38 protein-coding genes and 2 pseudogenes (2 of these 40 running past the window's edge) are annotated in these 57671 nt (G+C 70.2%); 17 read left to right on the top strand and 23 right to left on the bottom strand.

Annotated features, from left to right (window positions below):
* Nucleotides 1-611, top strand: the end of a protein-coding gene (locus tag WMF24_RS01045) for a hypothetical protein (protein WP_061605869.1). The gene continues 928 nt to the left of window position 1, outside the view; only the last 611 of its 1539 coding nucleotides appear in the window; its start codon lies off the left edge, out of view; its stop codon occupies nucleotides 609-611.
* Between the two features lie 198 nt (nucleotides 612-809).
* On the opposite strand, the gene WMF24_RS01040 is transcribed toward WMF24_RS01045, so the two are convergent.
* The 6 genes and pseudogenes from WMF24_RS01040 to WMF24_RS01015 all read right to left on the bottom strand — a co-directional run bounded on the left by WMF24_RS01040 (nucleotide 810) and on the right by WMF24_RS01015 (nucleotide 6171).
* Nucleotides 810-1910: a hypothetical protein gene (locus WMF24_RS01040; RefSeq protein ID WP_437734463.1), complete on the bottom strand. Its 1101-nt coding sequence runs from the start codon at nucleotides 1908-1910 to the stop codon at nucleotides 810-812.
* A 378-nt stretch (nucleotides 1911-2288) separates the two neighbouring features.
* Nucleotides 2289-2615 carry a DUF6968 family protein gene (locus tag WMF24_RS01035; protein WP_420894953.1) on the bottom strand — a complete coding sequence of 109 codons (327 nt, stop codon included), beginning with the start codon at nucleotides 2613-2615 and terminating at the stop codon, nucleotides 2289-2291.
* A gap of 1683 nt (nucleotides 2616-4298) precedes the next feature.
* Nucleotides 4299-4631: a hypothetical protein gene (locus tag WMF24_RS01030; protein WP_437738964.1), complete on the bottom strand. Its 333-nt coding sequence runs from the start codon at nucleotides 4629-4631 to the stop codon at nucleotides 4299-4301.
* On the bottom strand, nucleotides 4603-4920 hold the full coding sequence (locus WMF24_RS01025) for a hypothetical protein (protein ID WP_437738963.1): 318 nt from the start codon (nucleotides 4918-4920) through the stop codon (nucleotides 4603-4605). The genes WMF24_RS01030 and WMF24_RS01025 overlap by 29 nt, the downstream gene beginning before the upstream one ends.
* Nucleotides 4921-4979: 59 nt before the next feature.
* A pseudogene (locus WMF24_RS01020) lies at nucleotides 4980-5132 on the bottom strand (GntR family transcriptional regulator); the annotation flags it as partial.
* Between the two features lie 682 nt (nucleotides 5133-5814).
* Nucleotides 5815-6171 (bottom strand): hypothetical protein, encoded by a 357-nt coding sequence (locus WMF24_RS01015; protein ID WP_437734462.1) that lies wholly within the window; start codon nucleotides 6169-6171, stop codon nucleotides 5815-5817.
* A gap of 3024 nt (nucleotides 6172-9195) precedes the next feature.
* On the opposite strand from WMF24_RS01015, the gene WMF24_RS01010 reads away from it, so the two are divergent.
* Together WMF24_RS01010 and WMF24_RS01005 are read left to right on the top strand one after the other, a co-directional pair.
* Nucleotides 9196-9957: a helix-turn-helix domain-containing protein gene (locus WMF24_RS01010; protein ID WP_437734461.1), complete on the top strand. Its 762-nt coding sequence runs from the start codon at nucleotides 9196-9198 to the stop codon at nucleotides 9955-9957.
* A 91-nt stretch (nucleotides 9958-10048) separates the two neighbouring features.
* Nucleotides 10049-11263 (top strand): FAD-dependent monooxygenase, encoded by a 1215-nt coding sequence (locus WMF24_RS01005; RefSeq protein WP_437734460.1) that lies wholly within the window; start codon nucleotides 10049-10051, stop codon nucleotides 11261-11263.
* Nucleotides 11264-11532: 269 nt separating this feature from the next.
* Here WMF24_RS01005 and WMF24_RS01000 read toward each other — a convergent pair whose 3' ends face one another.
* Together WMF24_RS01000 and WMF24_RS00995 are read right to left on the bottom strand one after the other, a co-directional pair.
* Nucleotides 11533-13167, bottom strand: a complete 1635-nt coding sequence (locus WMF24_RS01000; protein ID WP_437734459.1) for a response regulator — start codon at nucleotides 13165-13167, stop codon at nucleotides 11533-11535.
* Nucleotides 13164-13820 (bottom strand): sensor histidine kinase, encoded by a 657-nt coding sequence (locus tag WMF24_RS00995; protein WP_437734458.1) that lies wholly within the window; start codon nucleotides 13818-13820, stop codon nucleotides 13164-13166. The genes WMF24_RS01000 and WMF24_RS00995 overlap by 4 nt, the downstream gene beginning before the upstream one ends.
* A gap of 348 nt (nucleotides 13821-14168) precedes the next feature.
* On the opposite strand from WMF24_RS00995, the gene WMF24_RS00990 reads away from it, so the two are divergent.
* From WMF24_RS00990 to WMF24_RS00975, 4 genes are all read left to right on the top strand, one after another.
* Nucleotides 14169-15389, top strand: a complete 1221-nt coding sequence (locus WMF24_RS00990) for a TPM domain-containing protein (RefSeq protein ID WP_437734457.1) — start codon at nucleotides 14169-14171, stop codon at nucleotides 15387-15389.
* Nucleotides 15390-15400: 11 nt separating this feature from the next.
* Nucleotides 15401-16006, top strand: a complete 606-nt coding sequence (locus WMF24_RS00985) for a hypothetical protein (protein WP_437734456.1) — start codon at nucleotides 15401-15403, stop codon at nucleotides 16004-16006.
* Between the two features lie 532 nt (nucleotides 16007-16538).
* Nucleotides 16539-18269: a DUF1592 domain-containing protein gene (locus tag WMF24_RS00980; RefSeq protein ID WP_437734455.1), complete on the top strand. Its 1731-nt coding sequence runs from the start codon at nucleotides 16539-16541 to the stop codon at nucleotides 18267-18269.
* A 4-nt stretch (nucleotides 18270-18273) separates the two neighbouring features.
* Nucleotides 18274-19779, top strand: a complete 1506-nt coding sequence (locus WMF24_RS00975) for a DUF1552 domain-containing protein (RefSeq protein ID WP_437734454.1) — start codon at nucleotides 18274-18276, stop codon at nucleotides 19777-19779.
* A gap of 6 nt (nucleotides 19780-19785) precedes the next feature.
* Here the strand turns inward: WMF24_RS00975 and WMF24_RS00970 are convergent, their stop codons facing one another.
* Nucleotides 19786-20724: a YkgJ family cysteine cluster protein gene (locus WMF24_RS00970; RefSeq protein ID WP_437734453.1), complete on the bottom strand. Its 939-nt coding sequence runs from the start codon at nucleotides 20722-20724 to the stop codon at nucleotides 19786-19788.
* 182 nt (nucleotides 20725-20906) lie between these two features.
* On the opposite strand from WMF24_RS00970, the pseudogene WMF24_RS00965 reads away from it, so the two are divergent.
* Nucleotides 20907-21095 (top strand): annotated as a pseudogene (locus WMF24_RS00965) (amidohydrolase family protein); the annotation flags it as partial.
* Nucleotides 21096-21148: 53 nt separating this feature from the next.
* On the opposite strand, the gene WMF24_RS00960 reads toward WMF24_RS00965, so the two are convergent.
* From WMF24_RS00960 to WMF24_RS00950, 3 genes are all read right to left on the bottom strand, one after another.
* Entirely contained in the window at nucleotides 21149-21403 is a 255-nt protein-coding gene (locus WMF24_RS00960; RefSeq protein WP_437734452.1) for a YdeI/OmpD-associated family protein, read from the bottom strand.
* A 70-nt stretch (nucleotides 21404-21473) separates the two neighbouring features.
* Nucleotides 21474-22076: a GrpB family protein gene (locus tag WMF24_RS00955; RefSeq protein ID WP_437734451.1), complete on the bottom strand. Its 603-nt coding sequence runs from the start codon at nucleotides 22074-22076 to the stop codon at nucleotides 21474-21476.
* A gap of 14 nt (nucleotides 22077-22090) precedes the next feature.
* A complete protein-coding gene (locus WMF24_RS00950) occupies nucleotides 22091-22498 on the bottom strand; it encodes a hypothetical protein (RefSeq protein WP_437734450.1) in 408 nt (135 codons plus the stop codon).
* 293 nt (nucleotides 22499-22791) lie between these two features.
* On the opposite strand from WMF24_RS00950, the gene WMF24_RS00945 reads away from it, so the two are divergent.
* Together WMF24_RS00945 and WMF24_RS00940 are read left to right on the top strand one after the other, a co-directional pair.
* Nucleotides 22792-23241, top strand: coding sequence for a hypothetical protein (locus tag WMF24_RS00945; RefSeq protein ID WP_437734449.1), 450 nt, complete (start codon nucleotides 22792-22794; stop codon nucleotides 23239-23241).
* Between the two features lie 117 nt (nucleotides 23242-23358).
* Entirely contained in the window at nucleotides 23359-23916 is a 558-nt protein-coding gene (locus WMF24_RS00940; protein ID WP_437734448.1) for a tyrosine-protein phosphatase, read from the top strand.
* Nucleotides 23917-24058: 142 nt separating this feature from the next.
* On the opposite strand, the gene WMF24_RS00935 is transcribed toward WMF24_RS00940, so the two are convergent.
* Both WMF24_RS00935 and WMF24_RS00930 read right to left on the bottom strand, forming a co-directional pair.
* Nucleotides 24059-25531, bottom strand: coding sequence for a protein adenylyltransferase SelO (locus WMF24_RS00935; protein WP_437734447.1), 1473 nt, complete (start codon nucleotides 25529-25531; stop codon nucleotides 24059-24061).
* Between the two features lie 143 nt (nucleotides 25532-25674).
* Nucleotides 25675-26103, bottom strand: a complete 429-nt coding sequence (locus WMF24_RS00930) for a hypothetical protein (RefSeq protein ID WP_437734446.1) — start codon at nucleotides 26101-26103, stop codon at nucleotides 25675-25677.
* A 236-nt stretch (nucleotides 26104-26339) separates the two neighbouring features.
* Between WMF24_RS00930 and WMF24_RS00925 the strand changes: the two genes are divergently transcribed.
* The 3 genes from WMF24_RS00925 to WMF24_RS00915 all read left to right on the top strand — a co-directional run bounded on the left by WMF24_RS00925 (nucleotide 26340) and on the right by WMF24_RS00915 (nucleotide 29310).
* Entirely contained in the window at nucleotides 26340-26840 is a 501-nt protein-coding gene (locus WMF24_RS00925; RefSeq protein ID WP_437734445.1) for a hypothetical protein, read from the top strand.
* A gap of 216 nt (nucleotides 26841-27056) precedes the next feature.
* On the top strand, nucleotides 27057-28814 hold the full coding sequence (locus tag WMF24_RS00920) for an FG-GAP repeat domain-containing protein (RefSeq protein ID WP_437734444.1): 1758 nt from the start codon (nucleotides 27057-27059) through the stop codon (nucleotides 28812-28814).
* A gap of 91 nt (nucleotides 28815-28905) precedes the next feature.
* Nucleotides 28906-29310, top strand: a complete 405-nt coding sequence (locus WMF24_RS00915) for a VanZ family protein (protein ID WP_437734443.1) — start codon at nucleotides 28906-28908, stop codon at nucleotides 29308-29310.
* 70 nt (nucleotides 29311-29380) lie between these two features.
* On the opposite strand, the gene WMF24_RS00910 is transcribed toward WMF24_RS00915, so the two are convergent.
* Nucleotides 29381-31297, bottom strand: coding sequence for a hybrid sensor histidine kinase/response regulator (locus WMF24_RS00910; protein ID WP_437734442.1), 1917 nt, complete (start codon nucleotides 31295-31297; stop codon nucleotides 29381-29383).
* A 450-nt stretch (nucleotides 31298-31747) separates the two neighbouring features.
* On the opposite strand from WMF24_RS00910, the gene WMF24_RS00905 reads away from it, so the two are divergent.
* A complete protein-coding gene (locus tag WMF24_RS00905; protein ID WP_437734441.1) occupies nucleotides 31748-33172 on the top strand; it encodes a M20 family metallopeptidase in 1425 nt (474 codons plus the stop codon).
* A gap of 27 nt (nucleotides 33173-33199) precedes the next feature.
* Here WMF24_RS00905 and WMF24_RS00900 read toward each other — a convergent pair whose 3' ends face one another.
* The 7 genes from WMF24_RS00900 to WMF24_RS00870 form a co-directional block, all read right to left on the bottom strand.
* Nucleotides 33200-35935, bottom strand: coding sequence for an ATP-binding protein (locus WMF24_RS00900; protein ID WP_437734440.1), 2736 nt, complete (start codon nucleotides 35933-35935; stop codon nucleotides 33200-33202).
* 416 nt (nucleotides 35936-36351) lie between these two features.
* Entirely contained in the window at nucleotides 36352-38307 is a 1956-nt protein-coding gene (locus WMF24_RS00895) for a hypothetical protein (protein WP_437734439.1), read from the bottom strand.
* A 175-nt stretch (nucleotides 38308-38482) separates the two neighbouring features.
* Nucleotides 38483-40336, bottom strand: coding sequence for a vanadium-dependent haloperoxidase (locus WMF24_RS00890; RefSeq protein ID WP_437734438.1), 1854 nt, complete (start codon nucleotides 40334-40336; stop codon nucleotides 38483-38485).
* A 435-nt stretch (nucleotides 40337-40771) separates the two neighbouring features.
* The gene (locus tag WMF24_RS00885; RefSeq protein WP_437734437.1) at nucleotides 40772-41281 is read right to left on the bottom strand and encodes a hypothetical protein; all 510 of its coding nucleotides are present in this window, start codon (nucleotides 41279-41281) and stop codon (nucleotides 40772-40774) included.
* The gene (locus WMF24_RS00880) at nucleotides 41278-43644 is read right to left on the bottom strand and encodes an RHS repeat domain-containing protein (protein ID WP_437734436.1); all 2367 of its coding nucleotides are present in this window, start codon (nucleotides 43642-43644) and stop codon (nucleotides 41278-41280) included. The genes WMF24_RS00885 and WMF24_RS00880 overlap by 4 nt, the downstream gene beginning before the upstream one ends.
* A 547-nt stretch (nucleotides 43645-44191) precedes the next feature.
* Nucleotides 44192-44794, bottom strand: a complete 603-nt coding sequence (locus tag WMF24_RS00875) for a DUF416 family protein (protein ID WP_437734435.1) — start codon at nucleotides 44792-44794, stop codon at nucleotides 44192-44194.
* Nucleotides 44795-44811: 17 nt separating this feature from the next.
* Nucleotides 44812-51531, bottom strand: a complete 6720-nt coding sequence (locus tag WMF24_RS00870; RefSeq protein WP_437734434.1) for an RHS repeat-associated core domain-containing protein — start codon at nucleotides 51529-51531, stop codon at nucleotides 44812-44814.
* A 725-nt stretch (nucleotides 51532-52256) separates the two neighbouring features.
* On the opposite strand from WMF24_RS00870, the gene WMF24_RS00865 reads away from it, so the two are divergent.
* From WMF24_RS00865 to WMF24_RS00855, 3 genes are all read left to right on the top strand, one after another.
* Complete coding sequence (locus WMF24_RS00865; protein WP_437734433.1) at nucleotides 52257-52490, top strand: hypothetical protein; 234 nt, start codon at nucleotides 52257-52259, stop codon at nucleotides 52488-52490.
* 10 nt (nucleotides 52491-52500) lie between these two features.
* The gene (gene metG / locus WMF24_RS00860; protein WP_437734432.1) at nucleotides 52501-54630 is read left to right on the top strand and encodes a methionine--tRNA ligase; all 2130 of its coding nucleotides are present in this window, start codon (nucleotides 52501-52503) and stop codon (nucleotides 54628-54630) included.
* Between the two features lie 365 nt (nucleotides 54631-54995).
* The gene (locus WMF24_RS00855) at nucleotides 54996-56450 is read left to right on the top strand and encodes a hypothetical protein (protein ID WP_437734431.1); all 1455 of its coding nucleotides are present in this window, start codon (nucleotides 54996-54998) and stop codon (nucleotides 56448-56450) included.
* A gap of 374 nt (nucleotides 56451-56824) precedes the next feature.
* Here WMF24_RS00855 and WMF24_RS00850 read toward each other — a convergent pair whose 3' ends face one another.
* Nucleotides 56825-57671, bottom strand: partial view of a cytochrome P450 gene (locus tag WMF24_RS00850; protein WP_437734430.1) — the 3' portion only. Its footprint extends 344 nt past the window's final position; the window shows 847 of its 1191 coding nt (coding positions 345-1191); its start codon lies beyond the right edge, outside the window — the gene reads right to left on this strand; its stop codon occupies nucleotides 56825-56827.

The raw sequence follows: 57671 nt of genomic DNA, 5'->3' as shown, positions 1-57671 counted from the left end.
CCCCCGGCGAGGGCATCGGGCGCCTCACCGAGAGAGGATGGGAGGGCGACACGGGGGCCGAGGGGAGTTGGGGCACGCCGGGTCAAGGCGGGGGCGGGGGCGGCGGTCGTCGCGGCGGACTCGCCGTGTGCGGCGTGGCCTCCAACGGAGGCGCGGGAGGAGGCTCGGGCGGGGCCGGCGGTTGTGGTGGCCGAGGGGGCCGCGGGGGAGCGAATGGACATCCGGCGATCGGCGTCGTCGCGCTTCACGCCCGCTTGACCGTGCGCGACAGCGCGATCATCACGGGTCCCGGCGGCACGGGCGGCGACGGCGGGCCGCCCCAGGAGGGCGGCAGAGGCGGCAGAGGCGCACCGGGCGCCGCCCTGCTAGACGTCTTTCAGGCCTGCATGGGGGGCCGCGGCGGCCAGGGAGGGCCTGGCGGCTACGGCGGACCGGGGCGCGGCGGCGACTCGATCGGCGTCGCCTACCTCGACGACGATCAGCTCACGCTCGAGGGCGTCACCTTCGAGATCGGACAGCCGGGCCAGGGCGGCACGAGCTGGAACTACGATGGCAGCACGACGGTGGGGGAGAGCGGCGAGGCCCACGAGACGCTTAGGTTTCCCGAATAGCCGAAGTCACGTCCTGGGAGAGCGGCACGGACTCCACGACGGCTGCCACGATTGCAGGAGGGCGGGCAGCGAAACGAACCGCCGTGACGCCAAGAAACCGTGGGAGTAGGAGGGGACATGCCGGGATCGCCCCCTCGGCTCTCCTCTTGGCGATCTCGGCGGCTTTTCTGCTGTTCGGAGCGACTTCCAGCAGTGGTGCTACGACGACGCCACGGGCTCCGAGTTCACGGGCCAACTCGCCAGGAAGCTCGAGGCCCAGGCGACCATGGCGGCCGGCGGCTCGCCTTCACCGTCCCACGAAGCGACCAGCGCTTCGAGCTCACGGGTGGCAGCTTCAAACTCGCGCTTCGCAGCGATGCCCCATGGAGTCATCGGCGGGTCGAGGAGCACGCGAATCTTCGCGAGCGCGTCGATCAACTCGTCCTTGCGAAGGACTCCATCCGTCTCCACCACGCGGTAGCAGGAACCGCTCTGCATCTCTGGCATCAGGGGCCACACGATGCAGTAGAGCGCCGCGAGCACCGTGAGCACCGCGATGAGCGACTGCGTCAGGTTGCTCGCTTCGATCTGGACGCCGGGTGCCGGCTCATCGGACGGCGATGGCTCCACCCACCTGTGCTGGTCCGTGAACAGGCAGTCGTAGAGTCTAGCCTCCCCGGGGAGGCGCAGGCCCGGCATCACATCGGGCACGAGCACGGTGCCGATCTCCGGCGGCATGCGTTCGCACCCGAAGGTCGCTTCGATATCGCCGGAAATCCACTCCGCGCATGGCTGTTCATCGGGCAACAGATCGAAGGTGGCGTATTCCCTCCTGACGATGGCGAACTTTCGTCCATCGTCAGGACGAGCGACGAACCGCGGATCGAACGGGCTGCGCGGAACGATAAAATGGAACCCGAGAAACTTGACCGAGAACGAGTCCCTCGTTCGCTTCACGATATCGATCGCGCGTTCGCTATGGACGATGTAGTACGGGACCAGAAAGCTCACATGGAACCACAGCTTTCGCCCCGTAGACTCCGGCATGTCGATCGAAAAAGAGTAACAGGCGTCGCAGCCTCCGGCGGGGAGATGCAGCGAGTGGTTCATGAACCTACCAGGGAATCCGTCTCGGATGCGACGCCGCAGGTCGCGCCATCGGTCGCTCTTCGATGCCTGGATCCGCGCGCGCACCAGCCTGTCGTGCTCTTCGGTCTCCATGCATCGCTGGACGTCGATATCGCCGTCATCCATCATCCCAACCCCACGGGGATAGTATCGATAGACGATATCGAGCAGCTCATCAATGCTGTGCTTCATAGACTCTCCATCCTTGGACCGATGTGTCTGCATCATCCATCCAGCAGCGGGCTCTACAACAGGCGGACAGCGGCGCGGATCTCCACGACGTCTAGGAGGAAGCTCCGGGCCTCCGGTCGAACGGTCAACTCGCCAGGAACCTGGAAGCCCAAGCGACCATGGAGGCTGGCGGCTCGCCTTCACCATCCGGTGCCAGCCTGAAGCCACCCGAAGTTAATTCCGGCGTTCAGCTCGGATGCGTCTGCCTGCACCGGAACGACACTGAGGACGAGCGAGCACTCATGCGCGAGTGCGATCACCACGTGGCGGCACGCCCGTACAGGGGCGTTCTGGAAGTACGGGCGCCTCGTCCGCTTTCGCGTGACTGTCAGCGCCCCCTCAAGGGATTGCAGAAGAAGTCCCGAACCCGAGGTCGCCCTCCCCGAGCCATGTCAAACTGGCCCCGGCTGGGGCGAGCATGGTTAGGATTTGCGGCACAGTCCAGCACCCCGCGAGGAACGCTTGTAACTCGTCGACGCCGCAAAAATACCGAGAATACGGAATATCGAATCCGTCAATCTCAACCAGTGCACGAAAGTCCCCACCCGGAGCTGGATCTCGCTCTGGAAGCCAGACACGAACGACGACATCGTGAACGTCGCTCGATCCGGCCAGTGTCATTTGGAGCGTGCGCGTCAACGCTCTGGTGGTCGCATGAGCGCTCATTGATCAGTCCTTGCATCTCTTGATGCATTCAGCATAAGCATTATTGCACGCTTCCCAGCATCTCCGACGAGCCGGCTTATCCGCCTCAGGGAGTTTGCGACATTCCGCCTCGCAAGCTTCCGCCCTTTCCTCGCAAATCTTCAGACAAGGGCTGTTTTCGCATCTTTCTCGACAGCTACGATACTTCACATAGGCGCTATCACCGCATGCCCTTCGCTGCGCTTCGCTCTCAGGTTTGCCACATGCGACAGAATCAGCCTCGTAGTCCACCTGGCACTTCTCGTGGCATGGGCTCTGGGTCACGATGTTGCAGACGGGAGAAGACGGATCCATGTCCTGCGGCTCCAGTGGCGGTACGGGCCCGAAGCCTCCGGACCCCGTCGAGCCGAAGCCGTAGCCGCCGACACCTGTCGCGGTTATGATGATACCGCCGACACCTCCCTCGCCCTCACTTCGGAGGTAGCAGTCTCCGACATCGAAGTTGCATCCCATCAAACAGAAACATAGAACAGTCACCAACTTGTTCATTTTGACTCCCCACCAAACCTCCAAATAGGCCCAGCGGTAACCATCACGACCCAGCCATCAGGAAGAACAAGGCTACTCCCGCCAGCCCAGTCTACATTGACGCTTACGGACGCGCCCAGACGCCCAGCAACGAACCAGTCGGATTGTGCGCGGCCACCTGGAGCAAGTCCCATAACACGGTCACAGATCATGATCCCGCACACGGGCATCGAATAGAACGAAAGGGACGGCCCAAGACTGACATTGCCTGTCTTCGTGACGTAACCAAGAGTGAGTGCCGTTCGATCGTAGACGCCTACACGTGTGCCTGGGACGATGCTGAGCATGTTGTGCACTTCGATGCGGAAATCCTTCTCTCTGCGCCAGAGCCATCCGACGAAAGGACTCACCGCAAGTCTTGGCTCGGTCCCGATCTGGATCCCACCCACACTCACGCCTCCGGTGACCTCGATGGCTTGTGCCGGCGCCGGGACAACGACGAGCCCACAAGCGCAGAGCACGAAGACCTTGCCGTGTGTGCAGATAGACATGGCGGAAGCCCGGGTCAGATCGCCTCGCACACTGTGGGGATGCGGACGATTTTCCGGACCGGTGGCGTGGACGTCAAAGAGAAAATCGGCCAGTCGGACTCAACTGGAGGCATCGACCGTCCCGGGCGCGCGCGGGTGCGCATTCGGCCAACCACTGGGGTGTTCGTCAACCACTTGGCAGGCGAACGGCCCTCGCCCAGAAATCCGCTGCGCCTCGCACGATGGCGCTTGACGATGGCAGCGGCACCGTGCTCCCGGCATGCGCTTCGGCCTCTACGACCGGAGCGGCGGAGAGGGGCCGCGCCGATCGGCTCCGGCCCCATGTGCTCGACGGCGGCCGCGCCGAGTTCCTCCTCGTCGAGCTGCTCTATGGTGAACGACCACAGCCCCGAGCGCGTGCGCCAGGCGCAGCGATCCGAAGCCTCGCCCTTGACGACCCGCGACCCCCAGCACCGGCACGGGTGCGCGCCCATGGCCCCATACAGCTCCCCCGGCCTCCCCGCGCTTGCCGCCGCAGGTGCCGGGCACAGTAACCAACCATTCGGAACCACTCAGGATTATTTCTGCGTCTCCGAATCGTTTCTCCCTTGCAGGGCGCATCGCCGAAGACGCGGCGACGCAGGGCTCAGGGCGAACGGCTCTCGCGGCCTGCATTCCGCTCGACGAGGGCTCCCAGCAGCTCGAGACCCTCGTCGAGCTCCTCGTCCGCCACGTTGCCATAACCGATCACCAGCGCGTCGCCATCGCTCGACGGCTCGGCCCGGAACTCGTCCTCGGTCGAGATCCGCAGCCCCTCGGCGCTGCAGGCGTCGGCGAAGCGCGGGCCGAAGCGCCGCCCGCCGAAGCGCACGTGCAGGTGGAAGCCGGTCTCGCCGCCGCCGGTGCGGACCCGATCGCCGTACCGGGTCCCCAGGATGGCGAGGATCGCATCAAGCCGCGCGCGGTAGCGCCGCTTCATCGCGAACGAAGACGTGGCGCTCGAGGTGGCCCTCCTCGATGAAGCGGGCCAGCGTCCGCTGGTGCGGGATGGAGCCCCGGAGGTTGGTGCGCCGCACCAGGTCCTCGATCGGGCCGACGAGGTGGGGCGGGGCGATGAGGTAGCCGACGCGCACGAAGGGCGCGAGGCACTTCGAGAACGTCCCCAGGTAGACGACGCGCTCGGCGTCGAGCGAGGCGAGCGGCGGGACGGGATGGCTGCCCCCGAGACGCTGGCGTGCGGCGCCCGCACGGGCAGCGCGGCGGCGCACGTCCCGTGGCCGGCGCGGGTCTCGAAATAGCCCGCGCTGGTGAGCTGCTCGTAGGCGTCCGTCACCAGCCGCCGGGAGATACCCAGCTCCGCCGCGAGCTGGCGCGAGGGTGGGAGCCTGGCGCCGGGCGCGAGCTCGCCGGCGACGACCGCTCTGCGCAGCCCGTCCGCCAGCTGGAGCGCCAGGGAGCGCCGCGAGGCGCGATCGAGCACGATGCCGAACACGGCATGTCGGTGATCATCTCGTCCCGCGTCGGGTCGGTAAAGATCGCGGCCACGTGATCGCCGGCGTTCACCGCCGGCGCCTGCGCCGCCGCGGGGGGAAGTTGGCGAGCTCGTCTCGAGCTCTCGCCGGGCGGCGCCGCACGAGCTCGGCCAGATTGGCGGAGGCGCTCCACCCTCGACCAGGTGGACATCGAGGGCCCCGAGCTCGCCGACGTCCACCTCGACCCCGCGGCTCCCCGCGTGCTCAACCAGGCCGCGGCACCGGCGCGCGTTCGGGGACCTCGCCGGCGGTGTGGCCGAACTCGAACCGGTAGACGGCGACGGCCCCGAGCTCGCCGACGCTGAGCACCGGTGTCCGTCACCAGCGCCCGCCGTCTCCCTCGCCCTTCGCGGCCGCTCCAGGTAGACACCGGCGAGGCCGCCGCGTTCGCGAGCTCAGACGTCAAGGCGAAAGGAGGAGCGGAGTGAAGTACCATCAACAATAGCCAACCTGTTCATTTCGACTTCACCTCGAATCTCCAAGTTGGTCCAGTGGTCAACGTCACGACCATACTTCCAGGGAGAACGCGACTACTGCCGCCCGCCCAGTCCACATGGACGCTGGTGGACACGCCCAAGGGCCCGGCGAAGTACCAGTCGGACTGGGCGCGGCCGCCTGGAGCAACCCCCACTACGCGGTACAGATCACGGCACCACACACCGGCATCGAGTAGATCGCCAGGGACGGCCCGAGACTGGTGGTGGTTGTCTTGGTGGCATACCCAAGAGTGACCGCCGTTCGATCGTAGACCCCGATACCTGCCCCTGGAACAATGCTGAGCATGTTGCGGACTTCGAGCCGGAGGTCCCCCTCGCTGCGCCAGAGCCATCCGGCGAAGGGGCTCACGGCAAACCTGGGTTCGGTCCCGATCTGGATCCCGCCCACGCTCACGCCGCCGTTGAACTCGAGTGCTTGGGCCGGTGCCGGAACCACGACGAGCGCACCGACGTAGAGCAAGCCGATCTTGCCGAGTAAGCGTATGGACATGGTGGGAGCCCTGGCCGAGCCGCGACAGACGATATGAGAGCGCGCACGATCTTTCTGGGCATGACGTGGGCGTCAAAGAGAAATTCGGCGAGCATATCCCCATGCTCTGGGGTCGACGCGTCCCGGACGGCCGCACCGCCGCGGCGAAGGGCTATGTAGCGCTCGCGCCCGCGCTCCTCGTCGCCAGCCGTCGTCGGCGTCCCCTTCGACCGCCGCGCCCTGCCGCGGAGGGGCTGCACCGAGCTCGCGCTCGATCTGCTCGTCGCTGGCGACGCGCCCGAACTCGACCAGGTGGACGGAGATCGCGCCGCGCTCGCCGATGTCCGTCCGCCTCGACCTCCGCACCCCGCCGTGGGGGCTGCGCCGCGCTCACGCTCGAGACCTCCCGCCCCGGGCGTCACAATGCGCCGAGCAGGCTCAAGGCGGCGCCGACGTGCGCCTCGACCTCCGATGGTCCGCGCCGAGCTCGGCCGCGACGATGTGCAACCCGCTGCGCTCAGCTCGAGCCCGGCTTCGGACCGGGGCGAGATTGACAAGCCGTAGCCGCAGGGACGCAATCCATGCCCTGAATCACAGTTGACGCCGCCCCTCCGCACACGCATCTGGAAAAGCTTGGAGCACGAACATGCGCCACAGGCTGAAATGGGAGGCGATCCCTGTTCTTATTCCTCTCGGTCTCACGGTGTGGGCGTGCAACTACGACGTGGGCGAGTGCTATCTTAGGGGGACGGAAGGCACAGGGGCCGGAGAACCATACCCACCGGGGTCAGCAGCTACGGGGGACTGGTTCGGGAACGGTGGCGACGTGGGGAGCGGCGCCACCGGGGAGATGGCAGGGTGCACGCCCGACAAGACATGCACAGACATGTTCGTGGCTTGCCAAGAGATCGGCGGCAAGTGCATCACGGGATATCCAGGCTGCGACAAATGGGGCCACACACCGTGTGAAAGTTGCCGCGACGCCTGCCAAAAGGAAACACAATACCCGCCAGCATGCAAATGCAGATCGTGCGGATTCAGATGATGAATGTTCCGATACAGGGCACAATACATGTTGCCGTTGGCAGGGTTGCCGGAGCGGCTCTAGCCAAGATTGCATCCCCGGTCGTGGCCGACGATGACAATCTCCTGCTGGGTCCATCAAGAGTCGTTCCGAAACGTCATCGCGCTGCGCGCGTTAGATACTGGGGGGGAGAGCCGTCTACCGATCTCAATGAAGAGCTTGCGCGTTCTGATGGGCCGCCGATCTGCGTGGCGCTTCCGCCGACACCAGGCGGCCTGATGAGCCTCTGTCGAATCTGTGCTTCCGTAGTCGAGCGCGGGCGTACGGTGTTCGTCGTTGATCTCAGCCCAGAGACCGCCGGAACATTTCCGCAAGGGCCCGGCCCAGGCATGGCTATATCCATCTATGTCGCGGATGCTCTGCTACGCAAGCCGCCCGTGGTCCAATGGTCGAAGCTCGAGACAACTTTCGCGGCTACGCTCTGGAAATTGTGGTGCCGCCGCTCGCCCGTTGCCTTTTCTAGGTTCTGTGCATCTGGGAGCATGTTCCACCCGCAGTTGGCCAACCTTGGGCGTTATCATGCCGGACTCTTTCCCCGACGGGCAGGCAATGGGCTATTACCGTCGCTCTTTGACGAGCTCCTCCTGCGACAGCTATCGCAAGAATGGCTCTCGCCAGTTAAAGTGTATGCCAACGCACTCAACGCCGGACCTGAGCTCGCTGCATGGTTTCCACACACGGGAGATCTGTACATTGCCAAACGGCTCAATGAGTGGCATCGCCATACGCGAGGCCGCATCATCGAACGTCGGAACGCGCATCACCCGAGACCTTCCGAGATGACGAGATGGTCCTTTCGATGGCGTGCGGGGAGCGAGGAGATCCTCGAGGCGCTGCCGAGCGTGCAAGCGGCCCCGCCTGTATCTATCGGAGGTGCTACCGCGTATGATCCTGACCACGTATGGGTATGCCAATTTGATGCACAAGGCACACCTTACCTGAGCCGATTTGGCGCCGCATCGTCGGGCGACAGGTTGGAATAGGGCGTATCGGATAGCGCCTGTGACGATGCGAAGTCCTTCGCCAGTGCGTCCGTTGCTGCTGGAACGCTTCTCCCCCTGGCTGTTCGTCAACCAACTGGTCGACGAACGGCCAGTCACCAGCGCCCGATGTACCCCTACCCTCGCGGCCGCTCCGTGCCCCAGCCAGGTGGCCACCGACGACCCCGAGCCCGAGCGCTCGGACGTCCACCTCGCCCCCGCGGCCGCTCCGCGCTCAGCTAGGCCGCGGCACCGGCCCGCGCTCGCGGACCTCACCGGCGACGTGGCCGATCTCGGCCGGGTGGACGGCGACGGACCCGAGCACGCGGCACTGAGCACCAGTGTCCAGTCATCAGCGCCCGATGTGGCCCTCGACCTTCGCGGCCGCTCCGCGCCCGGCGATGGATTCGACGACCCCCGAGCTCGCCGGCGTCCTCCTCGGCGTCGCGGCCGCCCCCGAGTTCGTGCTTGAGAACCTCGACGCCGCGGCCGCGCTATCTGCTAGGACGGCACGTAGGCCTCGCAGTCACTTATTCAGTGCCACCGCCATCCGGAGCTCTTCCTCCGTCTCGTTCGCCGTCCCTGCCCTCCCCTTCCTTTGCGCGTTCTCTCCGGAGTGATCATCCTATAGAACCTTACGCGATCTGCATCCCTCCTGGAAAAGTGACGCTGTATCAGCAACTTATTCATGCATCGAGGGGGCCGCTTTCGCTCCACAGCCTGCGGGGCCAAACGTACTGACGTGCGCCGAGCAGCGCTCGCATCGGCTTGCTGACGCTCAGGCCATGCCGAGCACGCGCAGGCGTCGCATCCAGGAGTATGCTATGCATGCAGGCCATGCGTCGCACGCCTCAGCACCCCCCTCCCCGCGTTCTCACGCTGGACGGGTTCGGCGCCGGGGGCTTGCCCTTGTGTGTCGTTCGCGTCCCACGACAAAGGCGGCCCACGCTGCCGCCCGGGCCGCTCGTCTCGACCTTCTTCATGGTCTTCGTGCTGACGGCGGGAAGGGGGCGAGGCCGTCATCTGGAGCAGGTCAATCTCCATGCCGGAGATATCCACCTCATCCCCGCGGGCGTGGAGCATCAGCCCCTTGATGTCGGCGACCTCGAGGGATGGATCGTGGGCTTTGATCCGACGCTGCTGAGCGCTCCGGAGCGGCTGCCGGGACGGCCACGAATCCGAGGCGATGCGAAGGACGCGCCGGTGCGCAGCCTCTTTCTCCGGGGACTGCTCCGGCTGCGACCCGGAGAGCCCCGGCGGCAGCGAATCGAGCGCCTGGTGGCCGAGATGGATACCGAGCTGCGAGAGGCCCAGTGGGGCGCGGACAACGCCGCGCTCGCATTGTTCACCCTCCTGATCACGGAGCTCATCCGCGAGCTTTCGGAGCGCGCGCCTCTGGCGTCGCCCATGCTCAGCGGGCTCGTGCAAGATGCGCTCAGGTTCATCGAGGCGCACTGTCTGGAGCCCCTCTCGCTTCAGGATGTCGCGTCGGCGGTCGGGCGCACGCCTTCGCACCTGGCCAACGCCATCCGCCGGGAGACAGGGCTGACGGTGGGGGACTGGCTGCGCGAGCATCGCGTAGCCGAGGCCCGGCGGCGGCTCCTGGAGACGGACGCGAGCATCGAGAGCATCGCAGACCAGGTTGGCTACGCCGACGTCACCCATTTCATTCGCACCTTCCGGCGCGCCCAAGGGATGACCCCCCGGGCCTTTCGCGATCAGCGCCGCCGCCCCGGGGCTTGAAGGCCCCGCCATCCGACCCCAATCCAGGCCGATCTCCGCCCCAAGCCACGCTCTGCCGGCGTGCGCCGTCGATGGCTAGAGTCAAAGCATCATGACGACTTCAGCATCCCTCGGGCGCCGCGTTCTGATCGTCGGACTTGGCATCGCCGGCATCGCCACGGCGCTGCGGCTGCACAGGGCCGGCTGGGAGCCCGTGATCATCGAGCGGGCCCCCGAGCGCCGCAAAGGCGGCTACTTCATTGCCCTCTTCGGCACGGGCCAGGCGTCCGCCAGGCGGCTCGGCGTGCTCGAGGCCATGGGCAACCGCAAGCACCCGCAAACCAAGACGTACGAGGTCGACCGGGCCAATCGTCGTCGCAAGGGCATGACCTTCGCCGACGTGCCCGGCGAGCCGCGCATGCTGCTGCGCGGCGACGTCGAGAATGCGTTGTTCAACGCGCTGCCGGAGCAGGTGGAGATCCGCTTCTCGACAGTCCCCACGGGGATGGATCCAGGAGATCGCGGCGTCGATGTCACGACGACCCACACGAAGACCGGCGAGACCGTGACCGAGCACTTCGACCTCGTGGTGGGGGCTGACGGAATGCGCTCGACCGTCCGGAAGCTCGTCTTCGGCCCGCACGAAGATTTCCTCTACCCGCTAAATTACATGATCGGGGCGGCCATCCTGAGCGAACCCGTCCGCGGCTATCACCTGCATGATGGGCTGGTCCTTGCCGAGGTCGGGCGGTCGGCGTGGGTATTCCCCTTCGCGGGCCACAACCCAGGCCTGCTCTTCTCCTACCGCGTGGACGACATCGATGCGCAGTTCCGGAGGACCCCCATCGAGTCGCTGCGCAGGGCTTACGGACCAGAACCGGCAGGGCCCGTGCTGAGCCAGCTCCTCGACGGTTTCGCGGCCGCAGACGAGTACCTGTTCGACTCGGTCAATCAGGTTCGCATGAATCGCTGGCACAAAGAGCGGGTCGTGCTGGTCGGCGACGCTGCGTGGTGCTTGACGCTGTATTCAGGGATGGGCGCTTCGACCGGCATGGCCGGGAGTGAGCTTCTGGGCAACATGCTGGAGAAGTACCCTGACGACGTGGGACGCGCGCTCGTCGCGTGGGAGGAGAAGCTGCGCCCGTTCATCACGAGCCTGCAGGCCGACGGGCTGAGAATGAGGGCGCTCTTCACACCGTCCGGGGGAGCTCAGCGGATCCTGCGCGCGGCGTTCGTCCGCCTCGCCAGCTCGCCCGTCACGCGCCCGATCCTCCGACGACTGACCATCAATGACCAGCTGAAGATGCGCGACATCGTCGCGCAGTAGGTCCCTCTGTCTCGCGTGTGGTCGTCGCCACCTCCAGCGACAACGCCGATCGCAGTGCCCCCGCCGACACCGCGGGATCTCGAGGGCCTGGATCCGCCGTGCGACCAGCATGCCGAGCGGGCCCTCCCTCTCGCGTCGGCGCAGTGCCTGCTGGTCCTCCTGGCTGAGCTGGAGCCCCGTGAACCTCGGCCTCGGCTGCTTTCGTTCTTCGCTCACGCCCCCAGACGCACGAGCCGGGCGAAACGGATCGTCAAAACCGAGGCGCGGCGCTAGGGGCAGGGCACCCCGCCGGCCGAGGCGACATTCGAGAGGCTCTGAGCGCAGGCGTTCACCAGATCTTGGGTGTCGAGCGTGACGAAGGCGTTGCCCACGTTGTTCGGGCCCACGACTCCGCACAGGGCCGGGTTGCCCGGGGTGCCAGGACTCTCCTCGACCGCGGAGCTGACGGCGATACCTCGCGAGCTACCGGTGTCTTTCAAGTAGAGGGAGACGGCGGTTAGCTGGCCCGAATAGTTGATGCACTGGGTACCGCTGACGACGAAGTCCAGCCATCCGGGCAGCGCCTCACACGGGCATACCGGCCCCGACGGCTGGCAAGTGCCGTCCTCGCAGGTGGAGCCCGCCGCGCACGAGCCGCAGGTGAGCGTGCCTCCGCAGCCGTCGGGGATGGTGCCGCAGGTGGCGCCCTGCGCCGCGCAGGTGGTGGGGACGCAGGCGGCCGTCTCGCAGTTCGCCCCCTCGTAGCCGGGCGCGCAGGAGCACGTGTAAGCGTTGGAGACGCTCAGGCACGTGCCGCCGTTCTGGCAGGGGTTGCTGCTTCCGGTGCAGGTGCCAGCGACGCAGGCATCCGTGACGGAGCAGCCGTCGCCGTCGCTGCAGGCCGTGCCATCGGCCACGGCGGGGTTGGAGCAGGTCCCGTCGGCCGGGTTGCAGGTGCCGGCGGCGTGACACTGGTCGGAGGCGGCGCACGTCACGCCGGCGCAGAGGTCGACGCACGTGCCGTTCTGGCTGATGAGCCCGTCGCAGCACTCCAGGGTAGCGTCGGTCGGCGCGCCCACGGGCAGGCAGCCGCCGCCCTGACAGGTCGGGTCGTAGGTCGGCGAGCTCGGGTCCGTGCTCGTGATGTAGTCGCCGGGGTGGCCGGCGTGGCCGTTGATGCACCCCTGCACGCTCGTCTTGATGATGGTGTACGGGTGGGTGGCAGAGCCCGTGAAGTGGCAGATCTGGACCTTGCCGTTGACGTCGAAGGTGTCGCACTGCGCGCCGGTCAGGGCGGAGTCGGCCGAGTCGCCGTGCTCGTCGTCCGTTTCGGCGCCGGTGCAGGCGCCGCCGAGCACCGCGAAGCCGCTCGCGCCGAGCAGCGAGACCAACAAACCGAGGCGACGAGGGGAGCTGAAATGCGTCATGAGTCCTGTCCTTTTCGCCGGCGCAGGAGCGTTCGGGTCACGCCGGGCGACGGCAAGGTGAGCCGCAGACCCCGCTGCCGCCACCTGGACCTTGAGCCAGCTTTCGGACGGGGTCTCGTCGTGGTAGGATGGAGTTTTTGCGAGTTTTTGCCGTCCCGCGCCCCGCCGCGGGGCGCCGGGACTGCGATGTCCAGCCCTCATGTCGAGCCCCCCTGGGTGAGCCCCAGGAACGTCCCCGTGCCCGGTGATGAAGATCAGCGGCAGGCGGCACCCGGACGCTCGCAGCGCCGCTTGCAGGGCGAGCCCGTCGAGCTCCGGCATCGCAAGGTCCACGATCACGCAGCCGGCCCGCGCCTCCGACGCCACCGACGAGAGAAACGCGCCCGCCCCGCCGAACGTCTCCACCTCGTAGCCCGACGCGTCGAGCAGCCGGGCCAGGCTCCGCAGCACCGCGCCGTCGTCGTCGATCACCACGACCTTGGCCGTCACGCCCGTCATCGCTCCTCCTCCTCCTCGCCCGGCAGCTCGTGGCGCACCACCACGCCGCCTCGAGGCGCGCGCGAAGCCCACAGCCGGCCGCCATGCGCCGCCGCGATCGACCGGCTGATGGAGAGCCCCAGGCCAAGCCCCGCCGGCTTCGTCGTGAAGAACGGCTCGAAGAACCGCTCCGGGTCGTCGCCTGCGCCCCCCTCGCCCGAGTCCTCCACCGCCAGCGCCACGCGGCCGCCGGCGCGCGCCGCCCGCACGATCACGCGCCAGCGCCCGTGCGGCGCCTCCGAGACGGCGTCGAGCGCGTTCGACATCAGGTTCAGCGCCACCTGCTGGAGCTGAACCGCATCGCCCCGCACGGCCGGCAGGTCGGTCGCGAGCTCCAGCACGATCGTCGCTCCGCGCAAGAGCGCGTCGTTGGCCGCGAGCCACGCCACCACGCGGGCCGCCTCGTTGAGGTCGCACCGCTCGATCTGCACCTCGCCTTTCTTCATCAGCGCGCGCGTCCGCCGCACCACCTGGCCGGCCCGCCGGGCGTCGGTGACGATTTCAGATGGCACCCGCTGATCCACTTCGTCCAGGTGTCGCGTACTTACGCGCCCCTCCCATGAAAGAACCGGATCGTCGAGGGGCTCCTGTCCATCAATGAGCGTGCTCGGCAACAGCGCCCCACGCGCAGCGATCCGAAGCCGCGCCCTTGACGACCCGCGACCACCACCACCGGCACGGGCGCGCGCCCATGGCCCCGTACAGCTCCCCCGGCCTCCCCGCGCTTGCCGCGCGTGCTGCCGGGCACAGAATACAACATGCCGGAATCATTCAGGATTGTTTTTGCGTCTACAAATCGTTTCCCCCTTGCAGGTGGGCGGCGTCACGACGCAACGCCGTGGCGTCCGATCCGGGCTTCGGCGTTGCTCCTCCCCTCGACCCGGGCTCTCCATGGCCGGATGAGCTCAATTCGACTGGGAGGGTGGCCTGGGGTGGGGCCAGTGGTGGGGAGTGGCCGCGGCGTGCGGCTCCTCTTCGCCGCCGCGCTCTGTATGCTCGCGATGCTGTTCACGGCATCCTACGCGCTCGCGGCGCCGGCCGTGACGATCCAGGCCCCGGTGACCGACAACGCGGGCGTGCTCACGCCGGAGGAGCGAGACGACCTCGCGCGCAAGCTCCTCGCGCACCGCGAGAGGACCGGCGTGCAGATCGCCGTCCTGCTCGTGAGGACCACGGGCGGCGTGCCCATCGAGGATTACTCGCTGGAGATCGCCGAGGCCGGGGGCGGCGGAACGAAGCAGCAGGACAACGGGGTCCTGTACACGCTGGCCATCGACGACAGGCGGATGCGCATCGAGGTGGGGTATGGCCTGGAGGACATCCTGACCGACGGCGTGTGCCGGACAATCCTCGACGCCTCGCGCGACGACCTCCGGCGCTCGCAGTACGGCAGCGCCGCGGGCTTCGTGGTGGGCAGGCTGGTCGCCCTCACGGCGGACCAGAAGATGGGCCCGGGGGGGACGCTGGCGCTGCTCGGGTCGCCGTCGGAGCACATCCTGGGGCGTTACGTCGCTCATCACATGCTGGGTGCGCTGTTCGGCCTCTTGCTCGGCTTCGTGGTCCGGCGCACGCCGCGCTCTCCTGCGACGCTGAGCGATCTCGAGGGGCACATGGCGGCCCGGCGAGGGAAATGGCGCATCGCCGTCACGGCCGTCCTCGCCTTCGTCGTCGTCCCCGGGCTCGCGGCGTACGCGCCGGCCTGGTCCTACGCGGCGCGCTCCGAGGCCGCCGCCTCGGCCTACCTCGCGAACCAGGCCGGCTGGTTCCTCGCCGTGACGCTCATCGCCACGCCGATCGGGCTGCTCGGCGGGCTGAGCCTCTTCAAAAAGCGAGAGCCGGAGCATGCCGCACTATGGTTTCTGAGGGGCCTCGGCGTCGCCATGGCCATCGCCCTCCCCCTCGCCGGTGGCGTGTTCGGGCTGGTGGTCTCGCACGGTTTGCTCTCCCACGCGCTCATCACGGGCCTCATGGGGGGCGGGATGGCGCTGGGAGGATTCATCGGAAGCAGCAGCTCGGCCGGGTCGTCGAGCTCGTCCTGGAGCTCGTCGTCGACGTCGAGCTCATCCTCGTACTCCTCGTCCTCGTACTCGTCGTCCTCATCCTCGTCCTCATCATCATCGAGCAGCGGTTACAGCGGCGGCGGCGGCTCCTTCGGGGGCGGCGGCGCGAGCTCTGGCTGGTAGGAGGAACGTCGATGAACGCGCGTGCGACAGAGCTCGAAGCCGAGCAGGCGAGGCAGGTCGATCACGAGGACGTCGACGAGGTGATCGCGCTCGCCGCGCGCCTCGCCGAGGCCGACAAGGATCGGCTCCGGATCGAGGACCTCGAGCGCGTCGGCGCCGAGCTCGAGATACCGCCTCACCACGTGCGCCGGGCCGTGGAGGAGCTCGCGGCGCGGCGGCAGCGCGAGGCGGCGCGGAGGGCCGCGGCGCGGCGGCGGCTCCGCTGGGCGGGCGCCGCCCTCTCGGCGATCGCCCTGGTGCTCGGCGGCCTGCTCCTCTGGGCGCGCGCCTCGCTGGAGCAGGCGCGCGCCGAGGTGGAGCGCAGGAGGGCGCAGGTCGAGAACGTCGTCGAGCGCCGGGAGCTCACCCGCGCGCGCCACGAGGGCGCGGCGCCCTCGCCCGAGCGCGACGCGGAGCTCGCCGGCGCGGACAACCGGGTGAGCATCGAGCGGCGCCGCTACGACCAGGACGCCAGCGCGTACAACGCGCTCGCCTCGGGGCTCTCCGAGCAGCTCGCCGCGCGCCTCTTCGGCCTGCCGGCGCGCGTGCCGCTCTCGAGCGAGATCGACGCCTGGTGAGACAGCGACACGACGGTCGAGGCGACGTGCCTGGCGCCGCCGCGGGGCCGGGCTGACCGGGTGCATCGAGGCGGCCGAGAAGGCGAGGCGCGGGACGGCCACGGCGACGTTCCAGCCCGATCCAGCGCGCCGGGGGCGCTACGCGGCGCAGTTGAAGATTTGCAGAGACGTATCCCAGCTCTGCGGGCTGCAGCGCTGCCTGTCCGCCCGCGTTCGCCAGGGAGTACGCGCGGGCCTCGCCGCAGGCGTGGAGCTCCCTGGCGGCAGCGCTGCTGGACGTCGAAATGTCCCGGCGATTCATCGAGGCTGAACATCGAAATGTCCCCCGATGTCTTGATGAAAAACTGAATTCGCGAACGCAAAAAAAGAGAGCCCCCCGGAGATGGCATTGCCGCTCAGGATGCCGCCATGAGATGATACTTGACGCGGGGAGCAGGGTTTGGATCAGCCTTCCCGTGCTGATCGCAAAAAAACGCCCTCGCTGGTTCTGTCTAGGTTCTTTGAGCTGGACACAACACCCGAGGTGCGTGCCATGTACACCTGGAGGAGCGGCATCATCGTCGCCGCAACGTTCGCGGCTGGCTGTGTGGGTACCGTCGGCGACGACCACGACCCGGCCGACTCGGGGCCGGGTGGGGAGAGTCCCCCTGGAGGCGCGGGCGGCAAGCCGGGCTCTCCTGGCGGGAGCGGCTCTCCTGGCGGCAGCACGGAGTGCAAGCCAGGGCTCGCGCCGACCTCTCAGATCCGGCGCCTGACGAACGCGCAGTACGACAGGACGATCCGCGACCTCCTGGGCGTCACGACGCTGGCCGCGTCGGGCAACGTGGCGCCCTCGACGCTGCTGGCGACCGACCAGGCAGGCAGCCTCACGGATCTGGGCTGGAGCGCCTACAGGTCCGTGGCCGAGATGATCGCCGCGCAGGTGATGGCTGACCCCGCGCTCAAGGGGAACTTCCTGAAGTGCACACCCAGCGGAGACGGCACGGCGTGCTTGCACGACACCATCACCGAGTTCGGGCGGCGCGCCTTCCGCCGGCCGCTGACGCAGGCGGAGGTGGCGAGGTTCGACGCGATCGTGGCCAGGGGCCCCCAGATCACCGCGAACGGGACCCCGGAGGAGGTCGCGGAGGCGCTGCTGTACATGTTCCTGATCTCCCCCTCGTTCATCCAGCGCGCGGAGATCGCGGAGACGCCGGACGGCGCCGGGAGCTTCGCCCTCTCGAGTCACGAGGTCGCGTCTCGCCTCTCGTACATGCTCTGGGGGACGATCCCGGACGAGGCGCTGAACCAGGCCGCCGATCAGGGGCAGCTCTCCACCCCGGAGCAGATCCTGGCGCAGGCCCGGCGGATGCTCGAAGATCCCAGGGCCCGGCAGATGGTGGCCGGCTTCCATCGATACTACCTGGAGCTGGGGCCGAACACGCGCTGGGACTCGGCGCAGCGGGACACGACGATGTTCCCCGAGTTCGATCGCTCGCTCATCCCGATCATGGCGGAAGAGACCGAGCGGTTCTTCGACGATGTGGCCTTCACGCGCGGCGGAGGGTTCCAGGAGCTCTTCCTCAGCCCGACCGCCTTCGTGAACGCCGCGACGGCGCCGCTCTACGGCCTCGACCCCGCCGATTTCGGGTCCGCGCTCCAGGAGGTCACGCTCGACCCCGTCGAGCGGCCGGGGTTCCTGACGCGCGTGGGCTTCCTCAACGCGTACTCGTCGTACAACCGCACCTCGCCCATCCTCCGCGGCGTGTTCATCACCAAGGACGTGCTCGGCATCGATCCGGGCACCCCGCCTCCCGGCGCGCTCGAGACGCCCCTCCCGGAAGGGGCCGATCTCGACACGAACCGCAAGCGCGTGGACGCGCAGACGGCGGGCGCCGCCTGCGCCGCGTGCCACCACAACTTCATCAACCCGCCGGGCTTCGTGATGGAGGCGTACGACGCCGTGGGGAGGTGGCAGACGCACGAGGCGTCCACCGGCGCGCCGATCGACACGGTCGCGGACGTGCGCATCGACGGGGAGCCCGTGAGGGTCGCGAGCCCGGCCGACCTGATGGCGAAGCTCGCGGCCTCCCCGAACGCGCAGCGCCAGTACGCGCAGAAGTGGGTCTCGTACGCCTACGAGCGCGATGGTCACCCGCTGGACGCGTGCACGGTGAACGACCTGACCGCCAGGATCACCGCCGGAGGGTACACGATCCTCGATCTCGTCATCGACCTCACGCAGTCTCCGTCGTTCAGGACCCGGGCCGTCGAACAGGAGTAGACCGATGAAGCGCAGAGTCTTTCTGAAAGGTGTCGCAGGCGCCGCGCTCGCGGCCCCGTTCCTGAGCTCCCTCCACGAGAAGGAGGTCAAGGCGCAACCCGCCCCGTCCTCGCAGCCCAGACGCCTGGTGATCTTCTACACCCACAACGGATGTCTCACCAACCGCTGGTTCCCGACCATCGAGAACGGTCCCCTCACGGCCGAGCACCTCGCGGGCACCACGCTGGCAGGGCTGGCGCCGTTCGCGTCGAAGCTGCTGTTCCCGCGCGGGCTCAAGATGTTCAATTCTTACGCGGAGATCCAGACCATCGACCCGCACGATCAGGCGATGGGCTCGAAGCTCACCTGCGCCCTGATCAACGACGACACGACGCGGTACGCGACGTCCCACTCGCTCGATCACGAGATCGCCAGGCAGATCAACCCGGGCGGGGCGAGCCCGCTGGTGCTCTCGGTCGGGCCGTCGAGCACCAGCATCAAGGAGGTGCTGTCCTTCTCGGCGCCGAACACCGCCTTCCCGGCCGTGGCCAACCCCAAGACGGTATACAACCAGCTCACCGGGCTGTTCGGGGGCGGAGAGATAACCGAGGGCGATCACCGCGTCCGGCGCGGGGAGAGCGCCATCGATCTCGTCCGGGAGGATCTCAAGAGCTACCAGTCGCTCAACATGAGCAAGGCCGACCAGCGCCGGGTCAGCGACTGGCTCGATCTGCTCCGCAGCACGGAGCAGAAGCTCACGCCCGCGGCGTGCAACGACGCGACCGCGGCCGCGAACGGCGTCACGGCCAGCTCGGTCAACGCCGCCAGCTCGGGCGGCGGCTTCGGCGGCGGCCTGGCGACCTCGTTCACGGCCGGCGGGGACATGATGATGAACCTCATCGCGCTGAGCATGATCTGCGACATGAACCGGTCGATCATCCTCGCCTATCCCGGTTACGTGACCTTCGGCTGGGACGGCATGCAGCACGACGCCGACCACCACGGCCTGTCGCACCGGAACGGGTCGTTCCAGGTGGGCGGGACCTGCAAGAACGGCGTGCTCGACATGATCGCGGAGATCGACGCCTGGTACGCGAGCAAGTACGTGCGGCTGGTCACGCTGCTCGACAGCATCGCAGAGGGCGACGGCACGCTGCTCGACAGCACCGCCACGATGTGGCTCCCGGAGCTGGCCGACGGCAACGCCCACAACACGAACAACCTGCCGATCGTGATCGCGGGCAGCGCGGGGGGTTACCTGAAGCAGGGGCAGGTCGTGAACCTCGAGGGCAGGACGCTCGGCACCGGCAACAGCGAGGCCGACTGCACGGGCGACGACACCAGCGTCGGCTTCGGTACGGGCTCGAACACCGGCAACGTGCCCATCAACAAGCTCTACGTGACGCTGATGAACGCCGTCGGGTGCAAGGCCGAAGGCGGCGGGCCTGTCGAGACGTGGGGCCAATTCGACAGCAGGGACGCGGAAGCCGGCATCACCAGGCCGGGCGAGTTCACCGAGCTCAAGGCCTGAGAGCGGTCACGGATCCCGGCCGCGGGCGAGGCCCAGGGCCTCGATGGGCGCGCCCAGGCCGGGGTCCTTCCCCTGGTCGGCGCCGCGCGCCGGTTCGAACGGCCGCTCCCCGCGGATCCATGCGTCGGCGAGCGACTCCGGCCCGGTCAGGAGCAGGTGCATGGCCGCGGTCAGGTCCAGGGGGCGCATGTCGAGGCGGAAGAGCTCGGAGAGGCCGAGCTGCAGACCGGCGCTGATGGCCTGGAAGGCGCGAATGGGCTCCATGAACGAGCGGCCGCCCAGCCCGCGCGCCAGGAACGCGGCGCGCGCATCCGGGTCCCGCAGCCTGGTCGCGCACTCTCCCGCGTCGAGCGAGTTCATGCCCCGACAGGAGAGCGGCCGGACCTCGTAGATCGAGCACCTCCCCGACTCCAGGAACGGGCACGGGTGGTCCGGCGAGAACCGCTCTGCCGACGGCAGATCGCGCGTCCTGTCGCGACACTCGGACACACGCCGCGTCACCCGCGCGAGCGCGGCGTCCGACAAGGTCGTCTTGAGGTGGTCGGCGATCGCGAGCGCCTCCGGCGGGGTGACCCCGACCGACTGATAGCAGCAGTGGTCGCAGCCCGCCCTGCACGCCACCGCGCCGCCGGGCGCGCGCGCCAGGAGCCCCGCCGCGAGCCGAGACGTGGCCGCCATCGCGTTGCGCGCGAGCTCGATCGCGCCGTCGACGCTCGGCTCGCCGCGCAGGACGGCATAGGCGGTGTTGGCCGTCGCCGCGGCGACGTCGTTCTGCCAGGCCTCCTGGAACACCGGGCTCCTGAGCGCCACGCGCTCGTTCCCGCTCGCGGGGTCGCGGTGGACCGTGAGGTGCACGCGTCCCTCGGCGTCCTTGTGGGCGTCGCGACGCCTCTTGTTCCCGGCCTTGGGGCGGGCAGGGCGCGCCTTGCTGCTCCTCTGCTTCATGGTCGCCGGCTCCTGGAGAGTGGCCGCGGTCCGAGCGATCGACCAGGCGACAGACTACCACACGAGCGAACGGTCCACCAACCATCGAAGGCCAGGCTGGTCTTCAGTCCGAGAAGAGTCGGAGACATTCATGAAAGAATGCGCTGTCTGCTCGGCGAGCATCGCCGTCCCCTCCCGAGCAGCCCATCGAGGCGCTGCGTGCAGCGACCGCCCTTCCCGCGCGGCGCTTCGGGCTGGCGGATCGCGGTCGCGTCGCCCCCGGCGCCCGGGCCGACCTCCTGCTGGTCGACGGCGATCCGACGACCAACATCGCCGACACGCTGTCGATCCGCGCGGTGTGGAGGCGCGGCGTCCGACAGGCGTCGCGCTGAGGCCGCTGCCCGGACCGGAAGCGCAGGAGGCCCATGAACGAAAGCTCGGCGTCCTACTTCTTCTCCGACGCTGCGTGCTTCATGTTCATGTACACGCCGCCCCTCTCGAGCTCGTCCAGCATCTGGCGCAGCCGGCTCTCCTTCGTCTCCTGGCGCTTCGCGCGTACGATCCAGCCGATGTAGTCGTTCTGCTGGTATGCGGGACGCTGCCTGTAGGCTTCCATCAAGCCGCGCTCGTCCAGCGCGCTCTTCACGAAGTCCGGCATCGGATACCGCTGTCGCTTCAGCCCCGAAGACTCGACACCCATCGATTCCTCCTTGTCATGGCGCGCCCCGCCGCCCCACGCGGGGCGGAGGCGCATCGTGCGCGGTGGCCCGTCAGCGGATGAGGCCGTTCGCGCGGAACATCCGCTCGTAGATCGCGCGGATCACGGGCTCCTTGTGCTTGTTGTAGTCCATCACCATGCCGCTCCCTGCCGAGATATCGGACGCGGCCGCGAGCTTCGCCCGGCGGTAGAGCTCGAGATCGTCCGGATGATCCAGGAGCCACTGGCGGAACATCCGGTGGCGGATCACCTCCGGACAATCGGGGCCGAAGACATGCACGTTGCTGTTCGGCTCGGCGAGCTGGAGGCACCGGTGCTGGTGCCATTCCGGTTCGCGAATGACCAGCGTGAACCCGGCGCGCGATAGCGCGGGGACGTACGCGAGCTCGTCGGCTGGATCGGCGACGGTGACGTCGACGTCGATCGTCGGCTTGGCGGCCAGCCCCTTGACCGAGGTCGATCCGACGTGCTCGATCGCGAGCGCGGCGTCGCCGAGGGCGGCGCGGATCTTCTGGGCGACCACGTCGAACAGCCGCGGCCAGCGCTCGTCGTACGCGGCGACGACGATCGGCGCCGGTCGTGGTGGGCCGTTCACCCAGGGGCTCTGGTCGGGCGCGGGCTCGTGGTGCTTCGTGATCTCCTCGGCGGTGGGCACGGCGCGAGTATAGATCACCGTCGGCTCCGCGGCGCGGCGGCGAGGTAGTCGAGCAGCTCGCCCTCGTCGTCGCTGATCATGCGCTCGACGCCGTCCTCGCGGCTGTGGCGCCGGACCTGCAGCGCCCCGGCGGAGGTCCCCACCAGGACGGCCACGCGCGCGAAGCCGCGGACCGCGCCGGTCCGCAGCTTCAGCGTCGCGCTCTCGAATTTCGGATCATTCCGCGCCGGAGCGGCCCGGATATCCAGGAGCAGCGACATCGCGCTCCGGTCCACGAGGGCGAGGGCGTCGATGTTCTCCTGGCATTTCTGCTCGATCTGCTCGATGGATTCGAACGGCTCGGCGGTCCGCATGACCCTCACGATCTTCGCCGTGTGATCGACGGCGACGACGAAATGGGCGTTGCGCAGGACCTCCTTCATGTGCGCCTCGCCATCGTAGCGTGGATCCCCTCCCGAGCCGAGCGGCGGCGCGGGACGGGTCACCTGCGCGGCGAGGCCTGCGCCGCACGCCTGGCGGCTGTAGCCTCCAGCCGGCGAGGGCCGGGCCGGCACCGCGCACGGAAAGGTCCCGGAGAGCACCGCCGTTCGCGGGTGGCACGCGCGAGGCTCGGAACCCTGCACCGTCGCGACGGCGCCCTGCGCCCGAGGAGGCATCCGATGCAGCAGAAATCGGCCGACGTGGTACGAAAGGCCCGATGACGAAGGAGGGGTGATTGCCGTTCTGGATCGAAGGCTGGGTCGAGGTGACGCGCGATCTGCCGTCCGAGGAGGACGAGCACTCCTGGCAGGGGCTCCTGCGCGTGGGGCCGCTCGTGGACGGCGCGGATGAGGTCTCCGAGGAGCTGTTCGGGCTCTCGAAGAGGCTCGTCTCGTCGGAGCAGCCGCACGGGGCGGTGGCCGCTCGACGAGGCGTCCCACCACACCCCTCGGCCGAGCTTCGGGCAGACCTCGTGCGGATCGCCGAGCATGAACGAATTCACGGGCCGGGAGAGCTGGGCGGCTACACCTACGCCACCTGGTCGGAGCTCTCTGCATTCCGCGCCGCCCGCCCGGACGTCCTGTCCAGCGACTGGGCCATCGTGTTCGACATCGCGGAGCGGGTCGCCACGGATCCACGGTTCTCTTGCGCACGCCTGCGGCTCGTTGTGTGGTACAACTGGTAGCGCGCCGGAGCTCTTGCGCGGCGACGCGTCCGCCGTGGCCGCCCTTTCTGTCGACGCGTGCGGGCCGGCGATGCTCGCGACGACCGGCCCGTGGATCGACCCGAGAGAGCGCAGCGTATGAGTGCGACGTTCCGACCGGCCAACTACCGAGACGTGGGCGAGGCCCTCGGGCTCTGGTTCGACGTCTCGCCGATCCCTGCTGGCCGCCTGCTCCGCGGTGGACGATTCGACTCCATGACGACGGCCAGCGATCTCGGCTCACCCGGCACGATACTGAACCTCCGACGCGGCCCCGATCCCGGTCATCTCGCGGGGATCACGCATGTACACGTCGCCGCGGACGACGACGTCGAGAACTACGACACGCGGCAGCGCCGGGTGAGGATGTGGCTCGGCAAGGCCCTCTCCGTGCTCGCGACCCCCGATCTCGCCTGGCCGGTCTACGTACACTGCACGTCGGGGAGAGACCGGACCGGCGTCGTCATCGCGGCGGCGCTGCTCGCGATCGACGTACCGCGGCAGGTTGTCGCGGAGGAGTACATGCTCAGCGACGGCGCCGACCCCGTCGCCATCGAGCGGGCCATCGACGGCGTGCTGGAGTGGCTGCCGTCCACCGGGCTCCAGGGGACAAGGCTGCGGGCAGCGCTCACCACGGGAGGAGGACGCCGTGTCTGACCCGGCGCAGCAGCGGGCGACCCCTTTCGCCGGCTACCTGCGGAGATCGAACGGCTTCGTGGCCGACGCATGACGGCGCACCCCGGCGGGCGGCCCCGCGGCCACCACCGGGTTGCCCGCTGGAGCCGCCCACGACGCGCCGTCACGTCCCGCAGAACGTGTATTGCACGCGCTCGCTCACCTGCGGAGGCTCGCTCAGAGGAGCGAGCTCCGGCTGATCGTCGTACGGGCGCTCGAGCGCGCGGACGAGCGTCTCGAAGGGCCCGTAGTCGTCCCGGGCAACGGCCGCCTGGATGAGCTCCTCGATCCGGTGATTGCGCGGGATGAACGCGGGGTTGACGCTCCGCATCGCGCTCGCGCGGGCCTCGGGGGTGACGTCCTCCCGGGCGAGCCGCTGGCGCCACGCCTCGGCCCAGCCGCTGAAGACGCCGGGATCCGCGAACAGCGACGCCACCTGCGCGTCGGCGGCGGGATCGGCCGCGGCAGCGCAGAGCCGGCGAAAGAAGACCGTGTAATCGACGCCGTTCGAGGCGAGGAGATCCAGCAGATCGGCGGCGAGCTTGAGATCCTCGTCCTCCGCGCGAAAGAGCCCCAGCTTGGCTCGGAGCACGCGCTCGTGCGCCTCCACGAACAACCCGGTGAAGCGCTGCACGCGCTCGGTCGCCACGCGGACGGCCTCCTCCTTGTCGTCGGACAGCAGCGGGAGCAGCGTCTCGGCGAGCCGCGCCATGTTCCACTGGGCGATCCGCGGCTGGTTGCCGAAGGCGTAGCGGCCGCCCCGATCGATCGAGCTGAACTTCTTCTCGGGGTCGTACTCGTCGAGGAACGCGCACGGGCCGTAGTCGATCGTCTCGCCGGAGATCGACGTGTTGTCGGTGTTCATCACGCCGTGGATGAAGCCGACGCCGAGCCAGCTCGCGACGAGGGTCGCCTGGGCCTCGATGACGCGGTCGAGCAGCGCCAGCGCGTCGTTGCCGCTGCCCACCGCGTCGGGGTAGTGCCGGGACAGCGCGTACGAGGCGAGGGTCGCCAGCGCCTCCCGGTCGCCCCGCGCGGCGAAGAACTGGAACGTGCCCACGCGGATGTGGCTCGCGGCCACGCGCGTGAGGACCGCGCCGGGGAGCACCTCCTCGCGGTAGACCGGCTCGCCCGTCGTCACGGCGGCGAGCGTGCGCGTGGTCGGCACGCCGAGCGCCGCCATGGCCTCGCTCACGACGTACTCGCGCAGCACGGGCCCGAGAGCGGCACGCCCGTCCCCGCCGCGCGAGAACGGCGTCCGCCCTGCGCCCTTGAGCTGGATGTCGCGCCGCTTGCCATCCTTGCCGACGACCTCGCCGAGCAGGATCGCCCGGCCGTCCCCGAGCTGCCCAACGAAGCTGCCGAACTGGTGCCCCGCGTAGGCGAGCGCGATCGGCTCCGCGCCCTCGGGCAGCGCGTTGCCCGCGAGGACCTGCGCCCCCTCCGCCGAGGCGAGCTGGTCCGCGTCGAGCCCGAGCAGCTCCGCGAGCGCGCGGTTGACCTTCACGAGGCGCGGCTCGCGGACCCTGGCGGGAGAGACGCGAGCGTAAAACCGCTCCGGGAGACGGGCGTAGGTGTTGTCGAAAGCGAGCTTCATCGGCGAGCCTCGTGGCGCTTGGGGTCCTTCAGCGTCGTTTGAGCCGTCGTTCTACATCAATCCGCGCGCCCGCGCCGCCCGGGGAGCGGACGCAGCAGCCCACGACCGTCGTGTCCGTCAGCCGCTGCGCCCCGCTCACTCGTTCACTCGTACCACGTCGGCACGATCGCCCGCACCTCGGGCAGCGCGGCGATACGGCAAAGCTTGTCCCACGCCGCGTCCTCGAGCGCGCCATGGGGCGCGACGCACTCGGCATCTCCCGTGGGGAAGAAGTACAGCGTCTCCGCGGGCACATCGCAGCCCGCGCGCCCCCGCGACGAGCCCGCCTGGAGGGTGGGCGCGATGTCCCGCACGCGGGCGACGAGCGCCTCGTCGCCCGTCGGCAGGCAAAACTCCACGGATCCGTCGTTCACACACCCCGTGTCCCTCGTGAAGGCGAGCTTCTCGCTCGGGCACGACGCCGCGCGGGGCGGAGGCCCCTCGACATCCCCCTCCCCCGGCGTGGACGGCGGCGAGGACGCACACGCCGACAGGCACGCCCCCAGAAAGGTGGAGATGGCGAATCGTCGCATGGTGCGCCTCGGAAGCGCGAGCATGCCACGCCCGCGCGCGCCGCGCCCGCCGGGAGTCTCCCCGTCTGCGATGCAGGATCCCCCGGAATCGCCGAGCGCGGCGCCTCGGCGCCGCTCGCAGACCGCGCGCAGGACGCGCCCGGCAGGCGGCTCAAGGAGGCTCGCCGGCGCGGCGCTCGCCGGTGCCGTGTTCGTCACGCGGCGCCAGGTCTGGTAGGGTGCGCGCCGAGGTTCCCGTGCTCAAGCTCCCGAAAGATCTGGTCGCCGACCCGCGCCACGACGCTGTCTCCGATCTCCTCACGAAACACGCAGGGCTGCTGTGGGAGAGCGGTCGAAATCAGGTGGCGACGCTCCCGATGACCGAGGCCCTGGCCGCGGAGCTCCGCGGCGCGCTCGCGGCGAGCCACGCGTGCCACGGCCTCGAGCTCATCACCGAGAAGCTCGCCGGCGAGCAGAAGGGGCTCGACGCCATGGCCAGGAAGACCCCGGAGAGCCCGCAGAACGCCCGCGCGTCTCGCATCCTCTTCCTCGCGGGCGACGGCAGCACCCGCTTCTACCGCGACTGCGACGCGCTCCTCTCCCGCTACCCGCAGCGCCTCCTTGCGTGCCGGCTCGACGTCACGGGCGAGGCGCTGGGCGAAAAGCTCACGGGAAAGGCGAAGATGATCCGGAGCGTGCTCGTCTTCGACAAGAAGGTCGCCGCCAGGGCGCTGCTCGCCCTGCTCCCGCCGGACTGAGCGATCGGCAGCCGCTGCACGAGCGCTCCGGCGCAACGCTTCGTCTCGCCGAGCTCGTGCCGCGCGACGCGCCAGTCCCGGCGCGAGCCTGGCCTCCCGGCGCGAGCATCTTGCTGAGATCACGGCTGCGCCGCGATCTTCGATAGGCTGCGCCGGCTCATCCGGACGCCGCGCCCGAGCGCTCCGTCCGGCCGCAGGAGGTCGAGTTCAATGGACATGGACCAATCCAGCCGTCGACGCGCGCGGGCCGCGATACCCGCCGCGCACTTCAGAGAGCTGATCGGGGCTGCCTGGCTCGCGGCGCTGTGCGCCGGCGGCTGCTCCGCCGCCGCGCCCGAGCGGGACGATCTCACGGGGACCGCGTCGGCCGGCGGGGCCGACGCGGTGGGTGAGGCCGGCGGCGCCGGAGCCGGCGTGGCGACCGGAGGCGTCGGAGGCGACGACGACGCCGCGCCGGCGATCGGGGCCGAGGGCGGGCTCGAAGGGTCCGGCGTGTCGGCGATGTGCAAGATCGAGGACGGCGACAGCGACGATGCGCTCCCGATCTGCTCCGACAAGGCGCCTGCCGATTCGTTCACGCCGGTGGTCCAGTGGGAGTGGACGGCGCCGCCCGCTGTCGCCGGCAGCTACGTGTCCGGCAGCATGGTGACGCCGCTCGTCGGCAACTTCACCGACGACAACGGCGACGGCAACGTCGACCTCTGCGATGTGCCGGACATCCTGGTGACGGCGATTGACTACCTCCCGGGCACCGGAGCGACCGACGGCACGCTGTACCTGCTCGCCGGCGACACGGGCGCGCAGCAGGTCGTGTTCGAGGGGAAGATCGACAGCGTCGTCTCCCCGGCGTTCGGCGATATCGACGGCGATGGGCTCCCCGAGGTCGTCACCGCGAGCCCCACCGGCTGGGTCGTCGCCTACGAGAACGACGGGACGCTCGCGTGGACGGGCGACCTCGCCGGGTATCGCCAGAGCACCTCCACCGGCCAGTGCGCGGCGGCCGCCATCTACGATCTCGACGGCGACGGCAAGCCGGAGATCCTGCTCGGCTGGGAGGTGTTCGACAACCGCGGGCGCAGGCTCTTCGGCGACCTGGCGAGCCAGGCGGCGTTCGACACCCTGTACTGGTGCGCCACCCCGACCGCGGCCGACCTCGACGGCGACGGCAAGCTCGAGGTGATCTTCGGCAACCAGGCGGTCCACCACGACGGAACGCTCTACTGGGGGCTCGACGGATTCCTCCCCGGGCACCCGCAGGTCGCGAACCTCGACGGCGATCCAGAGCCGGAGATCTTCTTCACGAACCCGGAAGGCATGAGCGTCATCGAGCACGACGGCACGGTGAAGTTCGGCCCGGTTCGCCTGACCGACCCGTCGCCGTCGAGTAACTGCTGGGGCAAGCCCGCCGTCGTCACCGACTTCGACGGTGACGGGATCGCCGACGTCGCCGCCGCGACCTGCACCGACTACTCGGTCTACGGCGTCGGCGAGGACGGCTTCACGCTGCGCTGGAGCGCCGAGGTGTTCGACGTCAGCGGGCTCGCCACGGCGACGGCGTTCGACTTCCTCGGCGACGGCGTCGCCGAGGCGATCTACGCCGACGAGCAGCAGATCTACGTGTTCGACGGGGAGACCGGCGAGATCAACCTGACCTGGCCGCGCACCTCGGCGACGCTGATCGAGTACCCGGTCGTCGCCGACGTCGACAACGACGCCTCCGCGGAGATCGTGTATGTCTCCAGCTACTTGACGTCCGCGACCGGCCCCACGATCACGGTGCTGCGCGACGTCGATGAGCGATGGATCCCGGCGCGGCGCATCTGGAACCAGTATGCGTATCACGTCACCAACGTCCGCGAGGACGGCACGATCCCGGAGAACATGAAGAAGAGCTGGCAGCAGCTCAACTCCTTCCGGACGAACTCCCAGATCAGCAGCGCGGGCTTCGATTGCAGCCCTGAACCCCCGCGGTGACGCGGAGGCTCGCGTCGCGTGGAGCCGAATTGTCTTCGCCGGTTCCCCCCGTTGAGGTAGACCTCCCTCCTCGAGAAGGCGGCAGGCCCAGGTGAGCTCGATCCTTACATGGCCGGCGTGGGCGCGCCGGGCGCCGGCGGTGCTCTGCACGGCCGCGATCTTCTATTTCGGTTGCGCGAACATCGGCCTGCCGAGGGTGCCAGAGGTGCCGGTCGACAAGCTCACCCATTTCGCGGCCTTCCTTGGGCTCGAATGGCTGTTCGAGCTCGCGCTCTTCGGGGTCGCGGCCGCCGCGCGGCGCCGGGCGGCGGTCGCGATGAGCGCCGGCGCCGGCGGGCTGCTCGAGCTGGCGCAGGCCGCGCTGCCCTACCGCACGGCGGAATGGCTGGATCTCGTGGCCGACACCCTGGGCGCGCTCGCGGGCGCGGGGCTCCTGGTGCTGCTCGCCCGCTGGCGCCCGCCGCGCGCGGCGGACGCCCTGCAGCCGCCGCCGTGAGGCGCTCCGGCGCCCGGGCGCAACCCACCTGAGCCGGCGCACCGCCCCCTGAGCGCGCGAGGCTCGTCCGTCAGACCTCCTTCGCGCCGCGCGCCCGGGCGCGCGCGGCGATGTCGGCCACGTGCCGCTTCAGCACCTCCACGCTGACCGGCTTGACCAGGTGCTCGTCGAACCCGGCCTCCTGCGTCAAGCGCCGGTCCGATTCCTGGCCGTAGCCCGTCATCGCGAACAGCGACGTTTCGGTGAGGCCTGGAGTGCTCCGCAGCGCGCGCGCGACCTCATGGCCCGTCATGCCGGGCATGCCGATGTCGAGCAGCACGAGATCCGGCCTCAGCCGCGTCGCCATCTCGATCGCCGAGGCGCCGTCGAACGCGGCATGCGCCTCATGGCCCAGGCGCCGCAGCAGCATGGCCATGCTCTCGGCCGAGTCCTCGTTGTCGTCGACGACGAGGACGCACAGCCTGTCCACCGGCCGCTCCGCGGGCGCGCGTCGCGTGGGCGGCGCGACAGGGTGCGCGGGCCGCGGGAGCTCCACGATGAACTCGCTGCCGCGGCCGGGGCCATCGCTGTGCGCTCGCGCCGTCCCCCCGTGGAGCTCGATCAGCCGGCGCACTATCGTGAGGCCGATGCCCAGACCGCCCTCCGCGCGATCGAGGCTGCGATCCCCCTGCGTGAACAGGTCGAACACCTGCGGTAGCAGCGTGGGCGATATGCCGACGCCGTTGTCGCGGACGCGGAGCGTCGCGCGCGCGCCGTCCGCCTCCAGCGTGAGCCAGATCGAGCCGCGCAGCGGCGTGAACTTCGCCGCGTTGTGCAGCAGGTTGGTCACCACCTGCGTGAGCCGCGCCAGGTCCCCCTCCACGAAGATCGGCTCGGCGGGCAAACGCACCTCCAGGACCTGCTCGCGTGCGTCGATCCAGGCCCGGGACGCCTCGACCGCGCGCGTCACGATGTCGGCGAGGTCGACCCGCATGCACTCCAGGGCGATCTTGCCCCGCGTGATACGGCTCACGTCGAGCAGGTCGTCCACGAGCCGCACGAGCTGGCCGACCTGCCGCTCCATCACGCCGGCCGCCCAGGCGACCTCGGGGCTCACCTCACCTTCGGGCCTGAGGGCGGCGGTCGCGTTGGATATCGACGCCAGCGGATTGCGCAGCTCGTGCGCCAGCATCGCCACGAATTCCTCCATCTGACGCGCGTTGGATTCGATCTGCTCGAGGCGCTTGCGCTCGGTCAGATCGCGCGTGATCTTCGAGAAGCCGCGCAGCTCGCCGTCGGAGCCGCGGATGGCGGTGACGACGACGCTCGCCCAGAACTTCGAGCCGTCCTTGCGCACGCGCCAGCCTTCGTCCTCGAAGCGGCCGTGGCGCCGCGCGCTGGCGAGCACGGTCTCTGGCCAGTTGCGCGCGAGCGCTTCGGGCGGGTAGAAGCGCGAGAAGTGCGTGCCGATCACCTCCTCCGCGGAATATCCTTTGATCTGCTGCGCGCCGGCGTTCCACGTGGTCACGCGGCCCTCGGGGTCGAGCATGAAGATGGCGTAGTCCTTCACGCCCTCGACCAGCATGCGGAAGCGCTCCTCGCTCTGCCGCAGCGACTCCTCCTGGCGCTTGCGCTCGGTCAGGTCGCGCGTGATCTTCGAGAAGCCGCGCAGCTCGCCGCGGGCGTCGCGGATGGCCGTGATGATGACGTTCGCCCAGAACCTCGTTCCGTCCTTGCGCACGCGCCAGCCGTCGTCCTCGAAGCGGCCCTGGCGCCGCGCCTCGGCGAGCTCTACCGCCGGCCAGTTGCGCGCGAGCGCTTCGGGCGGATAGAAGCGCGAGAAGTGCGTGCCGATCACCTCCTCCGCGGAGTATCCGTTGATCTGCTGGGCGCCGGCGTTCCACGTCGTCACACGGCCTTCGGTGTCGAGCATGAAGATGGCGTAGTCCTTCACGCCTTCGATCAGGGTGCGGAACTGTACGTCGGCGCCTAGCTCCGTCGGATCCATGCGGGGAGCTTACCGCAGAACGCGCGTCGGGCCTGACATGACCTTGGATCATCGTGCGCCGTGCGGCGCGGGCCTCGCGCTCGCTTCGTTTCAGCACCAACGGCATCCCCGCCCAGCGCGTGAGGCCTGCAGGGCGCGCGACGGCGCGGTCAGCGAGACGCGCAGCCCTCTCGGAGGCGCGCGAGCGGCGCCTTGCGTGGAGCGGCGCCTGTGCGTTCGACAGGCTCCTCGTCGCCCGCGGCCCGATGAGATCGGTGACCTTCGCGATCCTCGGTCCGATCTTCCAGCCTTCTCCACCTCGAAGCCGGCGCCGACGATCCCCTGTCGCGCGCCGCGCCCGCCCCCGCACATCGGGTGCCGGACCGCTCCGCCGGGGGGTATGCCCTCGGGGCCGGCGCGGTAGAGTCAGGCCCCGGAGATCACCGCCGTCCTCAACCCCTGGAGGGGATCATGCTGACCAAGCTCAACGAGAACGAAGCCGTCGCGTCCTGCGAGCGCTGCTGGGAGAAGGAGATCGTCCCCGCGCTGCACGAGTACATCCGCATCCCCAACAAGTCGCCCGCGTTCGACCCTGCCTGGCGGGAGAACGGCCACATGGACAGGGCGGCGGCGCTCATCGAGGCCTGGTGCAAGGAGCAGCCGATCCCCGGGCTCAAGGTGGAGGTGGTGCGCCTCGGGAGCCGCACGCCGGTCATCCTGATGGAGGTGCCGGGCAAGACCGACGACACGGTGCTGCTCTACGGGCACCTCGACAAGCAGCCCGAGATGGTGGGCTGGCGCCAGGGGCTCGGCCCGTGGGAGCCGGTGCGCGAGGGCGACCGGCTCTACGGCCGCGGCGGCGCCGACGACGGCTACTCGGCGTTCGCGTCGCTCGCCGCGCTGCGGCTGCTGCACGAGCAGGGGATCCCGCACGCGCGGTGCGTCGTGCTCATCGAGGGCTGCGAGGAGAGCGGCAGCCCGGACCTGCCGGCCTACATCGACGCGCTCGAGGGCCGCATCGGCAAGCCGAGCCTCATCGTGTGCCTCGACTCCGGCTGCGGCAACTACGAGCAGCTCTGGACCACGACGTCGCTGCGCGGGCTGCTCCAGGGCACGCTCGAGGTGAGCATCCTGCGCGAGGGCGTGCACTCGGGCGTGGGCAGCGGCGTCGTGCCCTCGAGCTTCCGGATCTTGCGGCAGCTCCTGTCGCGCATCGAGGACGAGCGCACGGGGCGCGTGCTCGTGGACGCGCTGCACGTGGACATCCCGAAGGAGCGCGTGGCGCAGGCGCGCGCGGCCGCCGAGGTGCTCGGGAAGACGGTGGTGAGCGAGCTGCCGTGGGTGCAGGGGGCCGGCCCGGTGACGGACGACGTGGCCGAGCTCCTCCTGAACCGCACGTGGCGGCCGGCGCTCTCGGTGACCGGCGCCGAGGGCCTGCCGCCCATCGCCAGCGCGGGCAACGTGCTGCGGCCGTTCACGAGGGCGAAGCTGTCGATGCGCATCCCGCCGCGCGTCGAGCCGAAGGTCGCGGCGGCGGCCCTGAAGCAGGCGCTGGAGAAGGACCCGCCGTACGGCGCCGAGGTCCGCTTCCACGTGAGCGAGCCGTCGGAGGGGTGGGACGCGCCGGCGACGGCGCCGTGGCTGCAAGCGGCGGCGAAGAAGGCGTCGCAGGCGTTCTTCGGGCGGCCCGCGATGGGGATCGGCGAGGGCGGGACGATCCCCTTCATGGCGATGCTGGGGCAGAAGTTCCCGGAGGCGCAGTTCCTCATCACGGGCGTGCTCGGGCCGCAGTCGAACGCGCACGGGCCGAACGAGTTCCTGCACCTCGGCATGGGGAAGAAGCTGACCTGCTGCGTGGCGAGCGTGATCGCGGACCACGCCGCGCGGGCGCGCTGAGCGGGCAGCGGCGGCGCGGCGGTGCGCTCAGCGGGCGGGCGCCGCCCCGTCCGGGCGGGCGGCGCCGGGGGCTGCCCCGCCGGGGCCCGCCGCGGCCGCTCCTGCGCCGCCGGGGCCCGCCGCGGCCGACGCCGGCGCGAACGTGAGGACGACCCGGGCCCCACCCTCGCGCCCGCCCTCGACGCGGATGGATCCGCCGAAGAGCTTCATCCGGTTCGCGGAGAAGTGAAGCCCGATGCCGCTCGCGCCCTCCCTGGTCGAAAACCCGTACTGGAACACCTGGATCCGCGCGGCCTCGGGGATGCCGGGCCCGTTGTCCTCCACGGCGCAGCACACGTCGGCCCCGTCGTGCCAGGTCGAGATCGCGATCCAGGGCTCGCTCGGGCCGCCCTCGACGACGGCGGCGCGCGCGTTGTCGAGCAGGTTGTAGAGGATGGTCAAGAGGTCGTGGCGGTTCGCCACGATGTCGTCGACCGGCCGCAGATCGAGCCGGACGGCGACACGCGCGCTCCCGAGCGCCGCGCCGTGCACGCGCAGCGACTCCCGGATGACCTCGTTCGCGGAGAGCCGCTCGGTGCGGTACGCGTTCCTGTACGCGTACCTCTCCTGCGCCCGGAGGGCGTCGCGGAGGACGTCGAGCTGTTCGCGCACGCGCTCGATGTCTTCCGCCGTCTCCCGCTGCTCCTGCTCCACGGCGGCGAGCGCCAGCTCGACGTAGCGGCGCAGGCTCTCGCCCCGCGGCGCGTCGGCCGGCGCGGCGGCCCCCGCGTCGCCCCCGAGGAGCTCGGCGAGCGCCCGCTTCAGGCGCGGGAGCCGCGACCGCGCGGCGCGATCGCGCACGAGGTCGACCGCGACCCCGGCGCTGTTCAGCGTGTTGCCCGCGCTGTGAAGGACGTCCATTGCGACCTGGGCCATGCCCGAGTGGCGCGCGATCTCGGCCTGCTCCGCGCCGAGCTGCCGGTACGACTCGTAGAGCCGCACCATCGAGCGCACGCGCGCCAGGAGCTCGCGCGGGGAGAACGGCTTGACCAGGTACTCGTCGGCGCCGCCGTCGAGCCCCGAAGCGACCGCCTCGTCGTCGGCGCGGGCCGTGACGAGGACGATGGGGATGTGGCGCAGCACGGGGTGGGCCTTCAGCCAGGCGGTGAGCTCGACGCCGGACATCCGCGGCATCATCACGTCCGAGACGACGACGTGCGGCGGGGACCGCTCGATCAGCCGCTGCGCTTCGAGGCCGTTGGCCGCCTCCAGCAGGCGGTAGCTCGGGGACAGCAGCGAGCGCATGAACTGCCGCATGTCCGGGTTGTCGTCGACGAGGAGCAGCAGGGGCCTTTCCGCGCCGGCGGCCGGCGGCGCGACGGCCGGCGGACCCGGCGGGCCGTCCGGCAACGCCGCGGCGGCCCGGGGGCCGGCGTCGGGCTCGATCTGCCCGGGGGCGAGGCCGTCGGGTGAGGCCTCCGCGGGCGGCAGCGCGCTGAGCCAGCGCCGCGTCTGCGCGGTGCTGGGCGTGCTGCTGGGGCCCACGTCGGCGAGGTGCTCCGCGCGGCCCCCCGCCGCGTCCGCCGCGTGGCCTTCCGCCGCGCCCGCGGCGCCATCCTGCGCGGCGCCCGGGATCGACCGCGGCAGGCGCACGCGGACGGTCGTCCCCTTGCCCAGCTCGCTCTCGATCGAGACCGCGCCGTGCATGAGCTCCGCGAAATGCTTGACCAGCGAGAGCCCGAGCCCCGTGCCCTCGTACCGCCGCTTCACCGAGCCGTCGACCTGGGTAAATTTCGAGAACAGCTTGCCGAGGTCGTCCGCGGCGATGCCGATGCCCTCATCGCGCACGCCGAGCTCGAACCATGCGCCGTCGAGCGCGCGCAGCGAGACCTCGATGTGCCCGCCGCGGTGAGAGAACTTCAGCGCATTGCTGATGAGGTTGAGCAGGATGCGCTCGTATTTGTAGCGATCCAGCGCAACGGCGCCGAGCGCGTCGCCCGTCATCGCCAGGGCGCGCCCCCGGGACAGCGCGCTCGGCCGGATGTCATTCAGCATCTGCGCCGTGATCCGGTTCACGTCGACGAGCTCCCAGTCGGCATCCATCCGCGCCGCCTCGGCCTTCGAGAAATCGAGCAGGTCGCTCACCACGTTGAGCAGCCGCGCCGTGTTGCGGCGGATGAGCTCGAGCTCGTCGCGCACGTCGCGCGGCAGCGCGCCGTGCTGCGCCTCGATCAGGCGCTCGAGGGGCGACAGGATCAACGTGAGGGGCGTGCGCAGCTCGTGGCTCACCGTGGCGAGGAAGTCGCTCTTGGCGCGGTTGGCGCGCTCCGCCTCGTCCTTGGCGCGGGCGAGCGCGAGCTCGGTGAGCTTGCGGTCGGTGATGTCGGTCCAGGCGCCGAGGATGCCGAACACCTCGCCGTCCTCGTCCTTGAGCGGCACCTTGCACGTGAGCAGGTACCGCTGGCTGCCGTCGGCCTGGCGCTGCGTCTCCTCGATGTTCAGCAGCGGCTCGCCCGAGGCCATGACGGCCTTGTCGACGCGGATGTAATGCTCGGCCTCCTCGGCGGTCCAGGGCAGGTCGTGGTCTGTGAGGCCGATGATGTCATCCGGGCGGCTCAGCCCCGCGCCGCGGGCGTTCAGCTCGTTCGTGCCGATGTAGACGCAGTTGCGATCTTTCCACCAGATGCTGTAAGGGAACGTCGAGACGATGTAGCGTAAGAGCTGCTCTTTCTGGGACTCTCGCAGGATCGGCGGCGTGCGCTTTCGCTCTTTGAAGTCCGACATAAGCAGGCCATGACGACGAGCGGAGCCTGACGTGACGGCCAGCGCGGCGCTCCTGGCCAGCGGCGCCCGGCACGACCCCCCCATGCAGTCCGGCCCCGCGGACGGACCTGGGATCCATCGGCCATCTTATCCCACCGGGAGGCTCACGCGCAACCTGCCGGGCCGCTGCGCCGGCGCAGCGGTCTCCACAGGCTCCGCGGTGAAAGCGCGGCGCGCCGGCCCGGCGGCCGCGGACGCCGAGCTCGCGGGGCGGCGGGGCGCGCGGTGAGGCGCGGGGCGTGTGAGCTGGGATCGTTCAGCCGGGACAACCCGAGCTGCCCGTGAGCCTCCCGCGGTGACCCGGCAGGCACGGCCGGCTCACGTCTTGACGCGCGTGCCGTCGGCCCGGGTGAGCGTGAGGCCCTCGCCTCGTTCGATCAGTGTGTCATCCGCAGCGGCGCCCGAAGCACCTCCGCCAGGCAGCTCTCGTTCACGAGCGTGGCCAGATCCTGGCCGCGACGCTCGATGTCTGCGAAGCGGCTCGATTTCCCTGTCTGGGCGGGATCAGGCACGTCGAGCCCGGTGAGGAAGCCCGATAGCGCGGGTCGCTTACCGAGGTCCCGGTTACCGATATGCAGAAACGGGGTGCTCGTCTCCTCGGCGTGGCACCCGTTGCAGGTGGCCAGCGAGAAGTTTCGACGTGTCTCGTACGCCACGTCGCCCATTGTCTGCCAGAAGTGGCCTTGCGGGACTATCGCAGACCCTGCGAGGAACATCTTGCCCGGCGGGAACTCGAGGGGCACCTCGTGCCTGTTCTCGCCGATCTCGTCGGTGTGTTTGCTGATGAAGTCGGCGAGTATCGGCTCGTTCTTCAGCGTGAGATCTGGAGTCTGCACGACCGGCGTCTCCACGAGATATCTCGCGCTCGGCCCCGATCGCCCGATCCGGAACTCTCGCATTTCCCACAGCTCGCCGGGCTCGATCTGATTGGTGCGCAGCTGGCCGAGCGCGCTGCCGTTCGGCCTGTCAGGCGCAGCGCCGGCCCGGGTCACCGACTCTGTGATCGCCTCCAGCGCGGCGTTGTAGGCGCTCTGGCCCAGCTTCGTGAGCTCGACCCACTGCCGCGCCCAGTCCTTCAGCTCCTTGCACCCCTGGCGCTCCACGCGATACTCGAGGATGACCGTGAACGGCAGCCGGCTGCAGCTCGTCGGCTCGACCACTCCGAACACGAAACGCAGCTCGCTGGCCCTGCCGGACCCGAAGACCAGAGCATCCCGGAGGTCCACCCGGTTCACGATCGCGAGGAGCCGGAAGGGGGCTCGCGCGAGGTCGAGCGACCCGTCCTGACGCCGGGGCCATTGCTCGAATGTCCGTTGAACGCCGGCGCGCGCTGGCACCGACCAGCCGTTGATCTTTTGTTCCGCGCTCCAGTGCTTGATCCAGCGCTCCATGAAATCGGTCGGCCGGACCCCGGTCTCCCCCTCGTTGGCCATCTGCGCCACGAGGTGACCGAACGTCCATTTCCCCATCGAGGTCCCCGGGTTCGCCTTGTCGCAGATGTCAAAGGTGCGCGACTTGTCCTCGATGACGGAGAGATCCGTGATCAGCAGGGTCCTATCAGGATCGACCTCCGTCGCACGATGCTCGTTCCGGACGACGTGCGTCGACTCCTCGCGCAGATGCTCCTGCAGGAGATCTCGACGCCAGCGCTCGTTCGGTCGCGGAACGACGACGCGCCCGTCGAAGACCGTGGCCGAGCCGTCCCCGGCTTGCTCGATCGGATCCCGCTCCGCCGCTATCTCCTCGGCAGACAGGGGGGCGAGCCCCGTGTACGTCCCGTCCCTGGGCTGCTCATCGGCGCCTTCGCCGTCGTCGCGCAGCTTGACGAGGCCCTGCTCGATATGCAGCGTGAGCTCGGGCGGCAGGTGCCCATGCTCCGCCACCTGCGCGCGCACGAGGGCGCCGCCTTCCCCGAAGCCGGAGCGAGGCGTGAGCGTCAGGTTCACGACGCGCGGCGGATCCAGCGCCAGATCGGCGCGCGCGGGCTCCGCGCACGTTACCGCAGCCGCATCGCGCGCCTGCGGCTCGGGCGTCTTGCGGCGTTGACACCCATGGACCGACGCCACGGCCGTCCCGAGCAGCACGGCCAGCAACATCTCACGAACGGCGCGTACGGGCATGAAAGCCCTCCGAGCGCCGGACATGCGCCCCGCGTGCCAGGCGGCGCAGCACGGAACGCGACCGCGGCGCACACGCAACCCTCCACGTTCTTCAAGGTGAGCGCGTCGGCCATTGCCTGGTATTTCCACCGGATTCGACCGAAGCGCGGCGTGATGAGGAAGAGGACCTGGGGCTCGCGAAGCCTGCGCCGCCGTGTGACGGGCCTCGGTCAACGAGCGCTCGATCAGCGCTTCGTCCCCCTCGATCCGCTGCGGCGCGGACCAGGAGCTCGCCGAGCTGCTGCCGCTCGGAGGGCCCCGCGCTCCAGGCGCGCAAGCTCCGGCGCCGCGCGAGCACGGCGGTGAGGGGGACGTGGCCCTTGCCCCTCCGGCCAAGGGCCGGGCCGACTCACACCGTGATCCGCGTGCCGTCGAACCTCGTGAACGTGAAGCCCTCGAACGGCTCCCGGAAGGTCCGGCGCTCGTCCCGGAGCAGGCTGATCGCCACCTGCTCGCCCAGCGCGAGGGACGCCGCGGCGTCGGTGCGCCAGTGGATGCCCGCCCAGTTGCGCCCGAAGGCGTAGTTGGTCGCCAGCTTGTTCAGCTCACCGCCGACGGTCAGGGGCGGCCCGCTGTAGGGGATGAGCCGCGTCGGATCGGCCGGATCGGGGACGAACGGGTCCTCGATCACGTGGTCCTCGTCGAAGAACGCCTTCAGGAGCGTCACGTTGACGCCCGCGATCGCGGCCGCGCCGCCCGGATACGACCCGTGGAGCGGAGCGCCCTCCGGGAAGGCCTGCGGCAGCAGGTAGCTGCCGAACGCGTCGAACGTCAGCTCGACCGCCCGTGAATCGAGGATGTCGCGGTGCAGCGGGTACTCCCGCGCGTCGTTCGCGAGGCGGTGGTGGACGAGCCCGCCGTACGCCTCGGGGCGGATGCTGCGGTGCACGAACCACTTCTGCCAGTACGCCGCGCGGATCGAGCGCGACGTGCCGAACGGGAGCAGGCTTTGCAGGTAGGCGAGCGCGAAGGTCGCCGCCGCGGAGGCCTGCGTCTCCGACGTGAGATAAGGGTTCGTGGGGCTCAGCGGGGCCGCGATGCCCCCCGGGACGCCCGGGCTCGCGCTGCGCGCCGCGCCGAGGAGCAGCGCCGCACCCCAGAAGAGGGCGCCGCCATTGTGCACGAACTCCGCCAGATCGCGGCCTGTCGAGATGTAGCGGCGGACCGGGTCGTACGCGATGGTCCGGGTCGGCGCGATCCCGTTCTGCACGGCGAGCCACTCGTCGTGATCGGTCTGGAAATCGTTGCCCGGCAGCGCGGTGCGGATCGCGCCCTCGATGCGCTGCGGGCCATAGGGGATGTCTCGCAGGAGGAACTGCGAGATGTACGGGCCGTCGAGCACACCGGGAGGGGTCACGTGCCTGGCCGTCCTGCCGGAGCGGTCCCGGGCATCGACGTAGGTGACGCTGCCCCGGAACAGCGTCTCCAGCGTCACGCGGCCGCGGGCGCGAGGGCCGGTGTAGCCCGAGAGGCGGTCGATCTCGTCGATCGCGTCCGCGACATCGCTGCTGTCCGCGTAGCTCTCGAACGGGATGTCGCGCAGCAGCGCCTTCCAGTAGACCTCGACCGCCTCGGCGGCCTTCTGGGCGCTCGCCAGCGCGGGGGCCGGGGGAACGCCGATCTGGGGCGGGGTGGTGCCGATCAGGCTCACGGCGAGCGTGCCTACCGGATTGACCAGCTTGCGCGTCCCGCCGAGCGGGATGGCCTCGAAATCGTGCCATTCGCGCGAGGCGTGCGCGCGCGAGGCGATGCGGTACGCGTCGAGGTCGACCTCGCCGCGGTCGTCGTGCGGCAGGCCGCGCGTGTCGGTCCCGATCTTGTTCCGGTAGCGCGCCTCGTCGCCGTTGTCCGGGTGCGGCGCGATCGGCTCCTCGAAGCTGTCGACCGCGGCCTCCACGCGGACGCGCAGGGCGCGCAGGCGGAGCTCGTGATCGAGCGGCGAGGCGCGCGGGTCGCGGCGCAGCGACTCGAGGCCGCTCAAGAGATCTTCGGCGCTCGGGCCCCGCGCCGCGCTCGCGACGGCGGGGCTGCCGGCGAGGATGCCTCCCGCCGCGAGCGAGCCCGCCACGCCCATGAAGGCGCGCCGGCCCGTCACCTTCTCGGCCCCCGGTCGCCTCGAGGGTGCCTCGGGGCTCGCGGGCCCCGGGGCGCCAGGCGTCGAAGCAGCGCTGCGGCTATCGCTGTCGTGAGAATCGATGGTCATGGCGTGGAACTCCGTGGTTGGCGTGGACCTTCGCGTCGGCCCGGCCGCGGTGTCCGCGGCCGAGCACCCATGAAGCTCGGCCCGTGAGCTCAGGCGGCAGCGCCCGTCCTGGAAGCGGAGTCAGGGACGACGAGCTTCCGACGGCGCGCGCGCACGCTCCGAGCGGTGACGAGGCCGAGAGGGCAACGAGGCAGCGGGCTCTCTCCGCCGCATCCGTTTTATAGGATGAAATGTCTACTATAACGGATGATTGCGAGCAAGGACTTTGTTTCACAGCGTACCGGCGGCGCCTCCCTGGTCCGCGGCCCGGTGGTATCGAGCGGCGTGCGCGACGGAGAGGCGGTGATCGGGCAGGCTCCGTGATGACGGATGGCATGGTCCGGACAGCGGCCCCCGTCGCGCTCGCCGCCTGAGCAGGGGCGTGCGCTGCGCCGGTCAGGGCACCGCGTGGCCGTCGACCCGGAGCTGGAACAGGAAGTACGGCGGGATGCAGGCGCCCTCGCCCGAGCTCGTCCGGGCGCACACGTAGTCCTCGCGACAGGGCTCCTCGCTCGAGCAGCGGCGCAGGCCCGCGGGCGCGACGTGGCGGCTCAGGCACTCGGTGAACAGCGTCCCCTGGGCGAGGCAGCGGTTGAACGGGTCGAGCACCGCGATGGCGCCGTGCGGCGTCGCCGACAGCGCCTTCGTGGCGAGGAACTCGTCGGGCAGGAGCGCTGTGCCGCGGTCGATGCGCGCGAGGTTGTCGGGGGCCGAGAGCCACGCGCGCAGCCGCTCGCGCTGCCGCGGGTCGCGCGCGATGCGGGCGACGTCGGGCGTGTTCTCGAGGGCGAGCGGCGCGTAGCGGCCGGCGCGGGCGTCCCAGCGGAAGGCGCGGAGCACGTACTCGGCGTGGCCGCCGAGGTCCGGGCGCACGGTGGACGGCCAGCGGACGCTCTGCAGGTTCACGACGAGCCGCGAGAGGTTCGCGCGGTCGATGGCGCCTGGGGCGAGCGGGCCGTCGGGCGATGTGAGAAAGCGGGCGAGCTCGCCGCCCGATAATCCTCCCGGTCGATGGCGAGGGCCGTATCGGCCCCGTTGCGTCCAATCTCATAGAGCGGGTTGACGGCATTGAGCGCGCCGAGGAATCCGTCTTGCTGGTGGCCGTCCCACATCGCGCGGCCGTGCTGGTAGGCGCCGTAACGGCCGAGCGTCATCGCATTCAGGAACAGCGATTGCGCGAGGCCGAGCGCCAGCTCACCCGTCCCCTCGGCAGCGCCGAGCAAGGTGCCGCCGACCAGGCTGGCGGGGCTCGTGGCCTCGGCCGACGACAGCGCCGGCTCGGGCACGAAGCCCGCGCTGGTCCCGAGCACGCTGACGTCCATCGGCGGCGTGGCGCCGCCCGTCTTGGCAGCCGTGATGTTGGTGTCGGCGTCGGCGCGCGCCTCGTGCTTCTGCAACGGGACGACGCGCAGCTCGAGTCCGAGCGGCGCCAGGTCGAGCACCTCCCACCTGAGCTCCGCGCCGGCCGGCGACGGTAAGCGAGCCCCGTCCTCCGAGGGGGCTTGCTGAAAGCCGCCCGGGTCGACGTAGGCGAGCGGGCTGTTCAGCACGTAGCTGTACGGGTTCCAGCTCTGCCCGAAGGACGGGATCGACACGATCGGGTCCGTGGTCAAGAACCGCCCGATCCTCGGATCGTACATCCTGCCCTTCATGTTCACGAGCCCGAGCTCGTCGTCGCTCTCGTGCCCGGTGAACCCCTGCGTCGTCTCGCTCGGGAACGACGCCGGCGGGCGCTCTCCCCAGACGGGGTTCCTGCGCTGCCCGAACGGGTCGTAGCTCCGCCGCTCGATCACGTCGCCGTCCTCGTCGGTGAGCGCGTCGACCGAGCCGAGGTGGTCGACGTGCACGTACCGCGTGCCGCCGTCCGTGCCTCCCCGGGTCACGATCGCCACCACGCGCTCCGGCGAGTGGACGTGGTACCGATGCTCCGCGGTGCCCGACGCCCGATCGGTGACCCGTTCGTACAGATCGCCGAAGTAGAGCGTCTCCTTCTCCGGCGTGGTCTTGCGGATCCGCTGCTGGTCGCCGTCGTAGCCGAAGGTGGTGGTGGCCGCGCCCTGCGTGATGCGCTCCGGCAGGTCGAACGGCGTATAACGCACGGTGGTGCCGCCGGGCCGCGCGATCTGATTGCCAACGGCGTCGTAGGCGAAGCTGCCCGTGTCCGCGCCGGTGACCGCGTGCGGGTGCAGCGGGTCATCGTAGGAGAGCGTCCCGACGTCGGACTTGAAGGTGAGATTGCCGTTCGGGTGGTAGTCGTAGCGGAGCGCGCAGGGCGCCGACGCGCGCTCGACGTCGCCGAAGTACGCGCAGGTCAACCGCTGGAGCGGATCAAAGCGGAAGCGCTCCGTCGTGTTCTCGGGCTGGAGCGCGTCGGTGCGGCGCGTGAGGTTCAGGAGATCGTCATAGCCGTAGTCCAGGTCTTGCACCTCGCCCGCGGCGCTCTGCGTCGCCATGTGCCTCAGGCGCTGCTTGTCGGCGAAGTAGCTCCGCTCCGTGACGGCGCCGTTGCCGAACACCTCCTCCCGGAAGCGCCCCGCGTCGTCCACGTCCGAAAGGCGCCAGTAGGCGAGCTTCGTTCCGCTGTCGCGCACGGCGAGCACATGGCCGTGCGCGTCGCGATCGTGGGCCACGACGAACGGCGCCGCGCCGGCCGGCGCCGGATACGTGACCGCCTCGACGCGGCCGAGCTCATCGTAGCCGAGCCTGGCCTCCAGGGGAGAGCGCTCGCCGTCGATGCGGAGCGAGATCGTGTCGAGCTGGCCACGGTCGGTGTACCCGTACGTCTTCTCGCCGTCGCGGCTCCCGAGCGCGTGGAGCTTGCCGATCCCGTGCGCCGCGGTGTCCCAGGTCCACGTGGTCGTCAGGCTCTCCGCGCCATCCTGGTCCACACGCGAGCGGGGTCGGCCGAGCACGTCGTACGCCCACGTGGTTTCTCGCCCGAGCGCATCGGTCGACGAGATCAGCTCGCCGAAGCCGTCATGGATCGAGACCGTCGTGCCCCGATCGGGGTCGTCGAGCCGCCGGACGCGGCCGAACGCGTCGCGCGTCGTGCGCGTCACCGCACCGCCTGGATCGGTGACCGTGTGGAGCATGCCGAACGGGCCGTAACTGTAGCGGATGATTCCGTCGGCTGCGTCGGTGATGGTCTTGATGCGCCCCAGCGGGTCCTGCTCGGTCACCGTCACGTGATCGAGCGGGTCGACGACGCGCACGAGCAAGCCGTCGTACTCGGTCGTCGTGACCGCGTTCCATGGCGTCGTATGCCGCACCTCGCGGCCTACCGCGTCGTACTCGCAGCGATCGCCCCGAACGGGCCGCCCGTCGTGCGCAGGCCGCCCGCTTCGGTAGCCATCAACCCGCTGTCCGTCGACGACGCCGCCTCCGAGGCCGCGGCGCCGACGCCCACGGCCACCACCTTCGCCGCGCCCGAATCTGGCGCCACGCCCACCGCCGTGCCGCAGCCGCCCAGGCCTCGACCGGATGCTGCCCAGAGCCGGAACGCGCCCCTTAGCGCGATCCACTCATAGGATTCTCGTCCGGCCTGTCTCAAACCTGTTGACATTCTCCGGATTGCTTCGTTGCGGTGAGCGACACGCCTATAGAACTGCAATAGTGACCGCTAAGGATCACCGTATTCACGACCAGCGATCGGACGAGGACGAAACCAAGGTCGCGCGTGCCTTCCGCGGTGCCCAGCAATGTGTGGCCGACGACTGTGCCCGGGCCGCCAGCGCCAACGTGCTCGGGCGAGACAGTTACCGGCTGCGGCACGTAGCCCGACGCGGTTCCGGTCGTGTCCACGTCGCTCGTGTGCCCTTACGACGACACGATTAGGTTGGACTCACGTTGTGCTCGGGTCCGGAAGGCGAGCAAGGCAGTCCGATCGCCTGGCGCGATCTGGCTCGCTTCTTCGAGATCTCGCTGCTGTCGCAAGAGCTCCTGCTGCATCAGTGGATGTGCGAGAATTTTGTGCTCCCGAAGGGGATCCCGAGGGTCCATGGCCTCGCGCTCCTGAACGATCAAGTCAACCGAATCGATGGAGAATCGGGCAGCGCTGACCACGCGGGCCACATCCCCGTCGAGAAGGAAGTCGAGCAGAGAACAGATCGCGAAGACGGCGTCTTGAGCTGACGACGTGTAGAGCGAGGTGAAGTTTTCCGAGCTCGGCGCGCACTCCTCGCATTTGGAAAGCAGTTCCCCCAATTGGGCATCCGTAATGCGTTCAGACTCACAGGCGACCCAGACCGCGTCGAGCGCCTCCCGCAGCGGGGCAACGTCTCTCCAGCCCACCTCCCGCATGAAGGTTTGGTAGCTCGGCAGCATTCGCTCACAGCGCACAGCGCCAAAGGCTAGTTGTTGGTGAGGCGCCATCTTCGACAACATTTCGAGAAGTCGTTCGTCGCTGAATGTAGCTTCCATCGCTTCTATCCTCCAGCTTATCTCAGCGGGCTTAGCGGAACTACCCTCTGCTGCTCCAGGGCCATTGCGCACTCCGGGCAGATGGGCCGGCTAGCGCCAACACCGGTCGGTGTGAGTCCCATCTGCCTGGCAGCGTTGACCCCTGTGATCTCGGCGTGCCCGATTCCCACAGCTTCGACTTCGCCAGGTCTGAGTGTAGCCCTTTGGGCGGGTGTTAGTCGCCTCTCACTGGAGGAGACGACCCTCGTACCCTCGGCGGTTTCGGTGACGGCAGTCGTGCGTGCGCGCGCCGCCCGTGAATCAAGGACACTGTGAATTTCTCTCGCTCGGGTAGCTGCACCCCTTGCGGCTCCCGCTGCAGCCGCCGACCCCTCCGCGATTGCCCCCAGCCCTCTTCCCGCACCGTACACCGTTGCCGCGCCGAGGAGGATCGCCTTCACCCCCGCCGAGCCCGCCGCCCGATAGTCGCCTCCGTCGATCGCGAGGGCCGTGTCCGCCCCGTTGCGCCCAATCTCATAGAGCGGGTTGACGGCGTTGAGCGCGCCGAGGAAGCCGTCCTGCTGGTAGCCGTCCCACATCGCGCGGCCGTGCTGGTAGGCGCCGTAACCGCCAAGCGTCATCGCATTCAGGACCAGCGATTGTGCGAGGGCGAGCGCCAGCTCGCCCGTCCCCTCGGCAGCGCCCAGCAAGCTCTGGCCAACCATGGCGCCGGCACCCGTGTGCTCCGGCGCCGTGCTCACCGGCTGCGGCACATGCCCGGACGCGCTGCCGGTCGTGCTGACGTCGATCGGCGGCGTGGTGCCGCCCGTCTCGGCAGCCACGGTGTTTGTATCGGCGCCGGAGCGCGCCTCGTGCTTCGGCGACGGGATGACGCGCAGCTCGAGTCCGATCGGCGCCAGGTCGAGCACTTCCAATCTGAGCTCCGCGCCGGCCGGCGGCGGTGGGCGAGCCCCGTCCTCCGGGGGTGCTTGCTGAAAACCGCCCGGGTCGACGTGCGCGAGCGGGTTGTTCAGCACGTAGCTGTACGGGTTCCAGCTCTGTCCGAAGAACGGGAGGGAGATGATCGGGTCCGTGGTCAAGAACCGCCCGATCCTGGGATCGTAGATCCTGCCTTTCATGTTCACGAGCCCGAGCTCGTCGTCGCTCTCGTGCCCGGTGAACCCCTGCGTCGTCTCGCTCGGGAACGACGCAGGCGGGCGCTCTCCCCACACGGGGTTCCTGCGCTGTCCGAACGGGTCGTAGCTCCGCCGTTCGATCACGTCGCCGTCCTCGTCGGTGAGCGCATCGATCGAGCCGAGGTGATCGACGTGCACGTAACGGGTGCCGTCGTCCGAGCCTCCCCGGGTCACGATCGCCACCACGCGCTCCGGCGAGTGGACGTGGTACCGATGCTCCGCGGTGCCCGACGCCCGATCGGTGACCCGTTCGTACAGATCGCCGAAGTAGAGCGTCTCCTTCTCCGGCGTGGTCTTGCGGATCCGCTGCTGGTCGCCGTCGTAGCCGAAGGTGGTGGTGGCCGCGCCCTGCGTGATGCGCTCCGGCAGGTCGAACGGCGTATAACGCACGGTGGTGCCGCCGGGCCGCGCGATCTGATTGCCAACGGCGTCGTAGGCGAAGCTGCCCGTGTCCGCGCCGGTGACCGCGTGCGGGTGCAGCGGGTCATCGTAGGAGAGCGTCCCGACGTCGGACTTGAAGGTGAGATTGCCGTTCGGGTGGTAGTCGTATCGGAGCGCGCAGGGCGCCGACGCGCGCTCGACGTCGCCGAAGTACGCGCAGGTCAACCGCTGGAGCGGGTCGTAGCGAAAGCGCTCCGTCGTGTTCTCGGGCTGGAGCGCGTCGGTGCGGCGCGTGAGGTTCAGGAGATCGTCATAGCCGTAGTCCAGGTCTTGCACCTCGCCCGCGGCGCTCTGCGTCGCCATGTGCCTCAGGCGCTGCTTGTCGGCGAAGTAGCTCCGCTCCGTGACGGCGCCGTTGCCGAACACCTCCTCCCGGAAGCGCCCCGCGTCGTCCACGTCCGAAAGGCGCCAGTAGGCGAGCTTCGTTCCGCTGTCGCGCACGGCGAGCACATGGCCGTGCGCGTCGCGATCGTGGGCCACGACGAACGGCGCCGCGCCGGCCGGCGCCGGATACGTGACCGCCTCGACGCGGCCGAGCTCGTCGTAGCCCAGCCTGGCCTCCAGGGGAGAGCGCTCGCCGTCGATGCGGAGCGAGATCGTGTCGAGCTGGCCACGGTCGGTGTACCCGTACGTCTTCTCGCCGTCGCGGCTCCCGAGCGCGTGGAGCTTGCCGATCCCGTGCGCCGCGGTGTCCCAGGTCCACGTGGTCGTCAGGCTCTCCGCGCCATCCTGGTCCACGCGCGAGCGGGGTCGGCCGAGCACGTCGTACGCCCACGTGGTTTCTCGCCCGAGCGCATCGGTCGACGAGATCAGCTCGCCGAAGCCGTCATGGATCGAGACCGTCGTGCCCCGATCGGGGTCGTCGAGCCGCCGGACGCGGCCGAACGCGTCGCGCGTCGTGCGCGTCACCGCACCGCCTGGATCGGTGACCGTGTGGAGCATGCCGAACGGGCCGTAACTGTAGCGGATGATCCCGTCGGCTGCGTCGGTGATGGTCTTGATGCGCCCCAGCGGGTCCTGCTCGGTCACCGTCACGTGATCGAGCGGGTCGGCGACGCGCACGAGCAGGCCCTCGTACGCCGTCGTCGTGACCGCGTTCCACGGCGTCGTGTGGCGCACCTCGCGGCCCACCACGTCGTGCTCGTAGCGCTCGTACAGCCGCTCACGCTCGGGCGTATCTTCGCTGACCGGCACCGAGCGCCGCGCGATGCGCTCGCCCAGCGCGTCGTACCCGATCTCTTGCAGGATGCGCTTTGCGTTGCTCGAGCCCTGCGCAGCTTCCGGGTCGGGCCCGTACCACCACCACCGGATCGGGCGACCGAGGCTGTCGAATTCGACCGTGTCGTCGGCGCCGCCGGCCGTGGTGCTCCGCTGCCTCACCCTCCAGGCATCGTGCTCCGGGCCGCCGTCCTTGGTGCGGGAGAGCGTCACCGTCGTCGTCGTGCCATCCGGGCGCATCTCGCGGCCAAGCCGCCCGAAGCCGTCGTGCGCCCACGTCGTCACGAGCTGATTCGGATCGACCTGCTCGAGGAGCACGCCGAGCGCGCCGTCGAACTCCACGAGCGTTGTGTGCCCGGCCGCGTTCACGTACTTCTCGGGGAAGAGGCCCTCTTCGTCGAAGTCCGTGCTGGATGTGCGCTTGTGCCCGAAGGCGTCCTCCGCCGTGACGTTGGTGATGTTCCCGAAGTCGTCGCGCGCATAGGTGAGCTTCAGCTTCGTGTCCCGCAGGCCATCGTCGCTCTCGGTGGACTCGGTCTCCACCTCGCCGTAGATCGTGGTCGTTCGCGTGAGGCTCCGGCACTGCGACATCCCCGCCGCCGCGCTGCACTCCTTCTGCGTCTCAAGCTGGCCGAGGACCCAGCGCTCGGTGTCGTTCTTGAACGTCCGCGTGACGTTGAGGGTGAGATCGACGCCGCCCGTCGAGACCTCCTCGGCGCGCACGTTGCCGAACTCGTCGAAGTCCGTCACCTTCGATACCGAGTCGCGCAGCACCGTCGCGCCGCCTCCCCCGCCCTCGACCTGCCGCACGTACGCCTCGATCGAAGGCGGCTCGCCGCTCGGGGGCGGATAGATCCCTTGCGCTCGCCTCAGACGGCGCTCGGTGGGCAGCGTGAAATACGTCGCGCCGTCGTTCGTCGATACGAGCGTCCGCTGGACGTCGACGAACGCGAGCTCGATCTGCTCCGGCCTGGGCTGGCTCGCCAGCCCAGGAGCCCCGCGCAACGTCCGCTGGACACTCCCGGCGAAGGGAAACACCTGCAGCTCATCGTCGAAGGTGACGTGGTCGTAGACGTCGATCGCCACGGCGCCCGTGTCCAGATCGGTGACGATCCGCTCCCCGAACCCGAGAAATCCCCGGCCCAGCCGGTGGTAGCGCCCGTCGCGGTAGCCGACCTCGAAGCGCCGCTGCCGATCCGCGCCGTTGTTGAGCGCATACGCGCTGACCACCCGGCGAGGGCCCACGACGCAGCGGCGGGGATAGACACAGTCGTCCGCCGCGCCGGAACGCGCGAGGTACAGCGGGCTCTCCCGCGCCGGATCCCCCGCTCCGTCGCCTGTTGCCACCGAAGCGTCGTCGGTCAGATGCCCGTACGAGATGCTCACGTTGGGCACGAAGCCCGGCTCGGTCGGGTCGTGCGCGTTCATCCCGTCGGAGACCGCGACCAGGAGATCCTGGTCGGCAGAGAGGTTCTGGAAGACGTTGAACACGCCGCCGTGCGAGAGGATCACGTCCTGCGCCCCATCCCCGTCGACGTCGCCGGTGCGCGGCCCGCGCGGATCGGCGAGGGTGACCGCCTCGCCGAGGCTTGCCTCGAACGGCACCTGCGGGTCGACGAGCGTGAACGGCGGCCCCGCACGGTCGCCCGTCGCCAGCAGGACGGCCCACGACGGCAGCACGTCGGAGCCGCCCAGCAGCATGCCCGGAGGGACCGGCATCAGCAGATCCTGCCGCCCATCGCCGTTGAAGTCGAGCGGCACGGCGAACCGGAAGAACGCGTCCTGATCCGGGAAATCCAGCAGATCGCCGAAGCTGAACGCGTCCACGGTCCGGAACGCCGAGGGCACGAAGGTCGGCCCCGTATTGATGTACGTTGTGAGTTGGCGATGGCCGAAGCCGGATTCGACGGCATCGGGCAAGCCGTCGCCGTTCGCGTCGAGAAAGACGACGCGGCCGCCGGGGCCCACGACCGGGAGGGCGGTGTCGAACACCTCCCAGCGCCCATCGCCCCGGCGCATGATCGCGTCGTAGCTGGCTCCGACGAGGACCGACCCGTCCCCGAACCGCCTCAAGTACGGCACGACGAGATCGATCTTGCTGTCGGCGTCGAGATCGAGCGTGTGGAATTCCGTATCGCAGGGATAGCCGGAGAGCGGCTCGATCGATTCGCCCGTGGGGTCGAATCCCGCGGGCGTCGCGCCGCGCGCAGGCCGCCAGAGGTGGACGGTCCACACCGCAAAGAGCGGCAGCGGTGCCTGTGCGTCGCGGGCGTGGTCCTCGCACTGGATGAGATCCGGCACGCCGTCGCCGTCCAGATCGGCGAGGTGCATCGACGCGCCGGGGCTGCTCAACCCGGGCGGCGCGGGCGTGGCTCGGAGCGGGAAGGGCCTGCGGATGCCGGTGTCATGGAGCGCGAAGGTCCAGTCCGGGCGGGACAGGAGCACATGCCATGTGACCTCGGAACCGTAGACGTCATGGATCAGGATGTCCGCCCGCCCATCGTCGTCATAGTCCAGGACCGTCCCGAGCTCCGGCTGTAGAAGCGCCGGATCGGCGGGCCCACTCGGATCGGCGACCATCGACCACTCCTGGAGGAACGCGAGCTCCGCCGGCGCGAGGAGGGACGGCGAGGCGCGGGGCCCAAGGTTTCGCGCCGTCCACCACGCGGTGATCGGGTTGCTCGGTGTGCTGAACCCCGCGAGAATATCCGGAATCACGAGGTCGTCGCGCCCATCGCTGTCGACGTCGAACACCATCGGGCTCGCCCTCTCGGAGACCGGCTTGTCGATGTCCGTCGTGATCCGCTTGAACCCGGGCGTGGCTCGATTGTAGCGAAACCGCGTGGCGGGCTTGCACACCCCGTCGCTCGCGCACTCCTCGATCTGCGTCAGGAGCGTGCGGCGCGTCGCCGGGCTGAGCTCGTAGCCGAACCCGTAGCGCCGGACCAGGGTATCGCCCGGGCCGAGCATCTGGATCTCGTCCAGGCGAAGCGAGCGCTGGAGCGCCATGCCGCCCGAGTAGCCGGTCGCAACCGCAGCCGGATCCTTCGTCCCATACACGAAGCGCACCGCCCGCGAAGGAGCGAGCGACGGCGTGCCTTCGAAGCCCGTGTAGCGGATCTCGTCCACCGCGTACTCGGCGGCATGGCCGTCCTCCGCCTCGGCGACGCAGTACGCGTACGTCATGGCGTTACCACGCCCGTCGCGGACCTTGTTCGCGAGCCACGCGCGCGGGACGCTGCCCCGCGCGAGCGGCTTGCTGCCCTCGGTGCGGCCGTACTCGACGACACGGCCGTCGGGCAGGTGCGCCTCGAAGAAGAGCGCCTCGGCGGGCGCAGCCCCCTCTGGAGGGTAGTGCCCGACCACCTTGACGAAGGTATCCGGGAACGTCCGGTACTCGATGATCCCCGGCGCCTGTCCCACCGGAACGAGGCGCTGCCCATCGAGACAGAGCGTGTCCTCGCCGTCGTACCTCACGCCGCGGATCTCCCCGTCTTGAGCGAGCGTGCTCGGACATCGCGTGATCGCGGAGAGCCCTGCGATGGAGAAGCCGGCGCCGAGCACGCCGTCGCCGCCGTCACTGCGGTAGACGAGCTGGAGCCGAGGTCCCATGCCCGCGCGGGAGGGCACGGTGGTCAAGTCCATCGTGTACACGGCCTCCCCGGTGCTCGAGATGGAGAACGTCCCCGGAATCGTGCCGGCGGCGACGGTCTCGACCTCCGGCGCGGGGCGGGACGTCGCAGGGCCGTGTGCGCCCTGGGTCCGGCACGCGACGAGGCCATCAGGCGGCTCCAGGGGCGGGCCGCCGAAGATGCACTGGCATCCCCCCTGCGCGAGCACGCAAGCGAGACACATCAAGAGCGGGACGATCGTCCGGAGAACGCGTCGAAGAGCGAGCGCCATCGCAGCTTCCCTCGCACCGAGGAGGCCATGGCGCGGCGGACCGCGTCAAGCGCGGGTCTGGAGTCGATACCCCTTCCCTATGCTGAGCTCAAGGCATTCATCGGGAGGTCTGTGCCCGGGTGTCGTCCACGGGGCAACAGGGAGTGCGCTGCGTCGAAGACGCTTTCAGCCGTTCGCGTTGGAGGCGCAGCGAGGCGAGATCGAACGAACGCTCGTCCGCGTCCGTCAGGACGGTCATCGACGAACATCGGAGTCCCCGCCACGTCGCCCCCCGCCCCCGCCTTCGCCGCCCCACCCCGCCGCACTCGTCCCCCCGCTCGCCCGACTCACCCCCCGCCCCGCCGCACTCGTCCCCCGGCTCGCCCGACTCACCCCCCACCTCGCCGGCGTCAGCCCCCGCGGGGCGCACACCTTCCGGGCCGGGGGACGCGCCCGTCGCCCTGGGGATCTCGCCCACCGCCCCCTCCGTCCCACCGCCCGAGCCGGGGATTGCTCCCCCCGATCCTCGGCCTCCCTCCCGCGCCCGGGGGTGCGCCTCTTCCGACCCTGGCGCCCCGTCGCGGCCCCGGGGAACACGCCCACCGAACGCGCTCCGGACGCGCTCGACGCGCCGATAGCCCACGACGACCTTCATGCCGCCGTACGCCGGGAGGTGAGCGGCAGGGTTCGTCGAGCGCGCGATCGCGCTCCCGGGCAACCCCCTGGAGGTGGTCAATGGGCGGGTGATGATCAACGGGTGGCTCGCGCCGCACTGCCACGTCGGGAGGTTCCGCCACGAGGGCCAGGCGGCGGAGCTCTACGTGGACGACCGCGACAACAGCCATGATTCGATCCACGGGCGCGGTGGGCTCGGCGCGGGCGTGCCGTTCAGGAACATCGAGGGCCGGGCCTCGCTCGTCTGGATGAGCCTCGCCCCGACTTCTGCGCCCGTCGCCGCGCGCCAGCCCCCCATGGTATGACCGCGTCCCCATGGCGAGCCGCTTCTACGTCACGACGCCCATCTACTACATCAACGACGTCCCGCACCTCGGCACCGCCTACACGACGATCGCCGCGGACGTGCTCTGCCGCTACCACCGCCTGCGCGGCCACGAGAGCCGCATGCTCACCGGCACGGACGAGCACGGCCTCAAGATCCAGCGCGCCGCCGAGGCGCGCGGCATCGCGCCGGCCGCCCACGCCGACGAGATCGCCGCCGCCTTCCGCGCCACGTGGCCGAGGCTCGGCTGCGCTCCGGACGACTTCATCCGCACGAGCGAGCCGCGCCACAAGAAGGGCGTGCAGGAGCTGTGGCGCCGCATCCAGGCGCGCGGGGACATCTACCTAGGCCACTACGAGGGGCTCTACTGCGTCGGGTGCGAGGCCTACTACACCGAGAAGGACCTCCAGCAGCCCGGCAACATCTGCCCGCTGCACAACAGGCCCGCCGAGAGCGTCAAGGAAGAGAGCTATTTCTTCCGCCTCTCCAGGTACGGCGACGCGCTGCTCGACTTCTACAAGCGCAACCCCAGCTTCGTGCAGCCTGCCAGCCGCCTCAACGAGGTGGTGAGCTTCGTGCGGGAAGGGCTCCAGGATCTCTCCGTCTCCCGCACCACGTTCCAGTGGGGCATCCCCGTCCCCGACGATCCGAAGCACGTCATGTACGTCTGGTTCGACGCGCTCGCGAACTACATGACCGCCCTCCGGGAGCCCGAGGACAACACGCGCTTCTGGCCCGCGGACGTGCACCTCGTTGGCAAGGACATCCTCCGCTTCCACGCCGTCTACTGGCCGGCGTTCCTGCTCTCCGCCGGCCACAGCGAGGCGGAGCTGCCGCGGCAGGTCTTCGCCCACGGGTTCCTCACCTACAGCGGCCAGAAGATGTCGAAGACGCTCCGCAACACGATCAGCCCCGTCGAGGTGGCCGAGGCCCTCTCCGAGGCGGCGGCGGGGGCCCTTCCCGGCGGCCCGGGCGCCGCGGCGAACGCGCCGCCCATCGGCGTGGACGTCGTGCGCTATTGCCTCATGCGCGCGATCTCCTTCGGCCAGGACGGCGATTTCAGCCTCCAGGACGTCCTGTCGCGGTATGCCTCGGAGCTCGGCAACGCCCTCGGCAACCTGCTGAACCGGGTGCTGCCGTTCGCCGAGGAGGTCCCGGAGAAGGGCGATCCGGGCCCGCTCGAGGACGAGCTCGCCGGCGCGCACCGGCAGGCCTCGGCGGCGGCGGTCGCGGCCTTCGACGCGAACCAGCCGACGCGCGCGCTCGACGCGATCTGGACGGCGATCGCCGCGGCGAACGTCTACATCGACAAGGCCGCTCCGTGGGCGGCCAAGAAGACGGACCCGCGGCGCCTCGGCACGATCATCGCGACGCTGATCGAGCAGCTCGAGGCGATCAGCGTGATGATCTCCCCGGTGCTGCCGGTCGTGGCCGACAGGATGCGCGAGCAGCTCGGGCTCTCGCCGATCGCGCCCGAGGTGGGCCGCGATCAGTGGCCGTTCACCGCTCCTGTCCGGGAGCCCGGCGCGAGGCTCCGCCGGGGCTCGCCCATCTTCCCGCGCCTCGAGAAGGAGAAAGAGGCCGAGCTGCTCGCCCGGTTCGCCCCGCCCCCGGCCGCCGCCGCCGCGCCGCAGCCCGACGCCGCGGCGAAGCCCGCCCCCGCGGCCAGGGCCGCGAGCGCCGCAAACACGGCTCCCGCGGCAAAGGCCGCTCCGCCTGCAAACACCTCTCCCGCCGCAAACGCGGCTCCCGAGGCGGCAGGCGGCGCCGGCGCGCCCGCGCGCCAGGGCAAGGCCCCGGTGGCGTTCGACGATTTCGCCAGGCTGGACCTCCGGATCGGCGTTGTCACGAGCGCCGAGCGGGTGAAGAAGAAGGACCGGCTGCTCGATCTCCGGGTCGACACCGGCGACGGCGCGCCCCGCCGCATCATCTCGGGGATCGCGGCGAGCTACGCGCCGGAAGAGCTCGTCGGCAAGCGGGTCGTCGTCGTCTGCAACCTGCTGCCGCGCGACTTCGGCAAGGGGCTCGTGTCCGAGGGCATGCTGCTGACCGCCGAGGTCGAGGGGCGCGTCCGCACCATCACGGTCGAGGACGCGGCGCCCGGCACGCCGGTGCTCTGACGCCGCAGGCGCGCGGGCCGCGGCAGACGCCGCAGGCGCGCGGGCCGCGGCAGAGGGCTGACTGGGCGTGAGGGACAGCGCCCCAGCGGACGTCAGCGACAAGGACCCAGCTCATCACGATCGCGCGGACAGGGCGCGCGCTGAAGCCGCCGTGAGGCGCGCGGCGAGGGCGGACGACGCGGCGCGCGGCGAGGGCCGAGGGGCAGAGCGCACGCCGGCGCCGGCCTGACGACCGCGCGACGGTGCGGCAGCGTCGCAATCGTGCTCCTCGCGGCGTGGACGGCGGCCCTCCCGGGTCGGGCGGCGCGCGCGCCCGGGGGCGTGCTAGAAATCTTCATGCGCGGTCGCCTTGGCTCGAGGAGGCGGTGAGCTTCTCGCTGCGAGCACGCGAGGCCGCGGCCCTGGCCATGGCGATCGCGGCGCACCTCGCGCTCCTCGCCGCGCCGACGCGCGAGCGGGTCTCCGAGCCGCCTGCCGGGCCGCCCGCGCTCGTGGACGGCATCGACCTCGAGCTCGAGGAGCCGGCCCCCCGGGCCGCAGCCGCAGCGCCGCCGGGCGCGAGCGCGCCGGAGCAGGTGGGCAAGGCCGCGCCGGAGGAGAAGACGCAGGCGCCCGCGCCGGGCGCAGCGGCCGCCAAGGTGGCCTCCGTCGAGCGCGCCAGGCCCGCGCCGGCCGCCCCCGAGACGCCCGCCGCCGAGCCGGGGCGTGCGCCGGAGACCGCGCCGCCGCAGGAGGCACCTGCGCCCGCGGCCGAGGCCCCGAGGGCTGCGGCCGAGGCCCCTGCGCCCGCGGCCGAGGCGCCCCCGCCCGCGGCCGAGCCGACCCCGCCCGCGGCCGAGGCGCCCCCGCCCGCGGCCGAGCCCCCCGCGCCCGTCGCCGGGGCGCCCGGGCCCGCGCCGGCGGCGCCGCCCGGCGACGAGTACGGCGGGCCACCCCCAGCGGCGCCCCCCGCGGCCGACGGCGGCATCGCGCTGGCGCCCGGGCTCGGCGCGCCCCTCTGGACGGTGCCCGGCGCGCTCCCCGGCCCCGAGGCGCCGCGGGCCGCACCGACGGCGGCCCCGCTCCCGCGCCCCGTGGATCCGGCCATCGCGGGCAAGGTCCTCAGCGGCACGCTGCACAACAAGGACAAGAGCGTGGGCATCAGCGTCCCCGCCGCGGGCGTGGTGGCGACCACGCTGGCGGACACGGTGCGCGCCTCGGCCGCGCCCCTCGACGCCCGCGCGACCTTCGAGGTCAAGCTCGGCGCCGACGGCCAGGTCCTCGGCGTCCGGCTCGTGAGCGCGACGGCCGGGGACGGCCCAACGTGGGAGCGCATCGTGGGCGAGGCGAAGGGCGCGCTCGCCGGCAGCGCGCTCCGGATGGGGCCGGACCGGGCGCCGGTGACCGTGACCGTCAAGGTCCAGTCCAAGGTGCAATATCCCTCCGGCAGCAAGAAGAAGCCCCAGGCGGAGCTCGTGTGCGCCGAGGAGATGCTCGAGAAGCTCCAGCAGGCCGTGGAGAACCCGAACCAGCTCGGCGAGCCGCGCGGCGGGCGCAGCGACGGCGCGCCGCCGGCGGTCGACATGGATGAGGAAGAGCGAAAACGGCGCTTCTGCATCCCCATCGGCCTCCGCGCCAAGGGCGATCTGTCCGACGTCGGCGCGCACCGGGTCAACGTGGTCTCGGCGTCGTTCGCGGTGAAGCGCGAGGGCGAGCGCGCCCTGCCGCACGAGGACATCCTGCCGATCGACACGCGCGTGCCGTGGGCGCCCAAGGACCCGAAGAAGACGAAGCTGCCGCCGCGCCCCAAGAAGAAGTGGAAGAAGAAGCAGCAGCCTTGATCTCGGCGGGAGCCTGCCCCGACGCCGGTCAGCCGGGTATGCTCGGCACATGCGCGCGGCGCCCCTGGCCCTGAGCTCCGGTCCGTCCGACCGCGCCACCGTCGAGGAGTGGCTCGCCGTTCCGGAGGGCGAGCGCGCCGAGCTGATCCACGGCGCGCTCGTCCATCACGCAGCCCCCGGACCGCAGCACGGCTTCACCCAGGGGGGGGATCTTCGTGAAGCTGTGGCCCTACAACCGGAAGGCGTCCGGCGGGGGCGGCCCTGGAGGCTGGTGGATCTCGCAGGAGGTCGACACGCTGCTCGGCGGCATCGGCTGCCGTCCCGACGTTGTCGGCTGGCGGAGGGACCGGCACGAGCGGGCGCCCGCGCCGGCGTCAGCTCGCGGCGGCGCTGCGCCTGCCCGGCTCGAAGCGGATCGGCAGGCGCGCCGGGCCGTGCACGTTGAACGCCTTGCGCGGCTCCCACGGCTCCTTGCTCGCGCGCTCGATGTCCCGCAGCCGGGAGAGCAGATCCGACAGCGCGATCCTCGCCTCCAGGCGCGCGAGCAGCGCCCCGAGGCAGAAGTGGACGCCCTGCCCGAACGCGACGTGCGGGTTCGGATCGCGCCCGATGTCGAAGCGGTCAGGATCGCGAAACTGCCGGGGATCCCGGTTCGCGGAGCCCATCACCGGCAGCACCAGCTTCCCGGCCGGGATCACCTGGCCGTGCACCTCGACGTCGCGCCGCGCCTCGCGGAACGTGATCTGCACCGGCGAGCGGTAGCGCAGGACCTCCTCGATCGCCGACGGCAGGAGATCCGGCGACGCCCGCAGGCGAGCGAGCTCCTCCGGGCGCTCGATGAAGCACAGGATCGCGTTGTTGATCAGGTTCGTTGTCGTCTCGGTGCCCGCAGCGAGCAGGACCTGGAAGAAGCCCAGGAGCTCGTCCTCGGTCAGCCGCTCGCCGTCCACCTCGGCCTCGACGAGGCGGGTCAAGAGGTCGTCCTTGGGCGCCCTCCGCCGCGCCGCGAGCACCTCCGCGAGGTAGGCCTCCATCTCGCCCTTCGCCGCGGCGTGCTCGCTCATCATGCGCTCCGCCTCGTCGCCGCCCGAGATCGCGTAGCTGAGGTTCACGATCGCCTCGCTCCAGCGCAGGAACCGCGCCCGGTCCCCGAGCGGAATGCCGAGCATCTCGGCGATCACGATCGTGGGCAACAGGCCCGCGTAGTCCAGCGCGAGGTCC

Origin of the sequence: Sorangium sp. So ce1335, from assembly GCF_051521615.1 — a bacterium.
Lineage (GTDB): Bacteria > Myxococcota_A > Polyangia > Polyangiales > Polyangiaceae > Sorangium.
This window is presented reverse-complemented; position numbering and strand designations above follow the sequence as displayed.

Coding starts and splice junctions, on each gene's coding strand:
- WMF24_RS01040 (WP_437734463.1), bottom strand. CDS start 1,910: ATGAAGCACAGCATTGATGAGCTGCTCGATATCGTCTATCGATACTAT.
- WMF24_RS01035 (WP_420894953.1), bottom strand. CDS start 2,615: ATGAGCGCTCATGCGACCACCAGAGCGTTGACGCGCACGCTCCAAATG.
- WMF24_RS01030 (WP_437738964.1), bottom strand. CDS start 4,631: ATGAAGCGGCGCTACCGCGCGCGGCTTGATGCGATCCTCGCCATCCTG.
- WMF24_RS01015 (WP_437734462.1), bottom strand. CDS start 6,171: ATGTCCATACGCTTACTCGGCAAGATCGGCTTGCTCTACGTCGGTGCG.
- WMF24_RS01010 (WP_437734461.1), top strand. CDS start 9,196: ATGGTCTTCGTGCTGACGGCGGGAAGGGGGCGAGGCCGTCATCTGGAG.
- WMF24_RS01005 (WP_437734460.1), top strand. CDS start 10,049: ATGACGACTTCAGCATCCCTCGGGCGCCGCGTTCTGATCGTCGGACTT.
- WMF24_RS01000 (WP_437734459.1), bottom strand. CDS start 13,167: ATGACGGGCGTGACGGCCAAGGTCGTGGTGATCGACGACGACGGCGCG.
- WMF24_RS00985 (WP_437734456.1), top strand. CDS start 15,401: ATGAACGCGCGTGCGACAGAGCTCGAAGCCGAGCAGGCGAGGCAGGTC.
- WMF24_RS00980 (WP_437734455.1), top strand. CDS start 16,539: ATGTACACCTGGAGGAGCGGCATCATCGTCGCCGCAACGTTCGCGGCT.
- WMF24_RS00975 (WP_437734454.1), top strand. CDS start 18,274: ATGAAGCGCAGAGTCTTTCTGAAAGGTGTCGCAGGCGCCGCGCTCGCG.
- WMF24_RS00970 (WP_437734453.1), bottom strand. CDS start 20,724: ATGAAGCAGAGGAGCAGCAAGGCGCGCCCTGCCCGCCCCAAGGCCGGG.
- WMF24_RS00960 (WP_437734452.1), bottom strand. CDS start 21,403: ATGGGTGTCGAGTCTTCGGGGCTGAAGCGACAGCGGTATCCGATGCCG.
- WMF24_RS00950 (WP_437734450.1), bottom strand. CDS start 22,498: ATGAAGGAGGTCCTGCGCAACGCCCATTTCGTCGTCGCCGTCGATCAC.
- WMF24_RS00940 (WP_437734448.1), top strand. CDS start 23,359: ATGAGTGCGACGTTCCGACCGGCCAACTACCGAGACGTGGGCGAGGCC.
- WMF24_RS00935 (WP_437734447.1), bottom strand. CDS start 25,531: ATGAAGCTCGCTTTCGACAACACCTACGCCCGTCTCCCGGAGCGGTTT.
- WMF24_RS00930 (WP_437734446.1), bottom strand. CDS start 26,103: ATGCGACGATTCGCCATCTCCACCTTTCTGGGGGCGTGCCTGTCGGCG.
- WMF24_RS00920 (WP_437734444.1), top strand. CDS start 27,057: ATGGACCAATCCAGCCGTCGACGCGCGCGGGCCGCGATACCCGCCGCG.
- WMF24_RS00910 (WP_437734442.1), bottom strand. CDS start 31,297: ATGGATCCGACGGAGCTAGGCGCCGACGTACAGTTCCGCACCCTGATC.
- WMF24_RS00905 (WP_437734441.1), top strand. CDS start 31,748: ATGCTGACCAAGCTCAACGAGAACGAAGCCGTCGCGTCCTGCGAGCGC.
- WMF24_RS00900 (WP_437734440.1), bottom strand. CDS start 35,935: ATGTCGGACTTCAAAGAGCGAAAGCGCACGCCGCCGATCCTGCGAGAG.
- WMF24_RS00890 (WP_437734438.1), bottom strand. CDS start 40,336: ATGACCATCGATTCTCACGACAGCGATAGCCGCAGCGCTGCTTCGACG.
- WMF24_RS00875 (WP_437734435.1), bottom strand. CDS start 44,794: ATGGAAGCTACATTCAGCGACGAACGACTTCTCGAAATGTTGTCGAAG.
- WMF24_RS00870 (WP_437734434.1), bottom strand. CDS start 51,531: ATGGCGCTCGCTCTTCGACGCGTTCTCCGGACGATCGTCCCGCTCTTG.
- WMF24_RS00865 (WP_437734433.1), top strand. CDS start 52,257: ATGATCAACGGGTGGCTCGCGCCGCACTGCCACGTCGGGAGGTTCCGC.
- metG (WP_437734432.1), top strand. CDS start 52,501: ATGGCGAGCCGCTTCTACGTCACGACGCCCATCTACTACATCAACGAC.